The sequence below is a fragment of the Rhodococcus sp. WWJCD1 genome (assembly GCF_002258735.1).
Lineage (GTDB): Bacteria > Actinomycetota > Actinomycetes > Mycobacteriales > Mycobacteriaceae > Rhodococcoides.
Genome location: NZ_NOXY01000012.1, coordinates 115,344 through 173,014 on the forward strand (window position 1 = coordinate 115,344; position 57,671 = coordinate 173,014).

A 57,671-nucleotide genomic window follows, 5' to 3' on the forward strand; every position below is an offset into this window, starting at 1 on the left:
ACGATCCCGCGACGATCGCCGAGCTCGACCTGGCACCCGAATCGGCCATCGGAGCAGCCGAACTGCTCGGCCCGGTGTCGGCCTCCACCGCCGCGTACGTCATCTACACCTCCGGGTCCACCGGCCGACCGAAGGGCGTCGTAGTGAGCCACCGGGGACTGGCGAACCTGGCCGCGTCCCGCAAGGAGCTGCATCGCGTCGAACCGTCGTCTCGGTTCCTGCACAACACTTCTCCGAGCTTCGACATGGCCGTCGGCGAGATGATCTCGGCACTGTCCGCCGCCGCGACCCTCGTCGTCTCCCCGCCGACGATTCTCGGTGGCGCGGAGCTGGCCGCATTCATCCGCGACGAGCAGATCACCCATGCGTTGATGACGCCCTCGGCGCTGTCGACCCTCGATCCGGAGGGACTCGGGTGCCTCGAGGTGCTGTGCGTCGGTGGTGAGGCGTGCAGCGCCGAACTGGTGGCCAAGTGGAGCCCAGGGCGGCTGATGCTCAACGGGTACGGGCCCACCGAGGCCACCGACATCTCGACGCTCGGTGAGGTTCGCCCCGACGAGCCGATCACGCTGGGCCGACCGCTGCACGGGCTACGCGCGATGGTGCTCGACGAGCGTTTGCGTCCCGTGCCGGTCGGAGTGCGCGGAGAGCTGTACGTCGCCGGGCCCGCTGTGGCGCGCGGCTACCATCGCCGATTCGGCTTGACAGCAACACGATTCGTCGCCGACCCACTCGAACCGGGAACGCGGATGTACCGTACAGGCGACCTGGTGCGGCGCACCGTCGACGGTCGGCTGCTCTACAGTGGCCGCGCCGATCAGCAGGTGAAGGTTCGCGGCTTCCGCATCGAACCGGGAGAGATCGACGCGGCGCTGACCACGCACACCGACGTCGATGTCGCGGTGACGCTCGCAGTGCCGGGCCCCGCGGGGGAGCAGACCTTGGTCTCGTACGTCACCGGCACCGCGGCACCCGAGGCCGTGCGCGAGCATGCGCGACGATTGCTGCCCGCGCACATGGTGCCGTCTGCCGTGACGGTCATCGACCAGGTTCCTCGCACCGGAACCGGGAAGCTCGATGTCGCCGCGCTCCCGGCACCGGTGTTCGGCACCACCGGCTACCGACCCGCGCGAACGGCAGCCGAGATAGCGGTGGTCGAGGCCTTCGAGTCCGTGTTGGAGACACAACGAATAGGACTGGACGACAACTTCTTCGACCTCGGGGGCAGCTCACTGTCCGCGATGCGCGTCATCGGCGAGCTTCGAACGCGCTCCTACGACATCGGCATGCAGTCACTTCTGATGGATGCGTCGGTGACGGCACTCGCCGAGCGGATCTCGTCCGATTCGGTCGAGGCCGAGGAGCTGGCCGTACTGCTGCCGCTTCGGGAGTCCGGTGAGGGCGCTCCGATGTTCGGTATCCATCCGATCCTCGGATTGTCCTGGTGCTACTCCGGCTTGGGGAGCTATATCGACAATCCGCTGTACGGTCTGCAAACTCCGGCACCGAAGGAACTGCCGACCACGCTGGCGCAGTTGGCTTCTCGCTACATAGACGCGGTCATCCGCGTTGCACCCGATGGCCCGGTGCACCTACTCGGGTGGTCGCTGGGCGGCGTCATCGCGCACGAGATGGCGGCGCAGCTGGCCGCGTCAGGCCGAACCGTGGCCTCGCTGACGCTGCTCGATGCCCACCACGGAGATCGGGGCGAGTGGGCCGACGCGATTCCGGTGGCGGACCTGATGTCGGGGCTCGGGCTCGATCTCGCGGTGCCCGACGGTCAGGTCGTCTCGCTCGACACCGCAGGCGAACTGCTCGACTCCGTCGACACCGGCGGCATCCTCGGCCGCGCCGACATCGAGCGACTCATCGGCGCGGCGAAGCACAATCACGAACTGTTGCAACGACATCGGCCGAGCGTCTATCCGGGTGATGTCCTGTACGTCGCGGCCGGACTGGACGACGGTGACGGCGTCGGACAGTGGTATCCGCATGTCGCGGGCTCCACCACGGTCGTCTCCGCACAGGCCACGCACTGGCAGATGTGCGCACCTGCCACTCTCGCTGCCATCGGTCCGCGGATCGCCCACGAACTTCGCTCCACCGAGAAGAAAGAATTGACGAATCTATGAAAGCTCCATTCCCGACGGCCACCGTCCGCCGCCTCGCGGTGATGACACTGTCCGTCGGATTGCTGTTCGGCCTGCCCGCGGTAGCAACGGCAGATCCGGTGACACCCGCAGCCGAGCAGGACCGAGGGCCGGTGGGGACCGTCCGAGGAATCGACAAGATCGACGACGCCCGTTGGGATGTGCTCGTCCACTCGCCGTCGATGAACGCCGACATCAAGATTCAGGTGATCCGGCCCGCCGACACGTCCGAGCCGCGGCCGACGCTGTACATGCTCAACGGTGCCGGCGCCGGTGTCGACGGTGCCAACTGGTTGGCCAAGACCGACATCGTGAACTTCTTCGCGGACAAGAACGTCAACGTCGCCATGCCCGTCGGTGGGTACCTGAGCTACTACACCGACTGGGAGCGCGACGACCCGAAGCTCGGTCGCAACAAGTGGCAGACGTTTCTCACCCACGAGCTACCGCCGGTTCTCGACGAGGCGTTGGGGGCCAACGGCGTCAACTCCATCGGTGGGCTGTCGATGTCGGCGGGATCGGTGCTCGATCTCGCGATCCAGGCTCCCGGACTGTACCGAGGCGTGGCGTCGTACAGCGGATGCGCGCAGACCAGTGATCCGTTGACTCGCAGCTTCATTCGTGCGTTGGTACAGCTACGCGGTGGTGGCAACACCGACAACATGTGGGGACCCGACGGTGATCCGCGATGGGTGGAACACGACCCGCTCGCCAACGCCGAGAAACTCCGTGGACTCGATCTGTTCGTCTCCAATGCCAGCGGGCTGCCCGGGCCCTACGAGATGCCGGGCAACGTCCGGCCGGCCGGTTCGCCGCCGCTGGCCGACCAGGTGGTGCTCGGTGGTCTCATCGAGGCAGGAGCCAACGCCTGTGCGCACAATCTGGTGAACCGCCTCGGTGAACTCGGCATCCCGGTCACGACGAATTTCCCTGCGGCCGGGACTCATTCGTGGCAGTACTGGCAGGACGCACTGAGGGCATCGTGGCCGACACTGGAGCGGTCGCTGAGCTAGCGATCAGATCCTCGACGAACGCCGCAATCGCAGCGTTGGCGTTGTTCGGGTTGGTCACCACCGAGACCGTTCGAGTCGGCGCGTCGATCACCGCGATCATGTGCAGCGTCGGGAACACCGACGCGAGCGATGTGGGCAGCAGAGTCACGCCCAGTCCCGCCTCGGTCAGTTGGCCGATCAGTTCGGCCGAGTCGGCCTCGAGAATGTGCCCGCGCGTCACCGAGGATCGAGTGAAGGCGTGATCGGACTGCAACCTGGCCTCGCTCCCTGCGGGCCGGTCGATCATCGTCACTTCGGCCAGTTCGGCCAATCGCACCGTCTCGCGCCCGGCCCAAGGATGGTCGGGCGCAACGAAGAGAGACAGCGGCTCGGTCCACAGAGCGGTTGCGGTCAATCCCGGATTCGGTCGTCCTGGGGCCAGGCCGATGATGCCGAGATCGAGATCCCCGCCGGCGATGGCGTCGAGAATCTCCGCACTCGCACGGGGTAGCAGTGTCACCGTCGTGTTCGGGTAGCGGCCGGACACCCGGCCGACAACCGCGACGACGTCGACGCGGGCGAGGGGCACGATCATCCCGACGCGCAGTCGTCGGATCGCGGTGGTCGGGTCCGGAGCAACGTCGGCGACCAGCCGAGACACTGCACCGAGCACGCTGTAGCTGCGCTCGAGAAAGATCTGACCGGCTGGGGTGACACTGACGCTGCGGCTGGTTCGTGCGAACAATTCGACGCCGAGCTCTCTTTCGAGGTCTCGGATCTGGGCGCTCAGGGCCGATTGAGCGACCCGTAGCCGGGCGGCCGCCCGGCCGAAATGTTGTTCTTCTGCCACGGCGACGGCGTAGCGGATGTGTCGTAATTCCACAGACGCGAATGCTATCTCTCGAACAGATCGATCGTGCGGAACGTTCTATTGGACAGCACGATCGGATGCGTGAATTCTTGTTGTGTGAACACAGCAACTACCTCGCGCACCGGGGTGAGCACGCCCGTCGTTGCGCTGATGGCCGTCGCCACCGGACTATCGGCCGGCGGCAACTACCTCAACCAGCCACTGCTCGACCTCATCGCCACCGAGTTCGGTGTCTCGGAATCGGCCGCCGCGGTCTCGGTGACAGTCGCACAGATCTCGTACGCGCTGGGGCTGCTGCTGCTCGTTCCTCTCGGCGATGTGGTGGACCGTCGGAAACTCAGCGTCGGCCTCATGGTTCTCGCAGCAACGGGTCAGGCTGTCACCGGCTTTGCACCGGGACTGTCGTGGCTACTGGTCGGCACCGCAATCGCCGGATTGTTCTCGGTCGCCGCGCAGGTCATCGTGCCGTTTGCCGCGTCGATGGCACACCCGGAACAGTCCGGCCGCATCGTCGGAATCGTGATGGGCGGACTGCTGACGGGAATCCTGCTGGCTCGCAGCATCTCGGGACTGCTGTCCTCGGTCACTGGCTGGCAGGGCGTCTACCGGCTCGCCGCGGTGCTGATGCTCATCTCCGCTGCCGGACTGTGGCGGGTACTGCCGCGTCGCACCGCCACGGCGGACGTCACCTATGGCTCGGCGCTGTTCTCCATGGGTCGGCTGGTGCGCACCCATGAGCGGCTGCGCACGCGCGCTCTGCTCGGCGGCCTGGCCTTCGCGTCGGTGAGCACCGTGTTCGCCAGCATGACGCTGTTGCTTTCCGGCGACCGGTTCGGATTCAGTGCCGCACAGATCGGTCTGATCGGACTGACCGGCGTAGCAGGCGCTCTGATGGCCTCGGTCGCAGGCAGACTTGCAGACCGCGGACTGGTCCAGTGGGCCAGCGGTACCTGCGCCGTCCTGCTGATCGCGGTATGGCCACTGTTCGCCCTCGGCGGGCAGTACTGGGTGGTGTTCGTGATCGCGTTCGTGCTCGTCGACCTGGCGTTGCAGGGCGTGCACGTGAGCAATCAAAATGTCGTCTACGCCCTCGATCCGGCCGCTCGCGCCCGCATCAACTCCGTGTACATGACGACGTACTTCGTGGGCGCATCAGCCGGCTCTGCCGTCGGCACACTGGCCTGGGAACACTTCGAGTGGACGGGCGTCTGCGTCGCCGGAGCCGGATTCGCCGTCCTCGCCCTACTGGTGTGGCTGTGGGACATGCAGGTCGAGCGACATCACCAGCGAGCCAAGGCCCTCAACGATTCCGGTGTGCCGGCGTAGTGATTGACGTCGGTGCGCCCGTCGATTCCGGGGATCGTGCCGCGGTCGGTGAACTGCCAGAACAGCCATTCGGTCCAGCCGCCGGGTAAGGGCCCCAGCTCGTCGTTGTAGTCGGCGATCCACAGCGGGTAGTTGTTGAACTCGTGGGTGTCGGCCATCGCCGTCCGCCAGAAGTTGGGATACGTGTAGATGATCGGCTGACGTCCGGTCAGCGTCTGAACGGTGTTCAGGTAGCGGTGCGTCCAGTCGATCAGCTCGGCAGGAGACTTACCTTTGGCGTCTTCGAGGTCGAGTACCGGCGGCAGATCGCCCGGGCCGTTGATGCCCAGCACCAGTGCGGAGTAGTACGCGCCCTGCAGTTCCGGGGAGAGAGTCACATCGGCGTAGTGGTACGCCCCGCGCGCCACGGACGCCGTACGCATGACGATCGAGTCCTCGACGAAGTACGGGTTGACGTAGTCGAGACCCTCGGTCGCCTTGACCATCGCGAACCCGTGGCCTGCGGCTTTGACGGTGTGCCAATCGATGGCAGTGCCGTCGATGTGTTGCCACGACGAGACGTCCGGTCCCTGCGGAACGGCAGAGGCGACCGCAGGCACGGCACACGTGATGACGCCGACCGACAGGATTCCGAAGAGGGCACGAACTGTGCGAGAGAAGACCACCGGGCTGAGGCTAGGGGCCCGGACCTGGGCACTCAATGGTGAACAGTCACTAATGCGCTCTGTTCACAGACGTGGTTGAGTCGTCGGTAATGAGACGTGGGTAACACTCACGCTGCCGACGGCGACATACCCAGAGTCGGCACGAACAAACCCTATGGAAACACGAACTACATCTCTTGGCTCGGAGGCGCACCCATGACTGTCGTGAACGATCTTCCCCATCTGGCCCTCACGGAACTCGACCCGTCGAACTATGCGGTACCCACCATCGCGCCGATCCGAACCACCGGCCATCTCGATCCCGTGTTCTGCGTCCACCCGCTGGTAGGTCTGGTCGATTGCTACGCAGGGCTGGCCACTCACGTCGACGACGCCCGGCCCATCTACGGCGTGCAGGTACCAGCGTCCGGTGAACGCTCCGAGTCCCTCGCGGCATTGGCCGCGTCCTACGCCGACGACATCGTTCGTGTCCAGCCCGCCGGTGCAGTCCACCTCCTGGGTATGTCGTTCGGCGGAGTTCTCGCCCACGCCATAGCCGTCGAACTACAGAGCCGCGGCGTCACCGTGGGAGCGCTGACGCTGCTCGACAGCGACCCGGTCCGGGCCCGCGCCGAGGGAGCGGACCTCCTCGCGTCCATGGGCGACGAGATCGATCGCAGTCACGTCGAGGAGTTGCTGGCCGTCGCCTCGCACAACGACGAGCTCGTGCAGCGACACCTGCCCGGCATCTACTTCGGCGACATCCTCGCCGTCTCGTCCGTAGGAACCGACTCCGGTTCCGCATGGCATCCCTTCGTGTGCGGCACGGTCGCCAAGTACCTCGTGCCCGACGCCACCTCGTTCGACGTCGTCGGCCCGCTGGTGGACAGCTATCTCAGCTGATCTCTCGCTCTATCCCAGCCAGTCCAGCACGGCCGCGGCCGTCCACGATTGCTGCATGCTGCCGAGCGGCTTGCCGGTGAACGGCTCGTAGTACTCGGCAAAACTGCCGTCGCTGGCCTGCCGCAGTCCTTCGTCCCGCAAGGTCAGTGACCGCTCGGACCAACCGCGACGCGCGAACGCCCACGAGAACAACCACGTCATCACCGGCCACACCGGTCCACGCCAATACTCACGGGCGCGGAAGTCCTTCGACACCGGCGACGTCGAGGGCGGGACGGCGTACCGCAGATCCGGATGGCCGCAGAATCGTGTGCCCTCGAATATTCGAAGCAGGTTGCGCTCCTGCTCGCGGGGCAGACCACCGCACAACAACGGCGCGAACATCGCGATGGTCTCGGTGCCGATCCACTGGCCGGTGCGCAGATCGAAGTCACGAGCCCCACCGGAGCGCGCATCCGTCGTCGCGACGACGCCCTTGCGGAACTTCTCGGCCCACGAGCGCAACTCGCGAACGTCGGAACGCGGACGCGAATGGTCCTCCCCGATGGTGGCGAGCACGTCGCATGCCACCGCGAAGATGGCACTGACGAACACGTCCTCGACAGCAAAGCTCATTTTGGTCTTCAACGCGTCGTCGTCGTACCCGACCTGCTTCATCTCCTCCACCAACCAGATGTAGCGGTCGTACTCGAGGTTGCTGGGCCGCTGAGAGGCGTCGGTGATGACCGCCTTGTCCTCCCTGAAGTACGGATCCATCTCTCCGGGAACAACATTGGCGTAGGCCGAATCCCAGCGCGGCGAGTTGTCCATACCCGACTCCCAGCCGTGGAACAACGCGATGCGTCCGTTGTCGTCGACGTCGCGAGCCTGCGCGAGCCAACGATGCCACCGCACCAGATCGCCCCAGCGTCGATCGAGAAACTCCTCGGCGACGGCGCGCGTGGTCCGCCCGTGGCGCTTGGAGTGATCGAGGATGCGCTGCACGGCAATCGCGTGCACGGGGGGTTGGGTGATGCCGGAGGTCTGCGGGTTCATCGGAGCCTGAGGGGCGAGGGTACCGGTGGCCCACCGCGCTGGACCGGGAAAGTAGCCGTCGACCCCGTTGGCGAAGACGATGTGCGGGATCATCCCGTTCTTCCACTGCGCCGAGAGCAGCGTGTCCATTTCCACCACGGCACGCTCGACACTCAGCGGTGCCAGCCCGACGGAGACGAATGCCGCGTCCCAGCTCCACATGTGCGGATACAGCCTCGGGGCCGCGCTGGTCATGGTGCCCAGGTCGTTTCCTCGAAGCAGGTACGCCGCCCGTGCCGCCAACTGCGTGGAAGTGAAACCTCGATCGCCCATGCAGACAGTTTGCGTCCATACGCGCAATTCCGCTCGTTTGGATTGCGGACCGAATCTGACCGCTATCGAGCCTAGTGTGAATTTCACCAGCCACCAGGAGGAAAAGATGACCACCGAAAGCACAGACATCGTGAAAATGCTCGCCGAACAGCGCGCCAACTTTCTCATCACCGTCCGCGGAATCACCGACGAGCAGGCACGCACCCGAACGACAGCCAGCGAGCTGACCCTGGGCGGGCTGCTGCACCACGTTGTCAGCAACGAACGGCACTGGATGAAGGTGATCGCAGACCTGGACGAGACCGCCGAATTCGACATGGCCAGCGCCGGGGGCGAGTACGTGATGGGCGACGAAGAGACTGTCGCAGGACTGATCTCCGAATGGGAAGAGGTGGCGCGGTCCACCACCGATGCCCTCGCAACGTTGGATCCGAACCTGTCCGTCCCGGTCCCGACAGCACCTTGGGCACCTGAACGAATCTGGCAGACTGCACGATTCACCGTTCTGCACATCCTGCGCGAAATCTCGCAGCACGCCGGCCACGCGGACATCATTCGCGAAGAACTCGACGGTGCGAACACCACCCAGACCTGGGCCTCCGAGGCGGGGATGAGCTTCTAGTTAACCTGGGTGCATGCCTACTGCACTGGTGACCGGAGCAAGCCGTGGCCTCGGGGCCCATATCGCTCGACTGCTCGCTCCGGATCACCACGTGTTGTTGGGGGGCCGATCGACCGAGTCTCTGGAGCCCATCGCGTCGGAATTGGCCGGGTCCACCCCATGGCCGGTGGAGTTGACCGATCCCGACGCGGTAGCGGCGGCCGCGTCGAGCATCGATTCTCTGGACGTGTTGGTGCACAACGCCGGAGTGGCAGCACTCGGGACGGTCGAGGAGTCGACGGCGGAGGAGTGGCGTCGCCAGTACGAGGTGAACGTCATCGCCGTCGTCGAGCTCACTCGGCTTCTGCTCCCTGCCCTGCGCGCCGCCGAAGGCCATGTGGTCCTGATCAATTCGGGAGCCGGAATTCGCGCCAACCCGGGTTGGGGTGCCTACGCGGCGAGCAAGTTCGCGCTTCGCGCCTTCGGTGACGCATTACGTCAGGAGGAGCCATCGTTGCGAGTTACCTCGGTGCATCCCGGCCGCATCGATACCGAAATGCAGCAGGAAATCGTCGCGCACGAGGGTGGGGAGTACGACGGCTCGAAGTTCTTGCAGCCCAGCACCGTTGCCCTCGCGGTGCGCAATGCGATCGACACGCCGGCCGATGCTCACCCGACGGAAGTGGTGCTTCGCACCAGGTGAGCGGAACCTCGTAGTGGGGGTCGAGTTTCTGTTCACATCGAGCGTTCCCCAGTCGACTCGGTCGGTCCGATCCGCCGCCGCGTACGTCCCCGGTGCGCCGAACCAACTTCACCGAACCCACGTCGAGTTGGCTAATCTCCGACATAGGCAATGTTTGCCTAACTTGGACGATGGGGAAAGTATGCGGATCTTCACGATCTCACCGACACGAACGGCGGCCTCTCGGCACAGACTGACGACGGCTTTCGCAGTGCTCTCGATAGTGGGTGTCACAGCATTGAGCGGATGCTCGTCGTCCGACGACGGGCCGGCGGAATCGAATGGGGCCGCCTCGGAGTCCGGATTCAGCTACGTGGACGGCCGCGGAGAAACCATCGCGCTCGACGCAGTCCCGTCACGCATCGTGGCAAGCGAACAGGCCGCAGCAGCGTTGATCCCGCTGGGCATCGAGCCGGTCGGTATATGGGGAGGAAGCTCCTTCGAGTCGTCGATCCCCCTTCGCGGCCTCGATCTCGATGGCATCGAAAGCGTCGGACAGGCATACGGCGACATCGACGTCGAGAAGGTCGCAGCCCTCGACCCCGATGTGATCATCACGGGTTGGTATGCCGGTGGTGCCTACGGTGGCCTCGGTCTGGAAACGTCCGACCTGGCACAGAAGCTCGAGCAGGTGGCACCGTTCCTCGCGGTATCCGCGCAGAAGCCCTCATCCGAGTCCTTGCGCGACTACGAGGCCCTCGCAACCGAACTCGGTGCCGACATCGATACCGAAACAACCCGAGCCGACCGTGAGGCCTACGACTCCGCTGTCTCCGGTCTGAAGGACGCGATCGCTGCCAGGCCGGGTCTGACTGCGATGGCCATTTCCCCATCGGATCAGTACTACGTCGCGATCAACAACGAGTTTCCCGAACTGCGCGACTACCAGAACTGGGGCCTGAACCTGCTCGAGTCCGACGTACCGCGCTCCGCCGACTCGGGATCCTTCACACCGGTCAGCTGGGAGAATGTCGGTCTGTACCAGCCGAATCTCATTCTGCTGGACACACGTTCATACTCCACCCCGCTGGCCGAGCTGAAGACCGACCGCCCGACATGGGCACTGGTCAAAGCGGCAGAGGCCGGCAACATTGCCGACTGGACTACGGACGCGACCAACAACTACGCGAGCTACACCACACAGATCGTTGCCCTGACAGCGGCAATCGACAAGACGACCGACTAGCCCCGCCACTTGACGGTGGGAACAGTTCGGTAAGCGCACCGTTCCATTGGTGAACAGTGCTATGCAGCGCACCTGCGCCGTGAGGGTGGCGCGGACGAGGTTGCTACCGTTCTTCTCGCAATCCTGTGCTGTTCAGTTCTGTGAAGGCGGTAGTCGATGAACCCCAGACCGACCGCACGCGAGCAGTTCTTGCAATCCGGATATCGGTTGTTGGGCGAACTCGACAGCACCGACCTGGCACGATCGCTCTCCATCGCCGATGTTGTCGACGGTGCCGGTCTGTCGCATCAAACGTTCCACAACACCTACCCGGGTAACTCACGGAGCGGCGGCTCGGGCGGTAAAGAGGCGTTCGTCGCGGATCTCCTCGACAACCTCACCGTGAACTACAGCGGGACCATCGTGCCGGCCGACCCACCGACCGGATGGCGCGACGTGGCCGCGCCCGCGTCGGCGTTGTTCGACGACCTGACATCGGGCCTGATGAGACGTCGCCTCATCGCCGCGCTCTTCGCCGCCGATCACGACGGAGCCCGCAAGGCTGTCACGGCGGAGTTCGAGCGCCTCGACAACGACTTCCGCACCGTCGTGGGTCAGGCCATTCAGGCTCAGGGTGGATCCGTACGCCGGCCGCTGTCGCTGACATCGCTGTCGACGATCCTCACCGCTCTGCTCGACGGACTCGCTGTCCGCGACATGCTCGCGCCCGGCTCCGTCGCGGACAGCGATGTCACCGACGCAGCCACCTCCATCCTGCGGTGGGCCATCGATCCACTCCACACCGATCGGAGCTCCCCCGAGCCGGAGGAGGACGACTCCCTCGAGGTCTCCGACACCCTGCGCCCCGATCTGGAAGGGGACGTGATCGCGGCAACCGAGGCCCTCTTCCTCGATCATGGATACTTCTTGGTCACGCTCGCCGATATCGCTGCCGCTGCGCGAATTCGCGTCGACGACCTCCGTCGTCTGTTCCCCAGCAAGGTCGACATCATCGTCGCCGCTCTGAAACCGGAGTTCGATCGCATCTTCCGGCTGCGCCGTGCCGACGAGCGACTCGGTATCGAGCCAGCACTGGCACTGCAACGCACTCTGATTGCGTTGGGAGACTTCGTGATCGACAATCGGGCCATGAGCGCGGGGATGCTCCTCGCCCTGAGCTTCGAGCAGTTCCAACAGCCCAGCACGATCACGACGGTGATGGAGAACTTGTTCCTACCGTCCGCTGTCGTCCCGATACTCGAACGCGGACGTGCAGCCGGCGTATTCAGCGAGGAGGCATCGGTATTGGAGGTGGCGGTCATGTTGACCAACAACGTTCTCTTCCGGTGCCTGACGCGGCCTACCGAAACGTCGGCCCAAGTTGCGACAGGGGTGCTGCGGGTGCTGATGCCAGGGGTCGCGACGCGGTCGGACTGACCTCACGCGGCTGGGGGATCCTCGTCCACCCATTCCGGATGCTCGCGCTGGGCCCACTCTCGCGTGACGACTCCTTCGGTCATCCCGCGCATCGCCTCGGCGTCTCGCCATGCGTAGGTGATGTGACCGACCACCAGAAGACCGAATCCCAGTGCGAACCAATCGTGTACGAAGGTCGCGCCGATCCGCCAGTTCAGCGGGCTCCAGTTCTGGAAGTACATCACCGCACCGGTCAGCAGCAGCACGAGAATCGACCCACCGCTGAGAGCGCCGTTCAGCTTCTGGCCGGCGTTGAACTTACCGACCCCCACCGCACCGAGGCGACGGGCCTTGGAACGCAACCACTTCCAGTCGTCGTCGACGAATCTGTTGAGGCGCGCCATGTCCCGCCGGTAGCCCCTCGATATCGCACCGGCGATCAACGGAACCGGAAGGAGGAAGCCAGACCACACGTGCACGAACTCCACGATCGGGCGGTGCCCCACCAGCACTGCGAGCGACCCGATGTACAGGATCGCAGCGGTGACGATGCAGACGATCACCAGAATCCCGACGGCCCAGTGCACGTATCGTTCGACCCGTCCGAAGCGAGCGAGCTCAGCCCGTTGGGTCATCGCGACGCCCGTTCGATTCGCCGACGTATGCGTCGATGTCGTATCCGCGATTCTCCCAATAACCCGGCACCACGTTGTCGGTGAGCTCGATGCCGCCGAGCCACTTGATGCTCTTGTAGCCGTACATCGACGCCACGAACAGTCGAACGGGCCCGCCGTGATCGTGGGTCACCGGACCGTCCAACATCGTCAGCGCAACCAGGACGTCGTCCGAACGCGCCTGCTCGAGCGTCAGACTCTCCGTGTAGGTCCCGTCGAACGAGGTGAAGCGAAGCGAGTTCGCCGACGCGGTTGGTCCGACGGCATCGAGAATGTCGGCCAAACGCACTCCGCTCCAGGCAACTTCGGGTACTCGCCATCCCGTGACGCACTGAAAGTCACGTACCAACGACGTCTGCGGCATCGAACGGAGGTCCTGCAGCGTGAACGTGCGCGGTGTGTCGACGGAACCGCCCACCGTCAGGGCGTAGGAGTTCTCGTCCTTGCGCGGAGCGCCCTGCGTCACCGAGTAGAACCGAAAGTTGTTCCCGACGGGAATCAGTCCGATCAATCCCGTCGGGTCGTGGTTACCGATCGGACCGAGTACGGAAGCAAGACCCTTCTGGATCGCCCCGCCGCCCACGATGCCCGCAACACCGGCCGCCACCAGGCCGAGCACGACTCGGCGACCCACGGGACTGCCCGGGATCTCTCGCTCGTCGATCGGCATCCCTCCACTGTCCACGCTCGACGACGATCCGTCACCTGGCGATGCTCGAAGTCTGGATGTTCGACGCCTGAAGTCCTACCGTGAAGACATGGCACTGTCGAAGGCAGAACGCGAAGAATTTCTGGCCGAATCTCGGATTGCCGCCTTGTCCGTCGCCGCGGGTCCGGATCGGGGGCCGCTCACCGTCCCCATCTGGTACGACTACATCCCGGGCGGTGACGCGTGGGTCCTTACCGGCAGGACGTCCAAGAAGGCCCAATTGATCAGGGCTGCAGGTCGATTCACTCTCATGGTCGAGCAGTCGAATCCGACGATCAAATACGTATCCGTCGATGGGCCGGTGGTACGCGAAGAGCCCAGCACGCCGGAGCTTCTGCGCGCCATGGCAGCGCGCTACCTACCCCCGGAGAAGGTCGACGGCTACCTCCAGATGGCGAACAGCGAACACGAAGAAAACGTGGTGTTCTACCTGCAACCGGAGCATTGGCTGTCGGCCGATCTGGGCGCGATCTGAGAGAACGCGCCGGTACCGCCTGTATCAGGAAGTCGGTGTCAGGGCGTTGCCGGGCGGGATGGTCACACAGTTGCTGTGCGTCGGCCCACCGGCAAACCGCTCTGTCAGGAACTGCAGACTTTGCGCCTCGAACACCGGGAAGGCTTCGCTGTGCGTCAAGCCGTCGTACTGTGCGTACTGCACATCGACGCCCCGGCCGCAGTATGCGTACGCCAGTCCCTGCACGTCGCCGGTGATCATGATGGTGTCGCCGATCGGATCGGCATGGCCGACAGCCAGGAACATCGGCGTCCGAGGAGTGCCCTGGCTACCCATGATGTTGTCGTCGATCGCCGCCACCACCTCGGGCACGTCCAGCAGGGAGTTGTACGGGGCCTTCACCATCGAGGCGTCGGTGAGAGTCGGGTAGTCGTCGGCGAACTGGGCGATGCACTCCTGATCGACCTGATCGATCACCTCGAGGCCGTAGTCGGAGACGAAGCTGTTCAGGTCCAAGCCGTAGGCACGCTCGTAAGCGACGATCAGTGCCGGGATGACACCCGCCCACTGCTTGTTACCGCTGACGTACGGAAGGTTGTGAGCCAGGTCGACCGGCAGCCCGCCGGCCGCTACTCCGACGAGATTCAGCTCGGGTGCGTACTCGGGGGCAATTTCGGCACCCCATTGCGTCGGGACGGATCCGCCGGAGTAACCGATCATCCCGACGGGAGTGGTCGACGGAAGCTGCAGAAAGGATTGGGCCGCGCGGACGCCGTCGAGAGCGGCGTAGCCCGACTGCCGCCCGATCGTCCACTCGAGCTCCTCACCCTCGTAATCCGGCACGACGACGGTGTAGCCGGCCGCGAGGTAACCGGCAATGACCGCCTGTTCCGCGCCGGCAATGGGACTCGTGGACCCGCCGCTGAGCGTGTACGAGGGATTGCACTGAGAGCCGAGGGCGTCGTAAGCCATGTGGTACGAGACGATTCGCGTCGGCCCGGGGACCAAGGGCCGCAGCACAGTGGCGACCGTGACGACAGCGTCGCCCTGTTGGTCGGTAGTTCTGTAGAGAACCTGGCTACCCGTGATCGGCGTCGGCTGGGTGGGGGTACGGAACGTCATGGGCCTCGACCGCAGCACCGTTCCCGGGGAGACGTCCAGGCCGCCGTCCCAATCGTAGAACGGATCATCGGCAGGAACCGGTGAGCCGGGTCCCGGATCTGCTTGTGCAACAGGCACACTCATGAGTGACGCGGACCCGAGAAGTAGAACGACCGTGGCCATCAACCTCACCGCGAACCCTCTACCAGCCAGTGACATGGAACAATTAAACCCCCGCGAACTCGAAGTTATGGACGGAAATCGCCAGATTTTCATCCATAACTTCGAGTTCGGCGGAGGCGGGGGGTTACTTCAGGACGATGTTCACCATTCGACCCGGGATCACGATGATCTTGGTCGGGGCCGTGCCGTCGAGCAGGGCCGCGATTTTCTCGTCCGCCAGAGCCGTCTTTTCGACGTCGTCCTTCGTTGCATCGGCAGAGACGGTGATGCGGCTGCGTACCTTGCCGTTGACCTGGATGGGGTAGTCGACGGTATCGGCGACGAGCCACTTCTTCTCGACGCGCGGGAACGGCCCGTGCGCCAACGACTTCTCGTGACCCAGCTTGCCCCACAGCTCCTCGGACAGGTGCGGAGCCAAAGGAGCCAGCATCAGGATCAGCGGTTCGACGACCCCGCGCGGGGCACCGTCGGGGTAGGCCTTGGTGATGTGGTTGGTCAGCTCGATCAACTTGGCACCGGCCGTATTGTCGCGCAGCGCAGCGTAATCCGCGTGCACGCCATCGATCACTCGGTTGAGCACTCGCAGCGTGTCCTCGGTGGGCTTGGCATCGGTGACGCGGACCTCGCCGGTCACCTCGTCGAGCACCAGTCGCCAGACGCGCTGCAAGAACCGCTGCGCGCCGACGACGTCCTTCGTCGCCCACGGCCGAGAGGTGTCCAGCGGACCCATCGACATCTCGTAGAACCGCAGGGTGTCGGCACCGTACTCGGCGAAGATCTCGTCGGGGGAGACCGAGTTCTTCAGTGACTTACCCATTTTTCCGTACTCACGGTTGACGGGCTGGTCCTGGTAGAAGTAACCGCCGTCGCGTTCGATCACCTCGGCCGCGGGTACGTAGACCCCACGCGCGTCGGTGTACGCGTAGGCCTGGATGTAGCCCTGGTTGTACAGACGACGGTACGGCTCGCTCGAGCTGACGTGACCCAGATCGAACAACACCTTGTGCCAGAAGCGCGAGTACAGCAGGTGCAACACCGCATGCTCGACGCCACCCACGTAGAGATCGACCCCGCCCGGATCGTTGGGTCCGTGGATCTCCGGACGCGGCCCGACCCAGTACTTTTCGTTCTCCGGGTCGGCGAAGGCCTCGGAGTTGGTGGGGTCGACGTAGCGTAGCTGGTACCAGGAGCTGCCGGCCCACTGCGGCATCACGTTGGTGTCGCGGGTGTAGGTCTGCAATCCGTCGCCCAGATCGAGCTCGACGTTGACCCACTCGTCGGCCTTGGCCAGTGGTGGGGACGGCTCGGAGCTGGCGTCGTTCGGATCGAACGACACCGGGGCGTAGTTCTCGATCTCCGGAAGTTCCACAGGCAGAGCGGAATCCGGCAAGCCGTGCGGGTTGCCCTCGGCGTCCCAGACAATCGGGAACGGCTCGCCCCAGTAGCGCTGGCGCGCGAACAGCCAGTCGCGCAGCTTGTACTGGATGGTGCCGCGGCCGGTGCCGTCCGCTTCCAGGCGTGCGATGACGGCGGCCTTGGCCTCGTCGACCGGCAAGCCGTCGAGGAAGCCGGAGTTCACGAGCGCACCGTCACCGACGTATGCCGCTTCGGTGACGTCTCCGCCCGAAATGACCTCTCGCACAGGCAGACCGAATGTCGTCGCAAATTCCCAGTCACGCGCGTCGTGGCCGGGTACGGCCATGATCGCACCGGTGCCGTAGCCCGTCAGCACGTAATCGGCGATGAACACCGGCACCTGCTCGCCGTTCACCGGGTTCGTCGCGTAGGCACCGATGAAGACGCCGGTCTTCTCCTTGTTCTCCTGCCGCTCCAGATCGGACTTGGCGGCGATCGACGCCCGGTATGCCGCAACGGCTTCCGCGGGAGTCGCGGCACCGCCGGTCCACTTGTCGGAGACGTCCGCCGGCCACTCGGGAGCGATCAGCCCGTCGACCAGATCGTGCTCGGGGGCGAGTACCACGTAGGTCGCGCCGAACAGGGTGTCGGGGCGAGTGGTGAACACCTCGATGCCGGAGAACGAGACCTGCGCACCGCGGGAGCGTCCGATCCAGTTGCGCTGCATGGTCTTGACCTTCTCGGGCCAATCCAGGTACTCGAGGTCGTCGACCAGGCGGTCGGAGTACGCGGTGATTCGCATCATCCACTGCCGCAGGTTCTTTCGGAACACCGGGAAGTTGCCGCGATCGCTGCGTCCGTCGGCGGTGACCTCTTCGTTGGCAAGCACCGTACCCAGACCGGGGCACCAGTTGACCATCGAGTTGGACTCGTACACCAGACGGAAGCCGTCGATCACCTCACGGCGCTCGCCGACGGTCAGCGACTCCCAAGAGCGGCCGTCGTCCAAAGTCCGCTCACCCGAGGCGAAGGCCGCCTCCAGTTCCGAGATGGGCCGCGCTTTACCGAGGTCCGTGTCGAACCACGAATTGAAGATCTGCAGAAAGATCCACTGTGTCCAGTGGTAGAAGTCGACGTCCGTCGTCGCCAGGGACCGTCGACGATCGTGCCCGAGGCCCAGACGTCGCAACTGGCGTCGCATGTTGACGATGTTGTCCTCGGTGGTGCTGCGCGGGTGCGTGCCGGTCTGCACGGCGTACTGCTCGGCGGGCAGACCGAACGCGTCGTACCCCAGCGCGTGCAGCACGTTGCGTCCCTGCATCCGGTGGTAGCGCGCGAAGACGTCGGTGGCGATGTAACCGAGGGGATGGCCGACGTGCAGGCCGCTGCCCGACGGATACGGGAACATGTCCTGGACGAACAGCTTGTCTTTCGGGACGTCTCCGGCGAGCGTGCCGACCGGGTTGGGCGCGTCGAAGGTGCCCTGGGTCTCCCACAGGTCCTGCCACTGCTCCTCGATCTGCCCGGCGAGCTCCGCGGTATAGCGGTGTTCGGGAACGGACTCGGTGGATGCGTCAACGGAATCGGTCACGTCGACCAGCCTAAAGTGTGACGCGGCCCGCCTGGTACCAGGACCTCGCTGCGCCGTATCCTGGCGAGGTGGTCATCGTCTCGGTTGTGTTGTTCGTGCTCGCCCTCGTCGTCGGCGCTGTCGCTGCGCTGTCGCTGCTGGGTCGGCTCCCGCGTAACCGTTTCGCCGGTGTTCGCACCACCGAGGCCATGCGCGACGACGAGACGTTCGTTCTCGCCAATCGCGTCGCCGGGCCGACCACCGCGGCATCGGCACTGGTGCTGGCCCTCGGCGCAGTGGCCGCGGTTGCTTTGAGCGGAGTATCGGCCGTCGTCGCAGTCGTCGTTGCCCTCGTGGCCGCACTGTTCATCGCTGCGGCCGGCGGATCTATCGGGGCCCGCGCCGCAGCGGCCGTCCCTGCACCCGCCGAGGCGGACGGATGCGGACAGTCGTGCATCTCGTGCAGCCTCAAGGACGCCTGCCAGCCGAGCTGAGCAGATGAAAGCGAGATCTGCACGCACGTTCGACCCCGCTGGAGTGGTCTTCGGTGTTCTCGGACCGCTCGTCGTTGCTGCCCTGGTTCTCGTCCTGGCCTACCTGTGGCAGGGCCGACTACCGGACCAGGTCGCCACACACTTCAGCGGCACCGAACCGGACGACCTCGCCGATCCACTCTCCAATGCCTGGACGCTCGCGATCGTGATCGTGCTGGTGGGAGGCGGGTGCAGCGCCGTCGCGTCGCTGGCTCGGGTGCTGCTGATCATGCGCCGAACGATGCTCGTCATCGGACTCACCGTCGTCGGGATGATCGGCGTTCTCCAGATTGCGACCCTGACGCGGGAGTTGGACCTCTCGTCCGGCCAGAGCGTCACCATCCCGGGCTGGGCCATCGCGATGGGCACCGTCATCGGATTCGCCGCTGGGCTGTTCGGTGCGTCCAGGCTGCGCGACCACCGCGAACGCGTCGTCGCCACCTCTGCGCCGCATGCCGATCTCCCACGCTGCAATCCCGAGCTACCTCTGGTGGTCCGCGTCGGTGCCAGTCGCGTCGCCGGGATCACCGTCGTAGTGGTCTCTCTGGCCGGAGCCGCGTTGACGTGTTACCTGACCAGCTCGCCGTGGCCGATCTTTCTCTTCGTGCCGCTGACGATTCTGATTCTGTCGCTGCTGCGCTTCACCGTGCACATCGACAGCGACGGGCTCTACGTGTCTAGCCTGGGCATGGCGGCATTCGACTACGACATCGACGAGATCACCGGTGCATCGGTGCGGACCGTCGATCCGGGTAAGGACTTCGGCGGTTGGGGTCTGCGGGCCAAGGGGCGCGGGAATTACGCCGTCGCTACCGAAGCGGGCCCCGCAGCCTTCGTCACCTTCGCCAACGGTGACCGGCTCACCATCGGTTCCGCCCAGGCCGACACGATCGCAGGCACCCTGAACACCTTGACCGCCCGCACTCGCAGCGCAACGGTGGATTAAGTTAGCCGAGTGAAGTTGTTGCGGGATACCGTGCTGGATCCCTTCCTGCTGAGCATCTTCGCAGTGGCGGTACTGGCGAGCATCTTCCCGGCGGCGGGCACAGCCGAGGACGTGCTGGGCTGGGTCACGCGGATCGCCATTGCGCTGCTGTTTCTCATCTACGGTGCGAGGTTGTCGCCGCGAGATGCATGGGACGGCATCAAGCACTGGCGGCTGCACTCGGTGATCCTGGCGTCGACCTATCTGCTGTTCCCCGCGCTCGGCCTGGCTCTGCGGATACTCGAACCCGGATTGATCAGCGACGACCTCTACACGGGTGTGCTGTTTCTCTGTCTCGTTCCCTCGACGGTGCAGTCCTCGATCGCCTTCACCTCCATCGCCCGCGGCAACGTCGCCGGTGCCGTGGTGAGTGCGTCGTTCTCCAACATCATCGGAGTGTTCGTCACCCCGCTGCTGGTGATCGCGTTGATGACCACCACCGGATCGGTGAGCATCGATCCGGGCTCCATCCTCGACATCGTGGTCCAGCTGTTGCTGCCGTTCGCCGTCGGTCAGTTGATCCGGCCATGGGTGACGGGATGGTTGACGCGGCACAGCGCTCCGACGAAGCTCGTCGACCGAGGCTCCATCCTGTTGGTCGTCTTCGCCGCATTCAGCGAGTCGATGAACCAGCACGTGTGGTCCTCGGTGGCGGTGTGGCGCATCGCCGTCGTGGTCGCGGTGTGCGCTGTGCTGCTCGCCGTCGTGCTGACGATCACCTGGTACGCAGGCAAATGGTTCGGCTTTCCCCTCGAGGATCGACTGGTGCTGCTGTTCTGCGGGTCCAAGAAGAGCCTGGCAAGCGGCCTGCCGATGGCCGCGGTGCTGTTCGTCGGACAACCCGTCGGACTGATCGTGTTGCCGTTGTTGCTCTTCCACCAGATCCAGCTGATGGTGTGCACCGTGATCGCTCAGCGCTTCGCTCGGCGACCGGAATCGGAACCGAGCCCGGCGGCCTCCGCGGCGGACTAGATTGGTGTCACTCGAGGCGATGGGGAGAAGACGATGACCAGGAAACTTCACACCGACGGTGTCGTCTCGGCGGCCTACACCGGCCGACTCGCCACCAATCCTGTTCCCGCACTGCGGCTTCCCGAGGAGCAACTCGACCCCGACGCGGCCTACCGCTACATCCACGACGAACTGATGCTCGACGGCAGCTCGCGCCTCAATCTGGCGACGTTCGTCACCACCTGGATGGATCCCCAGGCCGAGAAGCTCATGGCGGAGACGTTCGACAAGAACATGATCGACAAGGACGAGTATCCGTCCACCGCAGCCATCGAGGAACGCTGCGTCAATATCGTCGCCGATCTGTTCCATGCCCCCGGACTCGACCGGGAGGACCCGTCGTCGGCCACCGGGGTCTCGACCATCGGATCCAGTGAGGCCGTCATGTTGGCCGGCTTGGCGCTCAAGTGGCGCTGGCGAGCCAAGGGAGCCGGCACCGGCACTCCGAACCTGGTGTTGGGAAGCAATGTTCAGGTGGTGTGGGAGAAATTCTGCCGCTACTTCGACGTGGAGCCGAAGTACCTTCCGGTCGAGCGCGGTCGCTACGTCATCACCCCGGAGCAGGTTCGAGACGCGGTGGACGAGAACACCATCGGCGTCGTCGCGATCCTCGGCACCACGTTCACCGGAGAACTCGAACCGGTACAGGAAATCTGCGCTGCACTCGACGAGATCGCCGACGGCGGTGGGCCGGACGTACCGGTCCATGTGGACGCGGCCAGCGGCGGCTTCGTGGTTCCGTTTCTGTATCCGGAGCTCGAATGGGACTTCAGGTTGCCTCGGGTCAAGTCCATCAATGCCAGTGGGCACAAGTACGGATTGACCTATCCGGGAATCGGATTCGCCGTCTGGCGAACCAAGGAAGACCTCCCGGAGGACCTGGTGTTCCGCGTGAACTACCTCGGGGGCGACATGCCCACCTTCACACTGAACTTCTCCAGGCCGGGCAACCAGGTGATCGGTCAGTACTACAACTTCCTGCGTCTGGGCCGCTCCGGCTACACCGACATCATGAAAGCGTTGCGCGACACTGCTGTTCGCGTCAGCCGACACCTCGACAAGCACCCGGACATCGAGGTGATCACCAACGGATCTGCCATTCCGGTGCTCTCGTTCATGCTGAAAGCAGACTGCGGATTCACGGTCTTCGACGTCTCCCACGAGCTGCGCGCCCGCGGTTGGCAGGTACCGGCATACACGATGCCCGACAACGCCACCGACGTTGCGGTACTCAGAGTCGTTGTTCGAGAGGGTTTCAGTGCGGATCTCGGTCGCATGCTGTGTATTGCCATCGATGAAGTGATCGATGCCTTGAAGTCGGGCGGGCATTCGAGCGCGCAGGCGTTCGCTCACTAGCGCCTGCGGCACTCAGTTCCGGTCGACGTCGATCGGATGGGACGCGAGCAGCGCCAACGGCATCGGCTGACGACGCAACACGTGTGCCCACAGATCGATGCGCGGCGGGCCGATCACATCGGATGGCAAGGCAGACAACACCATCCAGTCCTCGCGGTCCAGCTCGCCTTCGAGTTGACCGAACGTCCAGCCCGAGTATCCGGCGAACACCCGCACACCCTCGATCAGTGGGGCGATATCGGCGGGATCGGAGTCGAGATCGACCATCACCACTCGGCCGTCGACGCGGCGTAATCCGGGAACGCCATCGATCGAGACGCCGGTCCGCAGCGTCGCCAGGCACAGTGCCGAATCGCGTTTGACCGGACCACCGACGTACAGCGCCTGTGGTTTGGCTGCCAGCTCGGACCAGTGGGGCAGCACGTTCTGCACGGCGGTCTCACTGGGACGATTGATGACGACACCCAGGCTGCCGGCATCGTTGTGTTCGATGATGTAGATGACAGTGCGTCGAAACGTGGGCTCGACGAGCTCGATCGACGACACCAACAGACTGCCGGGCCGGACATCGCGCAACGCCGACGCCGTCTGGTCCTCGGGTTCCTCCGCATGCGTTGCCACGAAGCCATTGTGGCACCGCGCACCGCCGGATGTGGCGCAAGCGATGCGGCCAGTCCCGATGGGTCGTTCCGCAGGCTCCACTCCCGCCCTGCTCCTACTCGAGCCCCGCGATCTTCGTCAACAATCCCAGCTGATATTCGAACAAGTCGTCCCTGCTGGCGAATGTCGTGGCACCGTACTGATCGAACACATCGAAGCTGATCGCGCCGAACAGCGACGCCCACACCATCACTCCCCGAGCCATCAGCTCGTCGGGCAAGTCTGTTCCCATCTCCCGGCGGATCTCCTCGAAGCTGCCGTGCAGCGATGCCGGTGCCGACACGTCGGTCGGGGCGGCGGGCCGGGCATCCGCCCAGGCGGAGTCGAGGACCTGGACCAGGGCGGTGATCACGCGGGTGCCCGGCCCGGTGGTCTGCTCCGCGGGAGCGTGGTAGCCGGGTACCGGGCTGCCGAACAGCAACGCATACCGTGCCGGCTCTCGCAATCCCCACTGCCGCACCGTCCGGCCGAGTGCCAGGAACTTCTCTCTCGGTCCGTCGGCGGCGGCCACCGCTGCGTCGACGGTATCCCCGAGTTCGGTGTACGCGTCGACGACGAGCAGGGTCAGCAATTCGTCCCGGCTCGAGACGTACCGGTACACCGCGGAGGACACGACGCCGAGGTCCCTCGCGACGGCGCGCAAGGACAACGCAGCCGCGCCACCGGCGGCCAGATGATCGCGCCCGATACGGGTGATGTCGGCCAGGGTCTGCGCGCGGGCTCGGGTGCGGGGGGTGCTCGCCATGAGCTCACTGTAACTGCTGCTCTTGTGTGAGAGCACTGCTCTTGCTTTTTCGACACCAGGGGTGCACACTCGTTTCAACAGAGAGCACCGCTCTCGTTTTCAGGAAAGGGAGCACATCATGGCCGAACTACACGTCGTCACCGGAGCCGGGCCCGTCGGCTGGACCGTTGCCGAACAACTTGCCGCACAGGGCCATTCGGTGCGGGTTCTGGCCCGGTCCGGTAGCGGACCCGATCATCCGATGATCGAGCGCCGCGCCGTCGACATCGAATCCGACGATCTTCGACCCCATCTGAGCGGAGCCACCGCCATCTATCACTGCACCCACGCCGCCTACGAGAACACGGTCTGGCGGGACAAGCTCGAAGCGATGGAAAAGCGAGTGCTCGACGCGGCCGCGGGCGCGATCGTCGCGTTCCCCGAGAGTCTGTACGCCTACGGCCGAGTCGACGGTCCGATCCGCGAGGACACTCCCCGCGACGCCACCTACCGCAAGCTGGGTGTGCGTACGCAGCTTCTGGCGGCTCGCGAGAAGCACTCGACTCCTTCTGTCAGCGTCGCTGCCTCGGACTTCTACGGGCCTCGCGTCATGACGTCCCACATGGGCGAGAGGGTGATCGCGCCCATCCTGGCCGGCAAGACGATCCGCGTCATCGCCTCCGCAGACCTACCCCACTCGTTCACCTACGTACCGGATCTCGCCGCGTCGATGATCACCGCCGCCGCGTCACCGACGACCTGGAACACCGTCCTGCACGCACCTACCGCTCCCGCAGTATCGCAGCGGTCGATGATCGAGATGTTCTCAGCCGCAGCCCACGTGCCCACTCCCAAGGTAGGCACCATTCCGGCCTGGGTGATGCGGACACTGAGCGTCGTGCCAGGGCCGATGAAGGAACTCGGCGACACCCTCTACCAGTTCCGCTATCCCTACGTCCTCGACTCGAGCCGCAGCGAGACGATTCTGGGACTCGAACCCACCTCACTCGCCGACGGCACCGCCGCAACGATGGCGTGGTGGAAGGCTGCGGTTCCTGCGGTGGCCAGCGGCAACTAGAGTCCCCTCGGTGAACGACGCCTCCTTCCGTACCCGCCTACGCGAGTCCCCGGGAGTCGGCAAGCTCACCACCGTTCGGTTCGCCGGTCAGTTCGGCGACGGATTGTTTCAGGCGGCACTGAGCGGTGCGATCCTGTTCAATCCCGAGCGCGCGACGAATCCGGCGGAGATCGCGGCCGGATTTGCGGTGCTGCTCGTACCGTATTCGTTGGTCGGGCCTTTCGCCGGAGCCCTTCTGGATCGCTGGGACCGACGATCGGTCCTGTTGTGGGCGAACATCGTTCGCATCGTTCTGATCGTGGCTACCGCCATCCTGCTGTGCGCCGGAGTCGACGCGACGCCGTTGTTGCTGTTGGCGCTGGCCACCGTCGGGCTGAGCAGGTTCGTCCTTGCCGGGGCCTCTGCCTCACTGCCCCACGTGGTTCGGCAATCGTGGTTGGTCCCGATGAACTCGGTACTGGCCACCGTCGGGTCCGGTTTCGCTGCCGCCGGTGCCGGGCTTGCCGTCGCCGTGATCAGCCTCGTCGGTGCCGGCGACCTCGGCTCGGGTGTCGCTGTGGGTGTCGCCGCCACCGGGTCGATCGTCGGGGCGATCGCGGCGGCACGCTTCCGACCGCGGTCACTGGGACCGGGCACCGGGATCCGAACCGACAATCCTGTGGAAGATGTTGCTGCCGGGCTGAAGTCGGGTGCTCTCGCCGTCTGGCGAGCGCCCGGGGTGACGGCCGCGATGATCGGTATCGGCGCACACCGCGTGGTGTTCGGCATCAACACGCTGATCATGGTGTTGGTTCTGCGCGAGGCTACCGCGAGCACCTTGCCCGGAGGACTCGCGGGCTTCGGGATAGCCGTCGGTGCCACAGCCGTCGGCATGTTCCTCGCGGCCGTCATCACCCCGTTCGTCGTTCCACGGTTCGGACGGACCCCCACGATCGCCACGGCCCTCGTCCTTGCCATCGCGGCCCAGCTCGGAGCCGTCTCCGGCCTGACGCAGAACAGCCTGCTGATCGGGGCCTTCTTTCTCGGGATCGCCGGGCAGACCGTCAAACTCAGCGGTGACGCCGCCATGCAGATCGAGATCGACGATGCCCACCGCGGACGCGTGTTCGCCCTGCAGGACACGGTCTTCAACATCGCGTTCGTCGGCGCTCTGGCCGCGGCGGCATTCGCCGTCGGGCCCACCACCACCGATCTGAGCCAGGATCCCACTGCGCATGCGCTGGTGTTCGTCGGAGCGGGCCTCTACGCCCTCGGATTGGTCGCAGTGGCCATCGTCAGCAGGCGCGCACGCCACTGACGTGGTGTACCTTTCCGTATCGGACCGGGAGGTTTCGTCGGAGGAATGGGGAACCACATGTACGGCCGGACAACATCGCTCGGCTGTATCTTCGCGGTTGCCGCGGGAACAGCCGTCCTTGCTGCGCCGCCGGCTTTCGCCGCGCCCCCACCCCCGGTGAATTCCTGCGGCGAAACAGGATTCGATCCCAAGGACTATCCACCCGATCCCATCGGCCCGGGAAATCCGCCGCAGCTCCCCCCGCTACCGGACCGCCTGGTGATACCCGTGCCGTATCCGTCCCTCGAACTGGTCCCGATACCCGACCCGGCCCCGAACAACACCCGCGTCCAGGCCGATCCGCTCAGCGATCCGTGCGCGGACCCGTGCCCCGATCTGACCGACCCCGCGGAATCACCCACGTCGGGGACTGGATCTGCAGGCCGCCTGCCCTTCCCTCGAATCGAAATCGACCCACAGCCCGAAACCATCCCCATTCCGATCCCTGGCCCCGGTGGCGCCCCGGCAACGCCGCCGCCTGCCCCGGCCGTCACCGCAGCAGAGCCCGGTCCGAGTACGCCACCGCCGGCGGCACCTGCCGTCGGCAATGTCGACGTGGTCTCGCAGCTGACCGGGCCGGGATCGGAGAACCGCACCGACAAGCGCTGGCAGGTCGACGGCACCGACCTCGGCATCATGTGGGAGAGCAAACCCGGCGAGGTCGCCGTCGCATTCGGTGATTCCTTCGGCAAGGGGTGGGAATTCGGCGTCGTCGGCGGCGACGACTGGCGGTCGAACGTCCTGGGACACAGCACCGACACCGACCTCTCCGACGGTATGACCCTCGATTCGATGGTGCAGGATTCGCGTTGTCACGCAGCCGAATTGCTGCCCTCGCGCAAGATCAAGAACTGGGAGACCACCGTCATCCCCACCTCCGGCTTCGCGATCGACGACCGGCAGTACATGTCGTACATGTCCATCAGGCGCTGGAGCACGATTCCCGGTATGTGGTGGACCAACTACGGCGGCATCGCCTACTCGGACGACAACGGGTCGACCTGGGTCAAGGACGAGCATGCCAAGTGGGACAACCTCTTCGGCTTCTCCAAGTTCCAGGTGTCGACGATGGTCCCGGCGGGGGAGTACGTCTACATGTTCGGCACCGTCAACGGACGCGTCGGGCAGGTGGGTCTCGCTCGCGTCCCGAAAGCGGACGTGCTGAACAAGACCGCATACCACTACTGGGTGAACGGCACCTGGGCTCCGGTCGACTCGAACGAGGCCACCCCCATCGCCGACGGTATGGCCGGGGAACTGTCGGTCCATCACGACGAGGCCCGTGACCTCTGGCAGATGACCTACCTCGACCCGATTCGCGGCGATATCGTCCTGCGAGAAGCGAATTCACCGCAGGGGGAGTGGACGCCGCCCAGCACGTTGATCGACACTGCCGAGTACCCGAAAGCGTACGGCGGCTTCATCCACCCCTGGTCGACGCCGAACGAGCTGTACTTCACCATGTCGGAGTGGGACAGCTACAACGTCTACCTCGTCAAGGCCGAGCTTCGCTCGTCGTGAGCGGAAATTCGTAGTGGGCTACGAAGTTTCGTGCACGTGCGCGGGACGCGCTAGTGCGTAGGCCACCACTCGAGCAGCGCCGCTTCGGCGTCCTCGCGGGAGAGTGGTCCGCGATCGAGTCGGAGTTCCTTCAGGAACTTCCATGCCTTGCCCACGTCGGGACCGGCCGGGATGCCGAGCAACTCCATGATTGCGTTGCCGTCGAGATCGGGGCGGACCCGGGCCAGGTCCTCCTGCTCGGCGATGCGGGCGATGCGCTCTTCGAGATCGTCGTACGTCGCCTGCAGCGCGGCCGCGCGGCGTTTGTTCCTGGTGGTCGAATCGGCTCGAACGAGCTTGTGCAACTTGGGAAGTAGCTCGCCGGCATCGGTGGCGTAGCGCCGGACGGCGGAGTCGGTCCACTGACCTTTGCCGTAGCCGTGGAATCGCAGATGCAGGAACACCAGATGCGAGACTTCCTCGATCATCTTCTTGGAATACTTCAAGGCGCGCATACGCTTTCGCACCAGCTTGGCGCCCACGACCTCGTGGTGGTGGAAACTCACTCCACCACCCGGCTCGTTTCGCTTGGTATCGGGCTTGCCGATGTCGTGAAGCAGTGCAGCCCAACGCAATACGAGATCCGGATCGCCGTCCTCGAGATCGATCGCCTGCTTCAGCACCGTCAGCGAGTGCGAATACACGTCCTTGTGTTGGTGATGTTCGTCGATCTCGAGCTTCATGTTGGGAACCTCGGGGATGATCCGCTGCGCCAACCCCGTCTCGCACATCACGTCGATGCCGTCGATCGGGTGCGCGCCGAGCATCAGCTTGTCCAGCTCCACCTGGATGCGCTCGGCCGTGATCCGGTCGATCTGATCCGCCATGTCCTCGATGGCCCGGTGCACCCGGGGCATCAGTGAAAATCCGAGCTGGGAGACGAACCTCGCGGCGCGCAGCATGCGGAGGGGATCATCGCCGAAGGAGACCTCCGGTGCCGACGGCGTGTCGAGTACGCCCTCGAGCAGCGCATCCATCCCACCGAGCGGATCGACGAACTCCTGTGCGCCGTCTGCTCCGAGACGCACGGCCATGGCGTTGACCGTGAAATCGCGTCGAACGAGATCCTCTTCGAGGCTGTTGCCGTACTGCACTTCGGGATTACGAGAGACCTGATCGTAGGAATCGGTGCGGTAGGTGGTGATCTCGATCTGTTGGTCGTCCTTGGCCGCACTGATGGTGCCGAAAGCGATGCCCGTATCCCACTGATGATCCGCCCAGCCCGACAGCATCGCCTGCACGTCCTCGGGTCTGGCGTCGGTGGTGAAATCCAGATCGGTGCCGAGTCGACCGAGAACCGCGTCGCGTACCGTCCCGCCGACGAGATACAGCTCGTGCCCGGCGGCCGCGAACAGAGCACCGAGCGGAGTCAACACCGGAGCGAGCTCGCGCAGCGTCACCGCCGCTCCGGCCAGCAACCTCTCCCGGCGGGCATCGGTCTGCTCGGCGGAAACGGAAGACAGGGACTGATCGGCCACGGTGGAAGAGCCTACTTGCGCCGTGGCGATCGATTGTCCCGGCCTTTACCCCGCGGTGCGGCACGGCAGAAGAGTGCGCATGGGCAACTAGTATGGATCGGGTGTCTGCTGCCGAACGATCGAACAGGAGTCGCCGCAACCCGCGGCGGCGTCAGGCACGCGCCGACACCGAAGCACCCAAGCTGCGGACCGTCCGCGAAACCTCGGCAGGCGGCCTGGTGGTCGACGGCCTCGACGGTCCGCCCGCCACCCGCTGCGCCGCCCTGATCGGACGTACCGACCGTCGGGGACGTCTGCTCTGGTCCCTGCCCAAGGGTCACATCGAGCAAGGCGAAACCGCCGAGCAGACGGCCATGCGCGAGGTGGCCGAGGAAACCGGCATCCGCGGGACCGTCCTGGCGTCGCTGGGCAGCATCGACTACTGGTTCGTCACCGAGGGCCGACGCGTCCACAAGACCGTCCACCACTACCTGCTGCGATTCCTCGGCGGCGAACTCTCGGACGAGGACCTCGAAGTCACCGAGGTCGCCTGGGTACCGCTGAGCGAACTGCCGTCGCGACTCGCCTACGCAGACGAACGCAAACTCGCCGCGATCGCCACCCGCCTCATCGACGACATGAACAGCAGCACGAACAACGGGAACTCGAGCGCACCGACCCCCGGCGAGAAGTGATCGTGCGGGCTCGGAAGGTCACTGCCGCCGCACTGACCTCGTTCCTCCTTGCGGTGGCACCGGCCGTGGGGGTGGCGGCGGTTGTCCCCACGCAGCTTCCGATGGCCGCCGCTCAGCCCGACGCCTCCGTCGGCGATATCGAGTCCACCAGCGCCGTCCCCGACACTCCGATGACGCAGGCCGGCAACCCCTTTCTGACGCTCAGTATCGACACCGTCGCCCCGTCGACCGTCACCACCAGCAGCGACCCGTTCGTGACCGTCCGGGCGACGGTGACCAACACCGGCGATCGACGCGTCGACGACGTCAGTGTCCGCATGCAGGCCTCGTCCGCCATCGACACCACGGCAGGCCTGCGCACCTCGCTGACCCTCGACCAGGAACGGTTCGACCGCGTCGGCGATTTCGTCACGGTGGCCGAGTCGTTGGAGAAGGACGAGAGCCGCCAGTTCGACCTGTCGATGCAACTGCGCAGCACTACCGAGCCCTCGCTCGGGATCGAGGCACCCGGCGTCTACCCACTGCTGCTCAATGTCAACGGCACGCCCGAGTACGGCGGAACCGCACGACTCGACGACGCACGCTTCCTGCTCCCTGTCGTCGGGCTGCCGCGTAACCCGGGCGAGATGGATCCCGCCGCCCCCGACGCGGCACCGTTGCCGCCGAACACCCGAAACCCCGTCGCGATGACCGTGCTGTGGCCACTGGCCGACATTCCGCGCCTCGCTGCGGGAATACCCGGCTCGGTCGACGAGCGAGTGCGACTGATCGACGACGAGCTGGCCGGAGAACTCGCCTCGGGCGGTCGGCTCGACACCCTGCTCAAGGCCGTGGAATTCGCAACGAAACCCGGCCTCGATCCCGGCGGCAACCTCGCGTCGAGCCTGTGCATCGGCATCGATCCGGACCTGCTCGTCACCGTCTCGAACATGACCCGCGGCTATCTCGTCGTCGACAACCCGGCCGATCCCGCCAGCACCGCTCGGGACGGCACCGGAAGCGCGGCCGCGACCGAGTGGCTGTCCCGTCTCGAAACCATCGCGTCGAGCACATGCGTGACTGCCATGCCGTTCGCACAGACCGACCTGGGGGCAGTGGCCGACATCGGCGACGCCTCGCTGATCCAGAGCGCGATCTCCACGCCTGCAGATGTCGTCGACGGCATCCTCGGCATCACCTCGACGCGGGGTTTCACCTGGAGCACCACCGGAGGCGTGGACGCCGACACCGCCGACGCCCTGCGCTCCGCGGGTACCGGAACCGTGCTGGTCGCCGACAACAGCATCAGCCCGCCGACATCGGCACCGATGGCCCAGCTGATCTCGACGAATGTCCCTCCGACCGGAACCCAGCCGTCGGAATCACAGCCGCCCTCGACGCTGGCCGCCGCCCACTACGACGCGGCCACCGCAGCGGCACTGGCCGGAGTGGGCGACACCCCGTCCACTCCTGCCCTCACTCCCGCCGAGCAGCGATTCGACCTCGACACGGACTCCCGTACAGCGCGCCTGCAGGACGCACTCGGTGCTGTCAACTTCCATGCTCTCGTCGGCACCGATCGGCCCGGGCGCACCGTCACGGTCGCACCCCCGCAGTACTGGACCGCAGGGGGAGACGAGCCGTCGGCCATTCTGTCGACGGTGTCCTCGCTGCTGCGTTCCGGTTTGGCGACGCCCCGACCGCTGGCAGAACTGATTGCCGAACCCACCTCGGGCACCCCGGTGAGCAGCGTCGATGCTGCCACCGAACTCGATACCGGCACCATCGACTTGGTGAGAACGCAGAGCGCTCGGATCGAGACGCTGATGCAGTCGCTGGTCGAGGATCCTCAGTCGGCGCTCACCCCGCGCCTGTTCACCGCACCGCTGCGCGAGGACATGCTCCGGGCACTCTCCACGGCGGGTCGAGCCAGTTCGGTGGCCGATGAGACCGGCACCATGGCATTCACCCGACTCGCCGCTACCCGAATCGGCATCGACACCATCTACGGATCGGTGACCGTGCTCGCGCCGGGCGGCGTCTACACCCTCGCCTCCGAACAGAGCCCGTTGCTGCTCGTCGCACGCAACGACCTGCCGATGCCGGTCAACGTGCTGCTGCGAGTCGATGCGCCCCCGGAAATGACGATCAGTGACGTCGGCGTCACCCAGCTCCCGGCCCGTGGATCACGAACCATCACCGTCCCGGCCGAGGTCGATGCCACCCGCAACCTGTCGGTGGACTTCTCCGTGACCGCGCTCGACGGCAGCAGGCTCGGCGAAGTGTCCACGGTGTCCGTACGGTCGAACGCGTACGGCCAGGCGCTGGCCATAATTACCGCCTGCGCCGGCGCTCTCCTACTGTTACTTGCAGGTCGACGACTCTGGCATCGATTCAGAGGCCAACCCGACCCGGCCGACGAAGGGTACGAGAGACCATGACAGGAAACGTCCCGTACGACGGGGACCTGCCGCGGTCGCGTATGCCGGCAGCACAGGTTTTCCGGCGCACGACGCCACCGCGGTCGGCACCCTGGGAGCGGCAGTCGACTCCCGAGCTGCGCTCGTACCCGGCACCGCCCCCGCTCGACGGTCAACCGGCTGCCGACGACGCCGTCACCCAACTCATCCCGCGGTTCCGCGACGAGGACTACCCCCAGGCGCCGTCGGGAACGGTTCCCCCGTCGAAAATTCCGCCGGGCGGGACAGAACCTTCACCGCAGCCCGAGCCGAGGCCGCAGAAGTCGTTGCTGGCCGCGTCGGGATCCATTGCGGTAGCAACCCTGGTCAGCCGCATCACCGGTTTCGCCAAGCAGGTCGCCATGACGGCCACCCTCGGCGCAGGGCTGGCCAGTGCGTTCACTGTCTCGACGATTCTGCCGAACATGATCTCCGAGTTGGTCCTCGGCGCGGTACTGGGAGCGATCGTCGTTCCGGTGCTGGTCCGGGCCGAGCAGGAGGACGCCGACGGCGGGCGGGCATTCGTTCGACGCCTGTTCACGATTGCGGTGGCGTTGCTGGGGACCGTTGCGCTCGGAGCGACCATGGCCGCGCCGCTGCTGGCGCGGCTGATGCTGTCGGGAGATCCGAAGGTCAACGAGGACCTGACCATCTCGCTGACGTACCTGGTACTTCCGGCGTTGCTGTTCTACGGTCTGTCCGGTCTGCTCACCGCGGTCCTGAACACCAGGCAGAATTTCAAGCCCGGCGCGTGGGCACCGGTGTTCAACAACCTGGTCGTACTGGCAGTCTTCGGCATCTACTTCCTGATTCCGGACGACCCCACGTTGAATCCGAACGAAATGACCACCACGCAGGTGCTCGTCATCGGCCTCGGCGTCACCACGGGTGTCATCACGCAAGTACTGGCACTGATTCCCGCGCTGCGACGCGAACGCATCGACCTGCGCCCACTGTGGGGATTCGACGAACGCCTCAAGAAGTTCGGCGCGATGGCCGCCGCCATTGTGCTCTACGTCGTCATCAGCCAGGTCGGGCTGATCGTTGCCACCAACATCGCGTCGGGGACCGACGATGCGAGCAACACGATCTATTCGCAGGCCTGGATCGTGCTGCAGCTGCCCTACGGCATCCTCGGCGTCACGGTACTGACGGCCATCATGCCCAGGCTCAGTCGCAATGCGGCCAACGGTGACACTCCGTCGGTCGTCGACGATTTGTCCGTTGCCACCCGGCTGACGATGGTCGCGCTGGTGCCGATCGTGGTGTTCTTGACCTTCGCGGGGCCGTGGGTCGGCGAGGCGCTGTACGGGTTCGGCCGATTCGCCGACGTTGCGAGCCGACTCGGTGAGGCCGTCAGCTGGTCGGCGTTCTCCCTCATCCCGTACGCCCTCGTGCTGATCCACCTGCGTGTCTTCTACGCACGTGAACAGGCCTGGACACCGACCTGGATCATCCTCGGCATCACCGCCGTGAAGATCGGCCTGTCGCTCCTCGCCCCGATGGTCGCGTCCGATCCGGACCAGGTGGTGCTGCTCCTCGGAACGGCCACCGGCCTCGGCTACACCGTCGGCGCGACCATCGGCGGATACCTGTTGCACAAGAGCCTGGGCAACCTGCGGATGGCCAACGTCGGCAAAACCATCTGGCTGGTCCTCATCGCCTCGCTGGCCGGCGGTGCTGCCATGCTTGCGATCGACCGGATCCTCGGGCTCGACGCAATGACGAACGGCTGGATCGGAAACTTCGTCCGCGTCGCGATCGACGCCATCGTCATGCTCGGCATCACGTTCTCGATCCTCTGGTTCGGCAAGATTCCCGAAGTCCTGGCGGTCACGGTGGCCCTGAGCCGCGTCGTTCGTAGATTCCGTGGCGCGCCTGCCGACCGGGACGCCGATCTGGCCGCTGCAGAAACCGGCGTGATTCCGGTTATTCGAACCGGGCCCACATGGGACACTGCGCGGGATCGGCTCCCGTACCCTGGTCCTCGGCACCCGGGGGCATACGCCCACACGGGTCGACCGTTTGCAGAACAACACGGGGCATATTCGCCTGAAGGAGTGACAGTGACCGACGACGATGTTGCTGGGGGGCCGGCACAGTCTCCAGCAAACGAAGCCGACCGAACGAGCGGCGGAGTCGAAGTCGACACCCAGGACCGCACCGAGCCCGTGAAGGCCGAGCCCAAGACGGCGGCTCCCGCCAAGGCCACCACTCCTGCGTCCTCGGAGGCAGCGAAGGCTGCTGCGGATTCCGAGAAAGGCAGCGATAAGTCGGCAGAGACGGCCGACGCGGTCGAATCGGAGAACAAGGCGACTACCGACAAGACGAGTGCCGAAGACGCCACCACGGAAGAAGCCACTACCGACAAGAGCGCCGCCACCGAGCCAGCTCCGAAGCCGGCCGATCGAACGGTATCCATCTCCAAGTCCGCTCTGGCGTCGCGCCCGACCGACAAGACCATCTCGATCTCGAAGGCACAACTGCCGGTCGAAGAGCCCGCCGACAAGAAGACGACCGACAAGGATACGAAGCCCGAGGCCGTTTCCGAGGCAACGGCAACGGCTCCGACCACGGACAAGGCGACGGAGAAAACCACCGCTGACAAGTCCGAAACGACCGGTGCGGCTGCCCCCGCGCCCGAGCGGACTCTTCGTGGCCCGACGCTCATTCCCGGTGCCTCCGTCGCCGGTGGACGGTATCGACTCCTGGCTCCGCACGGCGGCGCACGTGGACTCAAGTTCTGGCAGGCCCACGACGTCAAGCTGGACCGCGAGGTGGCGCTGACGTTCGTCGACGCCGACCAGCAGTCCACCGCGTCACCCACCGATCGCACCGAGGGTCCACAGGCGATTCTCTCGCGCACACTGCGTCTGGGTCGGATCAATTCGCCCGGGCTCGCGCGCGTGCTCGACGTGGTGCGTGGCAGCTCCGGCGGCATCGTCGTCGCAGAGTGGACGCCCGGCCGGTCGCTACGCGAAATGGCCGACACCGTGCCCGCACCCACCGGGGCTGCTCGTGCGATCAAGGTTCTGGCTGCAGCCGCCGAGGCAGCACACCGCAGCGGCGGTGCCCTGTCGATCGATCACCCCGATCGCGTGCGCATCAGCTCCAGCGGCAATGCCGTCCTCGCTTTCCCGGCCACTCTCGCCGACGCCGATCCGAGTTCGGACGTCCGCGGTCTCGGTGCCATGCTCTACGCCCTGATCACGGCCAGGTGGCCGCTGTCCGACACCACCGGCGGATCGGTCGTGTCCGGTGATGAGGCTCCGGCTCGCAGCGTCGGCGGCATGCGTCCGGCCGACCGAGACGACAAGGGCGCGCCGCTCGAGCCGAGGCAGGTTCGTCCCGACGTTCCGTTCGAGATCTCTGCTGTCGCAGTGCGGGCGCTGGAACAGAACAGTGGCATCCGTACTGCTGCCACCGTGCAGCACGTCCTCGATCAGGCCGCCGTCGTCAACGACAAGACCGATCTGATGCCGGCTCTGCGACTGGGCCAGCGCGCACCAGGAGCCAGCGGGCATTCGCTCGCCGACCCCGAGGAAATCGCCGCCGAGAAGGCCAAATCGACCCGCACCAATATCGCCATCGCAATACTCGGTGCGTTGACGGTCGTCATTCTGGCGTTCGCCGGCTACTGGCTGTTCACCTCGATCGCCGGTGACAGCACGGATGCGCCCCTCGACAGCCAGGAATTCGGCCTCACCACTCCGGCGGCGGCACCTCCCACAGGCGAAACTGCCGCACCTCCTGCCGAGACGGGTGGGCCCATTGCCTTGAACGGTGTCAGCGTCTTCTCGCCGCAGGGTTCGGCCGACAACCCCAGCACTGCTTCCAACGTGATCGACAACGACCCCAGCACGGCGTGGACCACCGACTCGTATTTCCAGCAGTTCCCCGCTCTGAAGAACGGCGTGGGCCTGCTCGTCACGATTCCGGCGACAGCGCTGAACAATGCGTGGATCGAATCGACGTCCCCGGGCACCGTCGTCGAGATCAGGTCGGCACCGAACGACTCACCCAGCCTGAGCGACACCACGCTGCTCGGTGAAGCCACTCTGCAGAACGGACGAACCGACATCGCCCTCGACGACGCCGAGCCCACCGGGAACGTGCTCGTCTGGATCACCACACTCGGAGAGCAGGGCGGCCGCATCGCCACGTCGATCTCCGGGATCGGTTTCGACTCCTAGACCCGACGCTCGGTACGGAATCCGGGCTCGTTTCGTACTTCACGGTCTTCATGGCCTAGGCTCCCCCCAATGCGTTAACACGGGGGGAGCCGTTTTCGTATGACCGAACGTATCGATTCGGCGCTAGGGGAGCGCACGGATGCGGAACTTCTGGCTGCTCATGCGGCCGGGGAGCCGAATGCATTCGCCACTTTGATCTACCGACACCACGAGCATCTGTGGCTGACGGCGCGTCGCACGAGCTACACACCCGAGGACGCCTCCGATGCTCTGCAGGAGGCTCTGCTTTCCGCCCATCGCACCGCCGGGTCGTTCCGCGCCGATGCCGCCGTCCGCAGCTGGTTGCACAAGATCGTCGTCAACGCCTGCTTGGACCGCATCCGCCGCAACAAAGTACGGCCCTCGGTTCCGTTGAGCGAGAACGAAAGTCACGAGCCCGCGTCGCCCAGGGACCGCATCTCCGAGACGGAGACCACCATCCTGGTTCGGCAGGCTCTGATGACGCTGCCGCCCGATCAGCGTGCGGCCGTCGTCATCGTGGACATGGAGGGCTACTCGGTGGCCGACGCAGCCGTTCTGCTCGGCGTTCCCACCGGTACCGTCAAGAGTCGATGCGCACGTGGTCGACTCAAACTCTCGACGCAGCTCGCCTACTTGAAAGACGCAGGGAACCGAATCTAGACCCCTCGCGTCTATATCGTGTGAGAGAGAAAGCAGATTCGGCGAAGGGAGGCAGGAACGTGTCGTCGAGCACCGATGCGCTACCCGATGCCCCGTTCTCACCGGAACTGTTGGCCGAACTGCATGCCGATGCGCTTCCCGAGGATGTCAGCAGCCGGCTGTGGCCGCTGGTCCGTCGCGACGAGCAGTCGATGCAGGTCCTCGCCGGTCTCGACGCGGTGTCGGCTCGGCTGAACGAGATGGGCGAGGATCCGACCGGGACGTTGTCGATTCCGCCCGACGTCGTCGAACGGATCGATCGCACGATCCATTCCGTCGAGCAATCCGGTCCGCAGTTCAGCGATCCGGTTGTCGTTCCGCTCCGGTCCCGCAGGCGTCATGTCGTTCTCGGAATTGCCGCTGCCGCAGCGCTTCTCGCTGCAGGTTCGGTCGTGTTCGTAGCGGTGTGGCGTACCCCGGACGCACCCGAATCCGTTGCCGCAGAACCATCGTCGGCACCCGACGGGTCACTGATCCTCGATTCCGCCGACCTCGACTCCGGTTTCGCCCTCAGCATTCTCGGCAAGCGTGATGCAGGTGCCCTGTCGGATCCGGCGGACCTCGAGGCGTGTCTGGCGGCCAACGACGTCGACCCCGCAACGTCCGTCCTCGGATCCACTCAGGTCAGGATCGACGGCCGAGACGGAACCCTGCTGGTGCTGGCCGGCGCGCAGCCGGCCCAGTTCATCGCCCTGGCGGTGGGCAACGACTGCGGCGGTACCAACCCCGACGTCCTGACTCGACGCGATATCGGCTGACACATCTCTCTCCGGGGAACAACTGCCTCTAGGGTGGTGTTGACCAGATGTACGTCGACCGGCGCGTGCAGTGTGCACTCGGCTGTCGGCGGCCAGTACACGCCGCACAAGATCGGAAGGTCTGCATTGAGTACCCCCAAGGTTCACGATCTCATCATCGTCGGTTCGGGACCGGCCGGTTATACCGCCGGTGTCTACGCGGCCCGCGCAGAGCTGGAACCGATCCTGTTCGAGGGAACCCAGTTCGGTGGAGCACTCATGACGACCACCGAGGTCGAGAACTTCCCCGGGTTCCGTGAGGGCATCATGGGCCCCGATCTGATGGAGCAGATGCGCGAGCAGGCGAAGCGATTCGGTGCCGACATCCGCACCGAGGACGTCGAAGAGCTCGATCTGACGGGTCCGATCAAGACCGTCTCCGCGGGCGGGGAGACCTACCAGGCTCGCGCGATCATCCTCGCAATGGGCGCAGCAGCCCGCTACCTGTCGATTCCGGGTGAGGAAAAGCTTCTCGGCCGCGGCGTCAGCGCCTGCGCCACCTGCGACGGCTTCTTCTTCCGCGACCAGGACATTGCCGTCATCGGTGGTGGCGACTCGGCGATGGAGGAGGCAACCTTCCTCACCCGGTTCGCTCGTAGCGTCACGATCGTGCACCGGCGCAGCGAGTTCCGGGCGTCGCGCATCATGCTCGAGCGTGCCAAGAACAACGAGAAGATCCGCTTCCTCACCGACACCAAGGTCCTCGAAGTCCTCGGCGACACCAGCGTCACCGGCATCTCGCTCGAGCACGCCGAGACCGGAGAGAAGTCGACCCTCGACGTCACCGGAATGTTCGTCGCCATCGGCCACGATCCCCGTAACGAGCTCGTCAAGGGTCAGGTCGAACTCGACGACGCCGGCTACGTCAAGGTCGCGTCCCCGTCGTCGGCCACCTCGGTGGAGGGCGTCTTCGCCGCGGGAGACCTCGTCGATCACGTCTACCAGCAGGCGATCACCGCTGCCGGTACCGGATGTACCGCCTCGATCGACGCCGAACGCTGGCTGGCCGAGCAGGGCGACATCACCAGCAACACGCTCGAACACGCCGACCAGCCGGTCGACGCAGTCAACGCCTGACCGGCCCCGTTCACACACCGCTTCCTACATCGAGGAGATAGAAATGTCCGACGACAAGAGCACAGTCACCATCACCGACGCGTCGTTCGCCGACGACGTGCTGACCAGCGAGAAGCCCGTCCTCGTCGACTTCTGGGCAACCTGGTGCGGCCCGTGCAAGATGGTCGCTCCGGTTCTCGAGGAGATCGCCGCTGAGCACAAGGACAAGTTGACGATCGCCAAGCTCGACATCGACGCCAACCCGCAGGCCGCCCGCGACTTCAAGGTCATGTCGATTCCGACGCTCATCCTGTTCCAGGGTGGCAAGCCGGTCAAGCAAATCGTCGGCGCCAAGGGCAAGGCCGCGCTGCTCAAAGACCTCGAAGGCGTTATCTGATTCACCTCCGAATCGTGTGGATTGCAGCGGAAGGCAGTCTTTCTGCGACAATCATCTGATGTGCCGATGCCCAGCGTCGGCACATCAGCCGCATCGGGATGCGGTGTAGTCAGAACGATCTGGAGGCGTTTCGAGGATGCAGGAACTCAGTCACGGCGATTCCGGACCCGCCGTCGCCGAGGTCCGCGGCACCCTGTCGGCTCTCGGCTTCCTCCATGAGGCCGTGGTTCCGCCCGGTCCCATGGACGACGGTCACTGGACAGCTCCCGGTTCCGTCTTCGACGGCGCCCTCGGTGGGGCCGTACGCGCATTCCAGCAGCACCGTGGTCTGTTGGTCGACGGTGTCGTCGGCCCGGCCACGTATCGCGCGTTGAAAGAAGCGTCGTACCATCTCGGCGCACGAACCCTCATCTACCAGTTGTCCGCTCCGCTGTACGGAGACGACGTCGCCTCACTACAGACGCGACTGCAGGACCTCGGTTTCTACAACGAACGCGTCGACGGCTTCTTCGGCCCTCGCACCCACGAGGGCTTGTCCTCGTTCCAGCGTGAAATCGGACTTTCACCGGATGGCATCTGTGGACCGGCAACGTTGCGTTCGCTCGATCTCCTGGGAACGCGTGTCACCGGTGGATCACCGCATGCCATGAGCGAAGAAGAGCTCGTCCGAAAGTCGGGACCACAGCTGACCGGCAAGCGCATCGTCATCGATCCCGACCTCGGCGGTGCCGATACCGGACGCATCGTCGACGGAGCACTGGGTCGAGTCTCCGAATCGGAAATTCTGTGGGACCTGGCCAGTCGCCTCGAAGGCCGAATGGCTGCGACCGGAATGGATACGTTCCTCTCCCGCGCCCGTGGCACCAATCCCTCTGTGGCCGATCGCGCCGAGACGGCCAATGCCTGGGGTGCCGATCTGATGATCTCCCTCCGGTGTGCCTCGAGCACCAGCCCGGTTGCCAACGGCGTCGCCAGTTTCCACTTCGGCAATTCGCACGGTTCGACGTCCATGATCGGTCAGGTGCTCACCAGCTACGTGCAGCGCGAAATTGTCGCTCGTACACCGCTTCTCGATTGCCGCAGCCACGGCCGAACATGGGATCTGTTGCGCCTGACCAACATGCCGACCATTCAGATCGACGTCGGATACCTCACCAACGAATCCGACGTCGAGGTGCTCAGCGACCCGCGGTTCCGCGACATCATCGCCGAGGCAATTCTGATCGCCGTGAAACGGCTGTACCTACTGGGTCAGGACGATCAGCCGACCGGAACCTTCACGTTCGCCGAATTGCTCGCCGAGGAACTCGCCGCCGCCGATCGTCCCTGATCTCCCGGTCGAGAATCAGCGGGCGCCGACGGTCGACTTCTGTTCGATGTCGACGACGGAGATGCTCGCTGCAATGAGCAACTGTTCCAGCGCAGATTCGACGTCCTGCTTCCATCCGTGATCCCGGTCCAGCTCGAGTCGTAGTCTGGGGAATCTGTGGTGAGGTGCAATCACTTCGAAACCGACCTTCTCGAGAAAGTCGGCTTCGATCATGCACGTCGACGCCGAACATGTCAGATGTGCCGTCGCATTCGGAACCACCGGCGCTGCGTCGTCGGCGTTGTGCCGAATGCCGAATGCCTCCAGGGCGCGAACACCTCGATTGACGAGATCTCCCACCACCGCCTGAATCAGCGTGGCCGAGTGCAGATCGGCATCATCCGGAGAATCGATTCGTAGTTGCGTCAGCAGAACCGCGTCGTGACTGACGGGTGATGTCGGAAACGTACTCGCTCGCGGAACGGCCCGGGGTGGGCAATAGAGTGCGCAGCCGATCGTCTTGCCGTCGACGGACAACAGCTGCCCACATGATCCCCACTCGAGCATGATGGTCGACAACCACACTTCGTTCTCGAACTCGAGGTCGACCGACGAATCCTCCGATGCCGGATCGAGCACCCAGAAGCTACAGCGCCGCGAATGCGACGGCAGATGCTCGAACGAACCGAGAGTCACTCCGGTCACCATCGCCGACACCGCTTACCTCAGCCTTCGTGCATTCGTTCCAACGGGAAAATTCTGTCTCGGAGCCGATCCGTACCTCGACAAGAATAGGCGATCCGATCGTCGACCCTCTCGCGCGGACCGTTTCCCTGAAATATGTTGCATGACAATGTTTTTCGACATCAATCGCGACTTTCGAGACCGTAGATTATGGAGCTACGTCACAGTGACGTTTCGCCCGCGTACGTATGGTCCTGAAAAAACGCCGCTACTTTTTCTTCTGCGCTTCCATCATCTCGACGATCCTTTCGAGGTCGTCCACCGACCCGAACTCGACCACAATCTTGCCTTTTCGCTTGCCCAAACTGACCGTCACCCGCGTATCGAATGAATCGGAGAGCCTGTCGGCGACGTCCTGAAGCCCGGGCATCTGAATCGGCTTACGTCGAGGTGCCGGTTCCGGGCTCGTTCCATCCTCCCGATTGGCCAGGGTGACGGCTTCCTCGGTCGCGCGGACGGACAGTCCTTCGGCAACGATCCGCGCAGCCAACGACTCCTGTGCATCGGAACCTGCGTCCAACGACAGCAGCGCACGAGCGTGCCCGGCCGACAGAACCCCCGCCGCCACTCGACGTTGGACCGGAATCGGTAGCTTCAACAGTCGAATCATGTTGGTCACGACCGGACGTGAACGCCCGATTTTTGCGGCCAATTCCTCGTGGGTCACATCGAATTCTTCGAGCAGTTGCTGATACGCCGCCGCCTCTTCGAGCGGATTGAGCTGTACCCGATGGATGTTTTCGAGCAACGCGTCGCGCAGCATTGCGTCGTCTGCCGTCTCGCGCACGATCGCGGGGATCGTCTCGAGGCCGGCTTCCTGGCTCGCACGCCACCGACGCTCGCCCATGACGAGCTGATACTTTGCGTCTCCGGCGGCAGCGGTACCCGAAACCAGCCGAACCACGATGGGCTGCATGAGCCCGAATTCGCGGATCGAGTGCACCAATTCGCCGAGAGATTCATCGTCGAAGACGTGTCTCGGCTGCTTCGGATTGGCTTCGATTCGATCCGGTGCAATCTCGCGATACACGGCGCCGACGGGGGAGAGGTCGTCTCCGTTGAGCACTGGTGGAGTCGGGGTGGGAGCCGTCGCGGTTTCCGTTGCGTCGTCGGCCGACGGCGCGCGCTTCGGCTTCGTGGACGTATCCGGCTTGTCCTTGGCATTGCGATCCGCCCCGATGATCACGTCTGCGGCTGCGCTGCCGAGGCGCGGCCCGGCATCGGGCCCCGTGGGAATGAGCGAGGCCAGGCCTCGGCCGAGGCCACCTTTACGCGTTTGGCTCATCTACTTACTTCTTTCGTGCTTCGTCGATGCCGGCCGACCGCGCGGCGAGTTCTCGTCCGGCGTCCAGGTAACTCATCGCACCTCGTGAACCGGGGTCGTAATCGAGCACCGTCATGCCGTAACCGGGTGCCTCGGATACCTTCACGCTCCGAGGAATGACGGCCCTCAGGACGGCGTCCCCGAAGTGCTTGCGGACCTCTTCCGCGACCTGGTCCGCCAACTTCGTACGACCGTCGTACATCGTCAGGATCACTGTGGAAACGTGGAGTTCGGGGTTCAGATGCGACTGCACCAGCTCGATATTGCGCAGGAGTTGTCCCACTCCTTCGAGTGCGTAGTACTCGCATTGGATCGGAATGAGTACCTCGGTCGCTGCAACGAGCGCGTTGACCGTCAGCAGGCCGAGTGACGGAGGGCAGTCGATCAGGATGAAGTCCGCATCGATTCCGCCGAGCTCCTCGACCGACAAGGCTGTCTTCAGTCGGCCCTCACGGGCAACCATCGACACCAGCTCGATCTCTGCTCCAGCAAGATCGATCGTGGCCGGAATGCAGAACAGTCGCTCGCTGTGAGGGCTCTGCTGCACCGCATCCTTGGCGCTGACTTCACCGATGAGCACCTCGTAACTCGACGGCACACCGGAGTGGTGCTCGACGCCCAGAGCGGTGCTGGCGTTGCCCTGGGGGTCGAGATCGACCACCAGGACCGTCAGGCCCTGAAGGGCGAGCGCGGCAGCCAGGTTCACGGCGGTGGTGGTCTTGCCAACTCCGCCCTTCTGATTGGCGATCGTCAGCATGCGCCGCTTCGCCGGCTTCGGGAGCGACACCGATCCCGGGTGCAGAACCTGACTGGCTCGATGTGCCGCGGCGCCGATCGGAGTGTCGTCGGGCGAGATCGCGTTGGTGTACTCGAAGTCGGAGCTCTTCTTCACCGCCGGTGCCGACTCGGACGAGTTGGACGCGTTCTTCTTGGATGCTGTTTCACGTGAAACAGTGGAATCGGACCCACCCGACATATGTGCTCCTTAGTGCGGAACTGACTGTGTTCAATACGATCGATAGGGACGAGCGCGGGACTGACGAGTCCGCGACCGAAGGTCAGTGACGACCCGGTCTCCGAGGCTGACGGACCGCTCTGACGACGATGGTTGGAGTAGGCAGCAGGCCCACTCCGCACTCCACTACCTCCAGCTTGCCAGCACCCATCCGAGTGAGGGAAGCCCGGTCTCGCTCGATCTCTTCACCGGCGCTCGATCCCTTCAGAGCCAGCATCCGACCGTGATCGTGAACAAGAGGAAGCGACCACTTGGCGAGCTTCTCCAACGGGGCCACTGCCCGCGACGTCACCACATCGGCGCCGCCCGCCTCCTTCTTCACGCCGGGCTGTTCAGCGCGACCGCGTACAACCAAGACGTTCAGATCGTGTTCTTCGATGAACTCTGCGAGGTACACGGTGCGGCGAAGAAGCGGCTCCACAAGAGTGACCCGTAGGTCCGGCCTCGCGATTGCCAACGGGATTCCGGGGAGTCCCGCGCCGCTGCCGATGTCCACGACGGTCTCGCCCTCGTCTATGAGTTCGCCGATCGCCGCGCAGTTGAGGATGTGGCGTTCCCAGAGTCGTGGAACCTCTCGAGGTCCGATGAGCCCGCGCTCGACGCCCGCAGTCGCCAACGAGCCGTGATATCGCCGGGCCAATTCGATTCGGTCCCCAAATACCTGCTCCGCGATTGCCATCAACTGGGTGCTATCCGAGCGTTCTTGTTCCACGTGAAACATCTTCCCGTGCTCGGGCGCGGAACGCCAAACGACATCGCTGTAAGTATGCGAATCTGCACACTGATTCGGACATCGCTCTCCTCGGAGGGCAATCCGATACTTCTGAAGCCGGGCGGCGCCATCCCGATATCTGTCCAGACCACGTACGGTTCCTGATCTCGCGGGTGGCTTCCGCCGAACTGCTTCCCTGACAATCCGAATCCCATCGGCTCCCAGTTCTCGACGACGCCGAGTGGGGTGAACCCCGGACGAGTCGCCCGAGCGAGAGCCACACGGCTCGATCACCCGTCGCGAGGGTTGTCCAGTGTTGGCGGCGCTGCCAGATGTTTCACGTGAAACTACTTCCCGCCCGACAGACGCTGGGCTCTGCTGTGGCAGCTTCCGACCGATCACTACCGAAGCTCGCCAGAACCGAGCGGATCCGCTCTGGCGGGATCGCGGTCTACGCACCGACCGACACGAACCGTCGACACGTCGAGCAATCCGGTGTGGTGCCTGAGGTTCCGACCAAGTCGAGAAGTCTGCCGATTCTCGGTATCACGATCGATCACCGACGACGATGTTTCACGTGAAACTGCTTCCCATTCGGCGCGCCTGAGACTCTGCTGTTGCAGGCTTCTCTCGATTGCCGAGGCCTCTCGGCCGAGGCGAGCGGATCCAGTCCGGTGAGGACGATGTCGACAAGCCGACACACACTTCACGTTCGACACTTCGAGTGCCATCGTGCGAACACCTCAGATCCGATCAGCTCGAGAAGCCCGGCTGTATTCAGAATCGTTAGGATCGGCGGCGGCGGTCTCTCACGTGAAGCTGACCGATGACACCATCCCCGGGTCGCCCCCCCCCCGCGCGAATGGGTGACACGTGCGGTCGCATCTCGGATTCGGGGCGTGAGGCGGACGGTGAAGATCGTTGCGTTCAATTCCCCGCAGGGACTGATCATCGACCTGTCGAGTGAGCCGGGGGAGCGGTTCGCCACCGGCTCCACCTGATAGCCAACCGCGCGCGGCCGCTCGCACTTCGGTGGGCCCGATGCAATGCGTCCGTGCGGGGCAGAGGCAGCACCGGTCAAAGGAGACCTCGTCGTAGCAACAACGAGGATTACAGAGCAGGCCACGCTGACGGTCTGCACACTCGAAAGTCTGGTCGTTCATACCGCCGAGTGCCGCGCGCACAATTCCGCGGTATCCGAGAACCCGGCAAGCCGGAATTCACTGTTTCTTCGGATAGGTCTCTCCACCATCCCTTGACCGATGGTGGGGCAACAGATCGCGGCAACTGTCCGTTCATCGCTGATCCCACCGCACCATGTCCCCGGTCAAATTCGCGGGTCCCAATTCTTATCCGACGCGAGTCTGGAGATGCCGGTCCGGCGATACCTGGAAAGCCCGGCGTCATGACTTGAACACCCGATGCCGCGAACCGCTTCATGACCGACCCGAGCGACAGTCGAGAAGTTCGATTCTCAACAGCCCTACACGGAAGCCCGGTTTCACGTGAAACATCAAATGTCGCTCGTGACCGTCCCAGGCGCGTACTTCCCCCTCAGCAAGCCTCGAATTCTGAACGCTGCGGAACCGCGCCTCTTCCCGAGTGCCTGGAGACTTCCGGCCGTTGTTTCACGTGAAACCACAACACTCGACTCGCATCAACCGCTAACAACCGAGCCCGCGTACACGCGTCACAGTGACGAAAGCGTCGCGCATACCTGGATCGAAATATTTCGACGAAAAGTTCGACCACAAACCATTCTCGAACCGTGTTGCGCGTTTGAATTACACAGATGACATTCGAGCAGAGCCTGGGCACCAATGTCCACATACGACGATGGCCCCCACCGAAGTAAGGGCCATCAGATCGTGAAGCTGTAAAGATTGTGGAGCTGTTTCAACCGAGAAGCGCTGCTATCCCTTGACGACAACTACCCGCCGAGACGGCTCGACTCCTGTGCTCTCGCTGGCAACGCCGTCGATCTTCGCGACTGCATCGTGCACGATCTTGCGCTCGAACGGAGTCATCGGAGTCAGCTCTTCTCGCTCACCCGATTCCAACACTCGCCGCGCGGCTTCGGCACCGAGATTGCCCAGTTCGGTACGACGCTTCGCCCGCCAGCCGGCAACGTCGAGCATCAGCTTGCTGCGCTCTCCGGTCGACTGCTGAACGGCCAACCGGGTCAGTTCCTGAAGAGCGTCGAGAACCTCACCCTTACGGCCTACGAGCTTGGCGAGATCGTCCCCACCGTCGATGCTGACGATGGCCCGGTCGCCCTCGACGTCCAGGTCGATGTCTCCGTCGAAGTCGAGAACGTCGAGAAGCTGTTCGAGGTAGTCGCCGGCAATTTCGCCTTCCTCGACCAAGTAGTCCTCGTCGTCATCGTCATCGTCATCGTCAGGCGCGGCCTTCGCGGCCTTCGCGGCCTTGTCTTCGACCACCTCGGAGGCGGCGGATTCCTCGATCACGGACTTCTCGTCCGCATCCGCGTCGACCGCGCTGAGCTGATCGGCCTCGACCATCACGTCATTCACTCCATCCCCGGATACCGCATCGACTGGCTTCTGTACTTCGTCGTTCTGAGCTTCTTCTACGTCCGCTGCCATGTTCGTCCTTCTCTCGACGTGTCGGTCAGCGCCGCTTGCGCTTGGTCGACTTGTTCCGGTTCGCCTGCGGTCTGGGCCTGACCGGAGTTGCCGCACCGTTGGCCGAACCCGAGGTGTCACCGCTGTCGGTCGTCGCATCGTCGTCTACCGGCGTCATCTTCGACAGCTTGGGCCGCGCACCCGGCTTCGGCTTGGTCACCGATACCGGCTTGACGCCCGGCTTCGGCGCGTTCTCGGAACGCTTCTCCACGGCAGCGACAGCCTTGGCAGCTTCTTCTTTGTCGATCTTTCCGAATACCAGGTGCTGCTGTGCGTAGGTCCAGGTGTTGTTGCTGACCCAGTACAGCAGGATCGCGATCGGCAGCAGGGCGCCGAAGACCAATACACCCAGCGGGAACACGTACAGCGCAAGCTTGTTCATGATCGCGGACTGCGGATTCGCAGCTGCTGCGGCGCTCTGACGCGCCACCGATGCACGCGAGTTCATGTGGGTCATGATCGCCGCGATGATCATCAGTGGAATCGATACCGCCGCGATGACGAACGTCGACGGAATGGAGGCGCCCGGTCCGACGGCGAACGCGTTGAGCTGCTCCTGCGGCATGGTGATCCATGCCGAAATCGGGGCTCCGAACAGTCGAGCATCGAGGAACGACTGCACATCGGCCACGCTGAACGCATAGTTCGAGAGTTCGCGGTTCTCTTCCGGGCTCAGGCCGAGCTGGCCGACACCGGTGCCGGTGCGGTTGAACGAACGAAGCACGTGAAACAGTCCGATGAACACCGGTGCCTGTGCCAACACGGGTAGGCAGCCCATCAGCGGGTTGAAGCCGTGTTCCTTCTGCAGTTTCTGCATCTCGACGGCCATTTTTTGTTTGTCTTTGCCGTACTTCTTCTGCAGAGCCTTGATCTGCGGCTGTAGCTCCTGCATCTGCCGCGTCGTGCGGACCTGCTTGACGAAGGGCTTGTACAGAATCAAGCGCAGGGTGAAGACCAGGAAGACGACGGACAGTGCCCAGGCGAATCCATTGCTGGGATCCTGGAACACAAAGCCGAAAACCTTGTGCCACACCCAGAGAATCCAGGCAACCGGATAGTAAATGAAGTCGAGCACGGCTCTATGTACTCCTCTGTTCTTCCACTCGCACGAGATCGTGGTGTTCTTCGGTTTCGGTCATCTCGGTGACGCTCGCGCGCCACTTACCGGGTTCAGGCACCGGGTTCCATCCTCCAGAGTGCCAGGGAGCACATTTGAGGAGGCGGACGACTGCCAGCAACGAGCCCTTCATCATCCCGTGCACCTCGAGCGCCTCGATGGCGTACTCACTGCAGGTGGGGGAGAAGCGACAGGTAGGAGGTCTCATCGGGGACACATAGGTTCGGTACAACCCGATGAAATACATGAGAGTTCGAGCAGGAATGGAACGAAGGTTGCCCATGAATGTCATGACGGCGGACCCTTCGGAGCTTCGAGAAGACCGAGCTTCTTCAATCCTGAACGCAGTTGAACCAGTAGATCTGCCGAGGACGCTGTCGCGGCACCCGGCAATGCGCGGATGACCACGTCGGTGGTCTCGGGGAGCTCACCGACCACGTCGGTACAGATATGCCGAAGCCGGCGCGCAACTCGATGACGAGTTACGGCCGGCCCGACTGCCTTGCTGACGATCAATCCGAATCGTGGTCCCCGAACGGTCGATGCGATGTCCTGCTCGTCCCGCACAACGGCGTGAACGACCAGATCAGCTCTACCCATTCGGCGTCCTCGACGCACCGCTACGGAAAAATCACGTGCTCGGTGCAGTCGATTCGGCTCAGGAAGCATCCCGAGCTCCAAGGTCCGGACGAACGAATATCAGGCTGTGAGTTCTTTACGGCCCTTGCCGCGACGTGCGGAAACGATTGCACGACCCGCACGGGTACGCATACGAAGACGGAAGCCATGAACGCGCGCGCGGCGGCGATTGTTCGGCTGGAACGTCCGCTTGCCCTTGGCCACGGTCAACACTCCTCGAGATTCGAAGACGCCGATCTGTCGGCGTCTGCTGTAAAGGTTCCAGCGAGTTCGGATGAAGTCGCTTGCCTCCCGAGCGAGAAATCCGAGTGAAGACAGACTGTGAGCAGCCAGCAAGCATCGGCCACCTCGCTATTGGGTGACTGTTCGAGAGTACTGATCGAGTCACCGGTGGTCAAACTCGCTCCGGACCGATCGGCTCGGCAGTTCATGCACAGGCACCGGAGGATTCGGCGACCGAGGCTGTGATGTGCATCGACAGCGCTCGCCGATGACAGATCGAGCCGGCGCGGTTCGTCCGATCGTACGACAGACAGCGACCATCCATGCAGGTCAGACTGGTGCGTGCGTGATACCACGAGCCGGGAAGAGCCCTGGGCTCACATCGGTGTCGTTTATCCACACCTGTGGATAATTGTGTGGAAACACAGATCAGGTGGCATATTCGTACCTTGCGGGGTCCACCCACGGACCCTGGTCTCAGCCGCGACGACGCACGATCGACGACGCTATCCGACGCCGACATCGCGCGGGCAGGAAACGACGCACGAATTTCGACGCGTCGTACCCGTACGAGACCAATGCTCGGCGGTCCAACCACCGCCGAGACACCGATGCTCGACAACGGAGGGATCGACGTGAACGACGATCCGGATGCGCTCGCGCGTATCTGGCCCGAGGTGGTCGCGGAGCTCACTTCCGACCGTCACAGTGGGTCTCCCCTCACCAAGGGCCAGAAGGCCTGGCTCGCGCTGGTCAAACCGCTCACTCTGACGCAGGGGTTCGCCCTGCTGGCCGTTCCCTCGACCTTCGCTCAGGAAGCCATCGAGCGAGACCTTCGAGAGCCGATCCTGGGAGCACTGGGCCGACATCTCGGCCAGGGTGTCGAGGGACTCGGGGTACGCATCTCCGCTCCCGAGGACGAGAAGATCGACTCCGAGCGGTCGGCCTACCCCGACGCCGTCAGCTCGCCCACCTACCGGCGCCGCGTCCTGACCAGCAGAGACGACGAGCCTTCCGACTCCGAGACCGCCGATTACGAAGAGGTGGACGACGAGCGCGAAGCGCTGGCGAGCGTGCAGAACTCGTGGCCGACGTACTTCACCAAACCCCCTGAATCGTCGCCCCCGTCGTCGGGCGCGAACAGCCTGAACTCGAAGTACACCTTCGACACGTTCGTCATCGGCGCCTCCAATCGGTTCGCTCACGCAGCTGCCGTGGCCATCGCCGAAGCACCTGCCCGCGCCTACAATCCGCTGTTCGTATGGGGTGCGTCGGGATTGGGCAAGACTCATCTCCTGCACGCGGCCGGTCACTATGCGCAGCGACTGTTCCCTGGAATGCGGGTCAAGTACGTCTCCACCGAAGAATTCACGAACGACTTCATCAACAGTCTTCGTGACGACCGCAAAGTGGCGTTCAAACGCCGCTACCGCGAGACGGATGTGCTGCTCGTCGACGACATCCAGTTCATCGAGGGCAAGGAAGGCATCCAGGAGGAGTTCTTCCACACCTTCAACACTCTGCACAACGCCAACAAACAGATCGTCGTCTCGTCCGACCGGCCCCCGAAGCAGCTGGCCACCCTGGAAGAGCGGCTCCGTACCCGCTTCGAGTGGGGCCTGATCACCGATGTCCAGCCGCCCGAGCTCGAGACGCGCATCGCCATTCTGAGCAAGAAGGCTCGGATGGACCGCCTCGACGTGCCACACGACGTACTCGAACTGATCGCCAGCCGCATCGAACGAAATATCCGTGAGCTCGAGGGCGCCCTCATTCGTGTGACGGCATTCGCGTCGCTCAACGGACAAGCGCTCGACCTCACACTGGCGGAGGTGGTCCTGCGCGATCTCATTCCCGATTCGTCGAGTCTCGAGATCAATGCAGCAACGATCATGGCTGTCACGGCGGAGTACTTCAACACCTCCATCGAGGACCTGTGCGGCCCGGGTAAGGCCCGAGCGCTGGCGATGGCCAGGCAGATCGCCATGTATCTCTGCCGCGAGCTCACCGACTTGTCGCTGCCCAAGATCGGCCAGACGTTCGGACGAGATCACACGACGGTCATGTACGCGGACAAGAAGATTCGCAAGGAGATGACCGAGCGCCGGAAGGTGTACGACCAGGTCCAAGAGCTCACTGCACGGATCAAGCAACGCTCGAAGCGGTAGCCCACCGGGCACAGACGAACGCAGAAGACGGCACCGAATCCCATCGCGGGTTCGGTGCCGTCTCCGTTTCTCGTCCATGATCGGCGCCGATTCTCGACTCGATGTCGATCTGTTTTTCGGGCGTCGACCATTGATTCACACCTGTGGATAACCATGTGGACAACATCGAAGTTCTGGGGATGGAGTGTGGGCGCCTGTGCACCGATGGGATTCGTCCACAGGCAGCCGCGCGTCAATCGCATATTGGTCCCGAATTCATCCCCACGACACCACGCGAGGCGACCAGCAGATCCAACCGTCCGTGCACAGATTGCACAGGACCTATTAATACTTCTGTTTTCTCCTTGAAAGAACTTCTTTGAAAACAGGTGTTGGGGAACGATCCGTTCACAGGCCCGAAGAGATCACCCGAATCCCACGTACGGCTCGAACCTCGAGCTTTCGTCTCGGGTTCGGAGGGCATACGGTGTGCTTGCGCTGGATGTGCCACACTCGTCGTTGCATCGGTTCGAGCCGCAACCTTCGTGGTTGCACCGCTCCGGCCGTGAGGACGAACGCCACCGAACGAGAGGAAATGCCGAGCGATGGAGCTTGGAAGTTTGAAGTTTCGCGTTGCTCGTGAAGATTTTTCCGATTCCGTGGCGTGGGTGGCCCGTAGCCTCCCGTCACGGCCGCCCGTTCCCGTTCTCGGTGGAGTTCTTCTTGCCGCCGATGAGCAGGGTCTGACGGTCTCCGGATTCGACTACGAGGTCTCCGCTCAGGTCAAAGTCTCTGCCGAGGTAGCCACGGCAGGCCGAGTTCTGGTGTCGGGCAAGCTACTTGCCGACATCACCAAGTCGCTGCCGAACAAGCCGGTCGACGTCACGGTCGATGGAACCCGCGTTCTGGTCAACTGCGGAAGCGCCAAGTTCTCCCTGCCGACGATGCCGGTGGAGGACTACCCGCAGCTCCCCGAGTTGCCCAGCAACACCGGTTCGCTGGCCGGTGATGTCTTCTCCGAGGCAATTGCCCAGGTCGCCATCGCGGCGGGCAAGGACGACACGCTTCCCATGCTCACCGGTATCCGCGTGGAGATCGACGGCACCAACGTCGTTCTCGCTGCCACCGACCGTTTTCGGTTGGCGGTTCGTGAGGTGGAGTGGGCTCCCGCCGGGGCCGACACCACCACCGCGGTGCTCATCCCGGCCAAGACCTTGTCCGAGTCGGCGAAGACTCTGGGCGGTAACTCCGGCTCGCCGGTCGAACTGGCTCTCGGCTCCGGTTCGTCCATCGGCAGCGACGGTTTGTTGGGCATCGTCAGCGACGGGCGCCGCACCACCACGCGCTTGCTCGATGCCGAATTCCCGAAGTTCCGTCAGTTGCTGCCGGCCGAGCACACTGCGGTGGCCACTCTCGAGATCGCATCGCTGGTCGAGGCGATCAAGCGTGTGGCTCTGGTGGCCGAGCGCGGTGCGCAGGTCCGCCTGGAATTCAACGCCGACGGTGTACTGCTGTCCGCAGGTGGCGACGATGCCGGTCGCGCCGAGGAAGCTCTGCCTGCCGACTTCCAGGGCGAAGCGCTGACCATTGCCTTCAACCCGGGATACCTCATCGACGGGTTGTCCTCGCTGCACAGCGAGAAGGTGACGTTCGGGTTCACGACGCCGAGCCGGCCTGCAGTGTTGCGTCCGACGTCGGACGAAGAACTGGTGGCCGACGACGCAGGTAAGTTCGCGGCGCCGAAATCCGAATACACGTATCTGCTGATGCCCGTCAGGCTGCCGGGCTGATCCTGCCTGGTTACTGTTGGACCCGCGGGAACTTTCGCACCTGACACAGACAAGGACGCGTCATCATGCAGCTCGGCTTGGTCGGTCTCGGAAAAATGGGCTTCAACATGCGCGAGAGGTTGCGCGAGCATGGTCACGAGGTCATCGGCTACGACCCCCGACCGGAGGTGACGGACACCCCGTCGTTGGCCGGTCTGGCTCAGGCGTTGACGGCACCGAGGGTGGTGTGGGTGATGGTTCCATCCGGCCAGATCACCCGCGATACGATCACAGGCCTGGCTGAGGTTCTCGAGCCGGGCGATCTGGTGATCGACGGTGGAAACTCACGATTCACCGATGACAAGCCCAATGCAGAGTTGTTGGACGCCAAAGGAATCGGCTACGTCGATGCCGGTGTATCCGGTGGTGTGTGGGGCTTGAAGAACGGCTACGGGTTGATGGTCGGCGGTCAGGACGAGCACGTCGCCCATGCGATGCCGATCTTCGACGCCTTGCGTCCGGAAGGCGAACGCGCCGACGGATTTGTTCACGCCGGCCCGGTCGGCGCAGGCCACTACTCGAAGATGGTGCACAACGGCATCGAATACGGATTGATGCAGGCATACGCCGAGGGCTACGAGATCCTCGAAGCGGAAGAGCTCGTGCAGGACGTACAAGGTGTGCTGCGGGCGTGGAGCAAGGGCACGGTCGTGCGTTCCTGGTTGCTCGATCTGTTGGTCGAAGCACTCGGTCAGGATCCGGAATTCAGTGCGATCTCCGGATACACCGAGGACTCCGGTGAGGGTCGTTGGACCGTCGAGGAAGCTATTCGCCACGCCGTACCCGCTCCGGTGATCTCTGCCGCGCTGTTCGCGAGATTCGCTTCGCGACAAGAGGATTCGCCGGCAATGAAGGCCGTCTCGGCTTTGCGCAACCAATTCGGTGGGCACGCGGTCAAGAAGGCAGATGCCGACGAGACCCTGCGCGCACCGGCCCCGAAACACGAGTAAGTGTTCGTCCGGTCTCTGCAGCTACACGACTTCCGATCCTGGGACGACGTCACCGTCGACCTGGGACCGGGCTCGACCGTGTTCGTGGGACCGAACGGGCACGGCAAGACCAACCTGCTCGAGTCGCTCAACTATCTGTCGACGTTGTCCTCGCATCGCGTGTCGACGGACGCTCCGATGATTCGGGCGGGTGCTCCCAAGGCGTTCCTGGGCAGCGCCGTGGTCAATCACGGTCGTGAGCTGATCATCGATGTGGAGCTGCTCGAGGGCAAGGCCAACAAGGCTCGGATGAACCGCTCGCCGTTGCGACGACCGCGGGAGATTCTGGGCGTGTTGCAAAGTGTGTTGTTCGCTCCCGAAGATCTGTCGCTCGTGCGTGGCGATCCCGGCGAGCGTCGACGGTATCTGGACGAACTGCTCACCAGCCGAATTCCTCGAATGGCCACTGTCCGTGCCGATTACGACAAGGTTCTGCGTCAGCGCTCGGCACTGCTCAAGACGGCCAGCGGGTCGTTGCGTCGAGGATCGTCGTCGAGCGACGGTGCGAGTGCTCTGGCCACCCTCGATGTGTGGGACGGGCATCTCGCGGCGCACGGAGCTCAATTGCTCGCTGCCAGAATAGGTTTGGTACACGAGCTGATGCCGTTCGTGCAGCAGGCCTACGGGTCCATCGCGCCCGAATCGCGACCCGCGACACTGTCCTATCGCTGCAGCCTTGCCGAAGCATTGCCGCCGGAATTCTCCGACGCCGGCCGAGCCCCGTTACCGGACGACGTCGATGTGCTGGAAGCTGCTTTCCTGCACCAACTCTCGGTGATGAGACAGCGAGAAATCGAACGAGGAGTATGTCTGGTGGGTCCACATCGGGACGATGTGGAGTTGATGCTCGGTGATCAGCCCACCAAAGGTTTTGCCAGCCATGGTGAATCGTGGTCGTATGCTCTGTCGTTGCGGCTGGGGTCCTTCGGCCTGTTGCGCGAGGACGGCACGGATCCCGTGCTGATGCTCGACGACGTGTTCGCCGAACTCGACCGAAAGAGGCGTGCTGCGCTCGCGACGGTGGCGGCCGGTGCCGAGCAGGTGTTGATCACGGCCGCGGTACCGGAGGACGTACCACCCGAGCTCGATGCCCGTCGCTACGGCGTCGAAGCACAACAGAGCTCGGAATCCGGTGCAGCAGGGCGTATCTCGCGTATCACGGATCTGTCGGTCACCGTCGACGCCGCACGCGAGGAGAGTGAGGTTCGATGAACGACGACGAAGGCGCATCCGCAGACAAGGGCGAGACGCCGGAGTTGAAGGGCGTCGATCTCGCGCGTCGTGCACTGGAGGACGCGCGCGCCGCGGCCAAGGCCAGTGGCAAGTCGGTGGGGCAAGGGCGGTCGTCTCCGACGGGTGGCGTCCGTGCGCTGCGGGGGCGTCGGCGACGGGGTTGGTCGGGAGCCGGGCCCGACGACCGAGATCCGCAGGCATTCGGTGCCCTCGCCAATTCGATCGCGTCCAAGCGTGGATGGTCGGCCAAGGTGTCCGAAGGTGCAGTGTTGGGGCGGTGGGCCAGCGTCGTCGGTGAGGACATCTCGGCGCACGCCGACCCCACTGGGCTCAAGGACGGAGTGCTCAGTATCTCCGCCGAGTCGACGGCATGGGCGACGCAACTGAGGCTGATGCAGTCGCAGATTCTGGCGAAGATCGCCGCGGCGGTGGGCCACGGTGTGGTGACCTCACTTCGTATCACCGGGCCGACCACGCAGAGCTGGCGAAAAGGTGAACGTCACGTCCGCGGTCGGGGTCCCCGAGACACCTACGGATAGTGATTGTTCCCAAAGTCGGGTTGTCGTAGTGCCTGGTCCACGTGATCCTCAACAGATGTTGGGGGCACTGTTGCTGTGAGACTGTCGGTGTGCGTAGCGTGATTCGGAACACGCGACGGTCGGGGGACCGAATACTGTTACACGCGGCCATCGGACGAGGAGAAGTTGTGTCTGCACCTACGAAGAAGGCGTCGACAACGGCGGTCGACGTCGATGGGACCCCCGAAGACAGAGTGGTTCTGCACGCTCGGAACGTCGAATTCGATTGGAAGACCCTGCCGCTGCACTATATGGACGGCAATCCGCTGGCCACGCACCTGATCAACGTGATGCACCTGCTTCTGCCCGAGGGCGAGGAGTGGTTCGTGCGCACGTTCAAGGAGGCGTTGCCGCTGATTCACGACGATCAGTTGCGCGACGACGTGATCGGCTTCATCGGCCAGGAAGCCATGCACGCACAGGCCCACACCGATGTCCACGACCAGCTTCGTGCACACGGCATCGATGTCGATCCATATGTGGATCAGATGAAGTTCCTGTTCGGCCGTGCTCTCGGTAATCGTTCGGGCCACGGACAGAACAGTCTGGTCGAGCGGCTCGCCCTGATCGCTGCAGCCGAGCACCTGACCGCGTTCCTCGGCGACTGGGTTCTCAATGCGAAGGAGCTCGACGCCGCCGACGTCCACCCGGTGATGCTGGACCTGCTGCGTTGGCACGGTGCCGAGGAAGTCGAACATCGTTCGGTGGCATACGAGGTTATGCGCTACTTCGACGTCAGGCCGGCACGGCGGATTCGTACCTACGTCGTCATTGCACCCACCCTCGTCTGGTTCTGGACGCGCGGCGTTCGCTACCTGATGAGCCAGGATCCGACGTTGGCGCATCTGTCGCCGAAGCAGCGCACGCCGTCGTTCCGCGAGTTCCGACGAGTGGCCAAGGCTGGTCTGTTTCCTACCCCGATGTCCATGGTCAAGGCGTCGTTGCGGTACTTCAAGAGCACCTATCATCCGTCCCAGGAAGGCTCGACGGCTCAAGCCGTGCAGTATCTCGCCACCTCCCCGGCGGCGCGGTCCGCTGATCGATGACCAGACGCACGTTGCGGAGCAAGCTCGGCGCAATGGCTCAGAAGGTCGACTCGTTTCGAGTAGGTCGTACGATTCCTCGGAATCTGTACGGGCGTGACGAGCCGGATCAGACGGTGTCTCTGGTCACCGACGCGCTCGACAAGTGGTTCGCCCTACTCGACAACGAGAAGTACGACGATTCGTTCGCGGCACCTCCGGTAGCGCGCACCCGAGAACTGACGCTGGTCTCCCGGGAGGTGCTCTGCGTCGACGAGCAGGTGGTGCTGTTGACCTTTGCCGCGGCCGACGGGTCTGCTCTGCCGGCGTGGGCGCCGGGGATGCACCTGGATTTCTACCTTCCGTCCGGTCGTCGACGTCAGTACTCACTGTGCGGTCTGCCGAGCGAGAACACGTACTCGATCGCAGTGCGGCTGGTGCCCGACGGCGGCGGTGGATCTCCGGAAATGCATGCTCTGACGGTAGGCACGCACGTGTCGATTCGGGGACCGCGCAACGGATTTCCGTTCGTCCCGTCCGAACATGCTGTGTTCGTGGCGGGCGGAATCGGTATCACCGCGATCATCTCGATGGTGCGCAGAGCTCGTGATCTCGGGATGGACTGGCACTTCGTCTACTGCGGTCGCTCGCGTGAGTCGATGCCGTTCCTGGACGAGATCGCCGGCTGGGATCCGGCACGGGTCACCGTTCGCACCGACGACGTGGAGGGCATGCCGTCGAGCATGGATCTGCTCGGATCGACGGCGCCCGGCGGATCGGTCTACGTATGTGGTCCGCCGCCCATGATCGATCTGGTTCGCGCGTCGTTCGATGCCCTCCCGGCCACACATCTGCACTTCGAGCGCTTCTCGCCGCCGCCGGTGAAGAACGGTACGGAATTCGAGGTGCAGCTCGTCGACTCGGGACAGATTCTGTCTGTCGGTGC

Annotated in this window: 50 protein-coding genes (2 of these 50 cut by a window edge); 31 read left to right on the top strand and 19 right to left on the bottom strand. The window is 64.3% G+C overall.

The window, feature by feature from the left end; translation table 11 throughout:
• Both CH286_RS08220 and CH286_RS08225 read left to right on the top strand, forming a co-directional pair.
• Nucleotides 1-2,132, top strand: partial view of a non-ribosomal peptide synthetase gene (locus tag CH286_RS08220; RefSeq protein ID WP_094608909.1) — the end only. It extends 12,517 nt beyond the left edge of the window; the window shows 2,132 of its 14,649 coding nt (coding positions 12,518-14,649); the start codon falls outside the window, past its left edge; it ends in the stop codon at nt 2,130-2,132.
• Entirely contained in the window at nt 2,129-3,163 is a 1,035-nt protein-coding gene (locus CH286_RS08225; RefSeq protein WP_094608910.1) for an alpha/beta hydrolase, read from the top strand. The genes CH286_RS08220 and CH286_RS08225 overlap by 4 nt, the downstream gene beginning before the upstream one ends.
• Here CH286_RS08225 and CH286_RS08230 read toward each other — a convergent pair.
• On the bottom strand, nt 3,066-4,025 hold the full coding sequence (locus CH286_RS08230) for a LysR family transcriptional regulator (protein ID WP_094608911.1): 960 nt from the start codon (nt 4,023-4,025) through the stop codon (nt 3,066-3,068). The two genes, CH286_RS08225 and CH286_RS08230, sit on opposite strands and share 98 nt — an antisense overlap.
• 138 nt (nt 4,026-4,163) lie before the next feature.
• Here CH286_RS08230 and CH286_RS08235 point away from each other — a divergent pair, with 138 nt between their 5' ends.
• Nucleotides 4,164-5,339, top strand: a complete 1,176-nt coding sequence (locus CH286_RS08235; RefSeq protein ID WP_094608912.1) for an MFS transporter — start codon at nt 4,164-4,166, stop codon at nt 5,337-5,339.
• Here the strand turns inward: CH286_RS08235 and CH286_RS08240 are convergent.
• Nucleotides 5,294-5,968 carry a glycoside hydrolase family 25 protein gene (locus CH286_RS08240; RefSeq protein ID WP_052058586.1) on the bottom strand — a complete coding sequence of 225 codons (675 nt, stop codon included), beginning with the start codon at nt 5,966-5,968 and terminating at the stop codon, nt 5,294-5,296. The genes CH286_RS08235 and CH286_RS08240 overlap by 46 nt on opposite strands.
• 231 nt (nt 5,969-6,199) lie before the next feature.
• On the opposite strand from CH286_RS08240, the gene CH286_RS08245 reads away from it, so the two are divergent.
• Nucleotides 6,200-6,886 carry a thioesterase domain-containing protein gene (locus tag CH286_RS08245; RefSeq protein WP_037175222.1) on the top strand — a complete coding sequence of 229 codons (687 nt, stop codon included), beginning with the start codon at nt 6,200-6,202 and terminating at the stop codon, nt 6,884-6,886.
• Between the two features lie 9 nt (nt 6,887-6,895).
• Here CH286_RS08245 and ggh read toward each other — a convergent pair whose 3' ends face one another.
• Nucleotides 6,896-8,233 (bottom strand): glucosylglycerate hydrolase, encoded by a 1,338-nt coding sequence (ggh, locus tag CH286_RS08250; RefSeq protein ID WP_032402738.1) that lies wholly within the window; start codon nt 8,231-8,233, stop codon nt 6,896-6,898.
• Between the two features lie 106 nt (nt 8,234-8,339).
• Here ggh and CH286_RS08255 point away from each other — a divergent pair, with 106 nt between their 5' ends.
• From CH286_RS08255 to CH286_RS08270, 4 genes are all read left to right on the top strand, one after another.
• Nucleotides 8,340-8,855 carry a DinB family protein gene (locus CH286_RS08255; RefSeq protein WP_094609092.1) on the top strand — a complete coding sequence of 172 codons (516 nt, stop codon included), beginning with the start codon at nt 8,340-8,342 and terminating at the stop codon, nt 8,853-8,855.
• Nucleotides 8,856-8,868: 13 nt separating this feature from the next.
• The gene (locus tag CH286_RS08260) at nt 8,869-9,537 is read left to right on the top strand and encodes an SDR family oxidoreductase (RefSeq protein WP_094608913.1); all 669 of its coding nucleotides are present in this window, start codon (nt 8,869-8,871) and stop codon (nt 9,535-9,537) included.
• A 181-nt stretch (nt 9,538-9,718) separates the two neighbouring features.
• Nucleotides 9,719-10,762, top strand: a complete 1,044-nt coding sequence (locus CH286_RS08265; protein ID WP_176458184.1) for an ABC transporter substrate-binding protein — start codon at nt 9,719-9,721, stop codon at nt 10,760-10,762.
• 156 nt (nt 10,763-10,918) lie between these two features.
• A complete protein-coding gene (locus CH286_RS08270) occupies nt 10,919-12,178 on the top strand; it encodes a TetR family transcriptional regulator (RefSeq protein WP_141215815.1) in 1,260 nt (419 codons plus the stop codon).
• Between the two features lie 2 nt (nt 12,179-12,180).
• On the opposite strand, the gene CH286_RS08275 is transcribed toward CH286_RS08270, so the two are convergent.
• A complete protein-coding gene (locus CH286_RS08275) occupies nt 12,181-12,792 on the bottom strand; it encodes a cytochrome b/b6 domain-containing protein (protein WP_094608916.1) in 612 nt (203 codons plus the stop codon).
• Nucleotides 12,776-13,501 (bottom strand): molybdopterin-dependent oxidoreductase, encoded by a 726-nt coding sequence (locus CH286_RS08280; RefSeq protein WP_094608917.1) that lies wholly within the window; start codon nt 13,499-13,501, stop codon nt 12,776-12,778. Before CH286_RS08280 ends, CH286_RS08275 begins: the two co-directional genes overlap by 17 nt.
• 88 nt (nt 13,502-13,589) lie before the next feature.
• On the opposite strand from CH286_RS08280, the gene CH286_RS08285 reads away from it, so the two are divergent.
• Nucleotides 13,590-14,015 carry a pyridoxamine 5'-phosphate oxidase family protein gene (locus CH286_RS08285; RefSeq protein ID WP_094608918.1) on the top strand — a complete coding sequence of 142 codons (426 nt, stop codon included), beginning with the start codon at nt 13,590-13,592 and terminating at the stop codon, nt 14,013-14,015.
• A 24-nt stretch (nt 14,016-14,039) separates the two neighbouring features.
• Here the strand turns inward: CH286_RS08285 and CH286_RS08290 are convergent, their stop codons facing one another.
• Entirely contained in the window at nt 14,040-15,278 is a 1,239-nt protein-coding gene (locus tag CH286_RS08290) for a lipase family protein (RefSeq protein WP_255182610.1), read from the bottom strand.
• A 124-nt stretch (nt 15,279-15,402) separates the two neighbouring features.
• Nucleotides 15,403-18,225, bottom strand: coding sequence for a leucine--tRNA ligase (gene leuS / locus CH286_RS08295; protein ID WP_037152092.1), 2,823 nt, complete (start codon nt 18,223-18,225; stop codon nt 15,403-15,405).
• A 68-nt stretch (nt 18,226-18,293) separates the two neighbouring features.
• On the opposite strand from leuS, the gene CH286_RS08300 reads away from it, so the two are divergent.
• From CH286_RS08300 to CH286_RS08315, 4 genes are read left to right on the top strand one after another with little or no spacing between them, the layout of a single operon-like run.
• Nucleotides 18,294-18,698: an SdpI family protein gene (locus tag CH286_RS08300; RefSeq protein WP_032402045.1), complete on the top strand. Its 405-nt coding sequence runs from the start codon at nt 18,294-18,296 to the stop codon at nt 18,696-18,698.
• A gap of 4 nt (nt 18,699-18,702) precedes the next feature.
• On the top strand, nt 18,703-19,683 hold the full coding sequence (locus CH286_RS08305) for a hypothetical protein (protein ID WP_037152094.1): 981 nt from the start codon (nt 18,703-18,705) through the stop codon (nt 19,681-19,683).
• Between the two features lie 9 nt (nt 19,684-19,692).
• Nucleotides 19,693-20,694, top strand: coding sequence for a bile acid:sodium symporter family protein (locus CH286_RS08310; RefSeq protein WP_037152097.1), 1,002 nt, complete (start codon nt 19,693-19,695; stop codon nt 20,692-20,694).
• Between the two features lie 33 nt (nt 20,695-20,727).
• Entirely contained in the window at nt 20,728-22,089 is a 1,362-nt protein-coding gene (locus CH286_RS08315) for a glutamate decarboxylase (protein WP_094608920.1), read from the top strand.
• A 12-nt stretch (nt 22,090-22,101) separates the two neighbouring features.
• Here CH286_RS08315 and CH286_RS08320 read toward each other — a convergent pair whose 3' ends face one another.
• The gene (locus tag CH286_RS08320; RefSeq protein ID WP_094608921.1) at nt 22,102-22,710 is read right to left on the bottom strand and encodes a YqgE/AlgH family protein; all 609 of its coding nucleotides are present in this window, start codon (nt 22,708-22,710) and stop codon (nt 22,102-22,104) included.
• 94 nt (nt 22,711-22,804) lie between these two features.
• Nucleotides 22,805-23,494, bottom strand: a complete 690-nt coding sequence (locus CH286_RS08325) for a TetR/AcrR family transcriptional regulator (protein WP_037152590.1) — start codon at nt 23,492-23,494, stop codon at nt 22,805-22,807.
• A gap of 118 nt (nt 23,495-23,612) precedes the next feature.
• Between CH286_RS08325 and CH286_RS08330 the strand changes: the two genes are divergently transcribed.
• The 3 genes from CH286_RS08330 to CH286_RS08340 are packed head-to-tail and all read left to right on the top strand — an operon-like array spanning nt 23,613 to nt 27,408.
• Nucleotides 23,613-24,551: an NAD-dependent epimerase/dehydratase family protein gene (locus CH286_RS08330; protein ID WP_094608922.1), complete on the top strand. Its 939-nt coding sequence runs from the start codon at nt 23,613-23,615 to the stop codon at nt 24,549-24,551.
• Nucleotides 24,552-24,561: 10 nt separating this feature from the next.
• On the top strand, nt 24,562-25,848 hold the full coding sequence (locus tag CH286_RS08335; protein ID WP_094608923.1) for an MFS transporter: 1,287 nt from the start codon (nt 24,562-24,564) through the stop codon (nt 25,846-25,848).
• A 45-nt stretch (nt 25,849-25,893) separates the two neighbouring features.
• Entirely contained in the window at nt 25,894-27,408 is a 1,515-nt protein-coding gene (locus CH286_RS08340; RefSeq protein WP_255182611.1) for a DUF4185 domain-containing protein, read from the top strand.
• 50 nt (nt 27,409-27,458) lie between these two features.
• On the opposite strand, the gene CH286_RS08345 is transcribed toward CH286_RS08340, so the two are convergent.
• Nucleotides 27,459-28,925 carry a CCA tRNA nucleotidyltransferase gene (locus tag CH286_RS08345; RefSeq protein WP_094608925.1) on the bottom strand — a complete coding sequence of 489 codons (1,467 nt, stop codon included), beginning with the start codon at nt 28,923-28,925 and terminating at the stop codon, nt 27,459-27,461.
• Nucleotides 28,926-29,026: 101 nt separating this feature from the next.
• Between CH286_RS08345 and CH286_RS08350 the strand changes: the two genes are divergently transcribed.
• The 8 genes from CH286_RS08350 (at nt 29,027) to CH286_RS08385 (ending at nt 40,530) form a co-directional block, all read left to right on the top strand.
• Nucleotides 29,027-29,599, top strand: coding sequence for an NUDIX hydrolase (locus CH286_RS08350; RefSeq protein ID WP_032379451.1), 573 nt, complete (start codon nt 29,027-29,029; stop codon nt 29,597-29,599).
• Nucleotides 29,596-32,019: a DUF6049 family protein gene (locus CH286_RS08355; protein ID WP_032401678.1), complete on the top strand. Its 2,424-nt coding sequence runs from the start codon at nt 29,596-29,598 to the stop codon at nt 32,017-32,019. Before CH286_RS08350 ends, CH286_RS08355 begins: the two co-directional genes overlap by 4 nt.
• A complete protein-coding gene (locus tag CH286_RS08360) occupies nt 32,016-36,230 on the top strand; it encodes a murein biosynthesis integral membrane protein MurJ (RefSeq protein ID WP_094608926.1) in 4,215 nt (1,404 codons plus the stop codon). Before CH286_RS08355 ends, CH286_RS08360 begins: the two co-directional genes overlap by 4 nt.
• A 99-nt stretch (nt 36,231-36,329) precedes the next feature.
• On the top strand, nt 36,330-36,911 hold the full coding sequence (gene sigM / locus CH286_RS08365; RefSeq protein WP_052058538.1) for an RNA polymerase sigma factor SigM: 582 nt from the start codon (nt 36,330-36,332) through the stop codon (nt 36,909-36,911).
• A gap of 59 nt (nt 36,912-36,970) precedes the next feature.
• Complete coding sequence (locus CH286_RS08370) at nt 36,971-37,708, top strand: hypothetical protein (RefSeq protein WP_141215816.1); 738 nt, start codon at nt 36,971-36,973, stop codon at nt 37,706-37,708.
• A 126-nt stretch (nt 37,709-37,834) separates the two neighbouring features.
• On the top strand, nt 37,835-38,824 hold the full coding sequence (gene trxB / locus CH286_RS08375) for a thioredoxin-disulfide reductase (protein ID WP_032402042.1): 990 nt from the start codon (nt 37,835-37,837) through the stop codon (nt 38,822-38,824).
• A 43-nt stretch (nt 38,825-38,867) separates the two neighbouring features.
• Nucleotides 38,868-39,200, top strand: coding sequence for a thioredoxin (gene trxA / locus CH286_RS08380; protein WP_037152116.1), 333 nt, complete (start codon nt 38,868-38,870; stop codon nt 39,198-39,200).
• 136 nt (nt 39,201-39,336) lie between these two features.
• Nucleotides 39,337-40,530: an N-acetylmuramoyl-L-alanine amidase gene (locus CH286_RS08385; RefSeq protein WP_032378747.1), complete on the top strand. Its 1,194-nt coding sequence runs from the start codon at nt 39,337-39,339 to the stop codon at nt 40,528-40,530.
• A 15-nt stretch (nt 40,531-40,545) separates the two neighbouring features.
• Here the strand turns inward: CH286_RS08385 and CH286_RS08390 are convergent, their stop codons facing one another.
• From CH286_RS08390 to rpmH, 9 genes are all read right to left on the bottom strand, one after another.
• Complete coding sequence (locus CH286_RS08390) at nt 40,546-41,226, bottom strand: hypothetical protein (protein WP_032401674.1); 681 nt, start codon at nt 41,224-41,226, stop codon at nt 40,546-40,548.
• A gap of 235 nt (nt 41,227-41,461) precedes the next feature.
• Nucleotides 41,462-42,538, bottom strand: a complete 1,077-nt coding sequence (locus tag CH286_RS08395; RefSeq protein ID WP_037152122.1) for a ParB/RepB/Spo0J family partition protein — start codon at nt 42,536-42,538, stop codon at nt 41,462-41,464.
• Nucleotides 42,539-42,542: 4 nt separating this feature from the next.
• Entirely contained in the window at nt 42,543-43,553 is a 1,011-nt protein-coding gene (locus CH286_RS08400) for a ParA family protein (protein ID WP_094608928.1), read from the bottom strand.
• An 82-nt stretch (nt 43,554-43,635) separates the two neighbouring features.
• Complete coding sequence (rsmG, locus tag CH286_RS08405) at nt 43,636-44,313, bottom strand: 16S rRNA (guanine(527)-N(7))-methyltransferase RsmG (protein WP_094608929.1); 678 nt, start codon at nt 44,311-44,313, stop codon at nt 43,636-43,638.
• A 1,904-nt stretch (nt 44,314-46,217) separates the two neighbouring features.
• Nucleotides 46,218-46,910: a Jag family protein gene (locus CH286_RS08415; protein WP_255182612.1), complete on the bottom strand. Its 693-nt coding sequence runs from the start codon at nt 46,908-46,910 to the stop codon at nt 46,218-46,220.
• 25 nt (nt 46,911-46,935) lie between these two features.
• Nucleotides 46,936-48,024 carry a membrane protein insertase YidC gene (yidC, locus tag CH286_RS08420; RefSeq protein ID WP_032401668.1) on the bottom strand — a complete coding sequence of 363 codons (1,089 nt, stop codon included), beginning with the start codon at nt 48,022-48,024 and terminating at the stop codon, nt 46,936-46,938.
• A gap of 4 nt (nt 48,025-48,028) precedes the next feature.
• Complete coding sequence (gene yidD / locus CH286_RS08425) at nt 48,029-48,358, bottom strand: membrane protein insertion efficiency factor YidD (protein WP_032401667.1); 330 nt, start codon at nt 48,356-48,358, stop codon at nt 48,029-48,031.
• Nucleotides 48,355-48,735 carry a ribonuclease P protein component gene (gene rnpA / locus CH286_RS08430; protein WP_094608931.1) on the bottom strand — a complete coding sequence of 127 codons (381 nt, stop codon included), beginning with the start codon at nt 48,733-48,735 and terminating at the stop codon, nt 48,355-48,357. Before rnpA ends, yidD begins: the two co-directional genes overlap by 4 nt.
• Before the next feature lie 30 nt (nt 48,736-48,765).
• The gene (gene rpmH, locus CH286_RS08435) at nt 48,766-48,909 is read right to left on the bottom strand and encodes a 50S ribosomal protein L34 (RefSeq protein WP_026347786.1); all 144 of its coding nucleotides are present in this window, start codon (nt 48,907-48,909) and stop codon (nt 48,766-48,768) included.
• A 629-nt stretch (nt 48,910-49,538) separates the two neighbouring features.
• Between rpmH and dnaA the strand changes: the two genes are divergently transcribed.
• The 7 genes from dnaA to CH286_RS08470 all read left to right on the top strand — a co-directional run.
• Complete coding sequence (gene dnaA / locus CH286_RS08440) at nt 49,539-51,095, top strand: chromosomal replication initiator protein DnaA (RefSeq protein WP_441347113.1); 1,557 nt, start codon at nt 49,539-49,541, stop codon at nt 51,093-51,095.
• Between the two features lie 584 nt (nt 51,096-51,679).
• A complete protein-coding gene (dnaN, locus tag CH286_RS08445) occupies nt 51,680-52,864 on the top strand; it encodes a DNA polymerase III subunit beta (protein ID WP_032378757.1) in 1,185 nt (394 codons plus the stop codon).
• A 65-nt stretch (nt 52,865-52,929) separates the two neighbouring features.
• Nucleotides 52,930-53,853 carry a phosphogluconate dehydrogenase (NAD(+)-dependent, decarboxylating) gene (gnd, locus tag CH286_RS08450; protein ID WP_032401664.1) on the top strand — a complete coding sequence of 308 codons (924 nt, stop codon included), beginning with the start codon at nt 52,930-52,932 and terminating at the stop codon, nt 53,851-53,853.
• Entirely contained in the window at nt 53,854-55,104 is a 1,251-nt protein-coding gene (gene recF, locus CH286_RS08455) for a DNA replication/repair protein RecF (protein WP_094608932.1), read from the top strand.
• On the top strand, nt 55,101-55,664 hold the full coding sequence (locus CH286_RS08460) for a DUF721 family protein (RefSeq protein WP_032378760.1): 564 nt from the start codon (nt 55,101-55,103) through the stop codon (nt 55,662-55,664). Before recF ends, CH286_RS08460 begins: the two co-directional genes overlap by 4 nt.
• 167 nt (nt 55,665-55,831) lie before the next feature.
• Nucleotides 55,832-56,749, top strand: coding sequence for a metal-dependent hydrolase (locus CH286_RS08465; protein WP_094608933.1), 918 nt, complete (start codon nt 55,832-55,834; stop codon nt 56,747-56,749).
• A 32-nt stretch (nt 56,750-56,781) separates the two neighbouring features.
• Nucleotides 56,782-57,671: the 5' portion of a PDR/VanB family oxidoreductase gene (locus CH286_RS08470; RefSeq protein WP_441347114.1), read on the top strand. Its footprint extends 208 nt past the window's final position; only the first 890 of its 1,098 coding nucleotides appear in the window; it begins with the start codon at nt 56,782-56,784; the stop codon falls past the right edge of the window.

Bases quoted from the DNA above. Each gene is read 5' to 3' on its own strand.
- CH286_RS08340 (WP_255182611.1), top strand. From the start codon at position 25,894: ATGGGGAACCACATGTACGGCCGGACAACATCGCTCGGCTGTATCTTC.
- dnaA (WP_441347113.1), top strand. From the start codon at position 49,539: ATGCTCGACAACGGAGGGATCGACGTGAACGACGATCCGGATGCGCTC.
- CH286_RS08265 (WP_176458184.1), top strand. From the start codon at position 9,719: ATGCGGATCTTCACGATCTCACCGACACGAACGGCGGCCTCTCGGCAC.
- CH286_RS08290 (WP_255182610.1), bottom strand. From the start codon at position 15,278: ATGGCCACGGTCGTTCTACTTCTCGGGTCCGCGTCACTCATGAGTGTG.
- yidD (WP_032401667.1), bottom strand. From the start codon at position 48,358: ATGACATTCATGGGCAACCTTCGTTCCATTCCTGCTCGAACTCTCATG.
- CH286_RS08270 (WP_141215815.1), top strand. From the start codon at position 10,919: ATGAACCCCAGACCGACCGCACGCGAGCAGTTCTTGCAATCCGGATAT.
- rsmG (WP_094608929.1), bottom strand. From the start codon at position 44,313: ATGTTTCACGTGGAACAAGAACGCTCGGATAGCACCCAGTTGATGGCA.
- trxA (WP_037152116.1), top strand. From the start codon at position 38,868: ATGTCCGACGACAAGAGCACAGTCACCATCACCGACGCGTCGTTCGCC.
- sigM (WP_052058538.1), top strand. From the start codon at position 36,330: ATGACCGAACGTATCGATTCGGCGCTAGGGGAGCGCACGGATGCGGAA.
- CH286_RS08415 (WP_255182612.1), bottom strand. From the start codon at position 46,910: ATGGCAGCGGACGTAGAAGAAGCTCAGAACGACGAAGTACAGAAGCCA.
- CH286_RS08280 (WP_094608917.1), bottom strand. From the start codon at position 13,501: ATGCCGATCGACGAGCGAGAGATCCCGGGCAGTCCCGTGGGTCGCCGA.
- CH286_RS08325 (WP_037152590.1), bottom strand. From the start codon at position 23,494: ATGGCGAGCACCCCCCGCACCCGAGCCCGCGCGCAGACCCTGGCCGAC.
- ggh (WP_032402738.1), bottom strand. From the start codon at position 8,233: ATGGGCGATCGAGGTTTCACTTCCACGCAGTTGGCGGCACGGGCGGCG.
- CH286_RS08460 (WP_032378760.1), top strand. From the start codon at position 55,101: ATGAACGACGACGAAGGCGCATCCGCAGACAAGGGCGAGACGCCGGAG.
- CH286_RS08330 (WP_094608922.1), top strand. From the start codon at position 23,613: ATGGCCGAACTACACGTCGTCACCGGAGCCGGGCCCGTCGGCTGGACC.
- CH286_RS08360 (WP_094608926.1), top strand. From the start codon at position 32,016: ATGACAGGAAACGTCCCGTACGACGGGGACCTGCCGCGGTCGCGTATG.
- CH286_RS08245 (WP_037175222.1), top strand. From the start codon at position 6,200: ATGACTGTCGTGAACGATCTTCCCCATCTGGCCCTCACGGAACTCGAC.
- rnpA (WP_094608931.1), bottom strand. From the start codon at position 48,735: ATGCTTCCTGAGCCGAATCGACTGCACCGAGCACGTGATTTTTCCGTA.
- CH286_RS08400 (WP_094608928.1), bottom strand. From the start codon at position 43,553: ATGTCGGGTGGGTCCGATTCCACTGTTTCACGTGAAACAGCATCCAAG.
- CH286_RS08385 (WP_032378747.1), top strand. From the start codon at position 39,337: ATGCAGGAACTCAGTCACGGCGATTCCGGACCCGCCGTCGCCGAGGTC.
- CH286_RS08255 (WP_094609092.1), top strand. From the start codon at position 8,340: ATGACCACCGAAAGCACAGACATCGTGAAAATGCTCGCCGAACAGCGC.
- CH286_RS08395 (WP_037152122.1), bottom strand. From the start codon at position 42,538: ATGAGCCAAACGCGTAAAGGTGGCCTCGGCCGAGGCCTGGCCTCGCTC.
- CH286_RS08225 (WP_094608910.1), top strand. From the start codon at position 2,129: ATGAAAGCTCCATTCCCGACGGCCACCGTCCGCCGCCTCGCGGTGATG.
- CH286_RS08235 (WP_094608912.1), top strand. From the start codon at position 4,164: ATGGCCGTCGCCACCGGACTATCGGCCGGCGGCAACTACCTCAACCAG.
- CH286_RS08315 (WP_094608920.1), top strand. From the start codon at position 20,728: ATGACCAGGAAACTTCACACCGACGGTGTCGTCTCGGCGGCCTACACC.
- CH286_RS08275 (WP_094608916.1), bottom strand. From the start codon at position 12,792: ATGACCCAACGGGCTGAGCTCGCTCGCTTCGGACGGGTCGAACGATAC.
- CH286_RS08305 (WP_037152094.1), top strand. From the start codon at position 18,703: ATGAAAGCGAGATCTGCACGCACGTTCGACCCCGCTGGAGTGGTCTTC.
- gnd (WP_032401664.1), top strand. From the start codon at position 52,930: ATGCAGCTCGGCTTGGTCGGTCTCGGAAAAATGGGCTTCAACATGCGC.
- CH286_RS08260 (WP_094608913.1), top strand. From the start codon at position 8,869: ATGCCTACTGCACTGGTGACCGGAGCAAGCCGTGGCCTCGGGGCCCAT.
- CH286_RS08285 (WP_094608918.1), top strand. From the start codon at position 13,590: ATGGCACTGTCGAAGGCAGAACGCGAAGAATTTCTGGCCGAATCTCGG.
- dnaN (WP_032378757.1), top strand. From the start codon at position 51,680: ATGGAGCTTGGAAGTTTGAAGTTTCGCGTTGCTCGTGAAGATTTTTCC.